The sequence below is a fragment of the Nocardia ninae NBRC 108245 genome (assembly GCF_007990755.1).
Taxonomy (GTDB): Bacteria; Actinomycetota; Actinomycetes; order Mycobacteriales; family Mycobacteriaceae; genus Nocardia; species Nocardia ninae.
On record NZ_BJXA01000010.1, the window covers coordinates 112,585 to 165,065 of the forward strand.

Here is a 52,481-nt window from a genome sequence, read left to right on the forward strand (position 1 = left end):
CCATGTCGGGGTAGGGGCGGCCACGCCCGGCGTCCGAGGGGGCCAGGGTCAGGTCGGCGATGTCGGTCCAGCCCAGCGCGTTCAGCAGCCGGTCCTGGGTGGTCCGGCTGAATCCGGTGGTCAGTGCGACCCGCACACCGGCGCCACGCAACTTGTTGATCGCTTCGGCGGCACCAGGAATCGGCGTGATCTCGACTTCTTCGATCAGCGCATCGTAAGCGGACTCGAAGGCCCGGTTGGCTTCCTGCGCGCGCTCTTCGTCGCCGAGCAGGGCACGGAATACCGCGATCTTGGACTGGCCCATCGTGTCCAGCACGTACTGCCGGGCCTCCTCGCGTTCCGGTCCGTCCGCCGCGATGCCCGCTGCGGTGGCGGCGGCCTCGAAGGCGCGCAGGACCAGCCCGCCGTCGGCGACGGTGGTGCCCGCCATGTCCAGGACGACTAGTTGAATGGTGTTGTCGGACACTGCAATCCTCACAAGTTCAGCAGGTCGGCGGTGTGCTCGCCGAGTGCGGGGCCGAGGGTCATGCCGCGGCCGCCGGGGCCGGTGATCACCCAGATGTGCGCGCCCGCCGCGGCGCGAGTGACGATCGCGGCCGGGTCGATGCTCTGGCTGTACACGCCGGCCCAGCGCCGAACCACCTGCGGCAGTTTGCGTCCGAGCAGTTCCTCGGTGACCGCGGTGAGGTGCTCGTAGGGCGCCTCGTCCACGTCGAAGGCGAACGGCTCGTCGTATTCGTGGGTGTCGCCGATGGTGAGCCCGCCGTGCAACCGCTGCACGCAGAGCAACTGCATCTTGTGCTCGGCGGCGGTGGCCGACTGGGACTGCTCTCGGTTCAGCGTGTCCACCTCGTCACCCGCGAAGCCCGGGTAGTAGCGGAAGCTGTCGCCGTCGGCGATGGCGGTGGTGAGCGGTTCGCCGAGCGGCGCGGTCTGCATCATCTGCAATCGGACTCGGCGCACCGGCAGATCCTCGACCAGCTCGCGGGTCAACCCGCTGTGTGCCGCGCCGGGGCAGACCAGCGCCAGATCGGCCTCGAAGCGGCGGCCCTGGTCGTCGAGCACGGTGGCGCCGGTGGCGGTGTCGAGGACCGACCTGGCCTCGGTGGCCGCGTGGAAGGTGTATCGGCCGGTGGCGGCCAGGTAGGCGCGCAGCGCGGGCAGCGCCTGGCGCGACTCGACCGCGGCGTCGGTCGAACAGTGCAGTCCGGCAAGGAATTTCCCGCGCAGTGCGGGGTTGACCGCGCGCACCCGGTCGGGATCGAGCAGCTCGAAGCCGCGGGTCTCGGCGGTCGGTCCGGCCGCGGCTTTCTCGGCGACGGCGAGTTCGGCGGGGGTACGCACCAGGGTGATCGATCCGGCGGGACGGAATCCGACGGCGGGGACCTTGCCGCCGATCTCCTCCCACAGTTCCCGCGAGCGCATCGTCAGCTCCAGTTCGGCGGCGGAGCGCCCGGAAACCCAGACCAGGCCGAAGTTGCGGACCGTGGCGCCGCGGGCCTCGGTCTCCCGCTCCAACTGCACCACTTCGTGACCGCGGCGGACGGCGGCCAAGGCGTGTGCGGTGCCGAGGATTCCACCTCCGATGATGACCAATCGCATGGACCTCATGGTGCACATTGGTCTAGACCAAGCGGTGTTGCCTGTGCGAACGCCAGGTTAATAATTGGTATAGACCAATTGCGGGTAGGCTGTGCCGCATGGAAGCAACGGAGGTCGGTGCCGACGTGGCGCCCGGCGACACGCGTGGCGGGCGAGCCGAATTCACGCTGCCCGACCGGCTGCCGAAGTCGTACCGCGTGCGCACCGAACTCGAGACGATCCTGCGTGATCTGAACGAGGGCGATCCGGTTCCGTCCGAACGTGACCTGGCGGTCCGCTTCGAGGTCGCGCGGGAGACCGTTCGCCAAGCATTGCGAGATCTTTTGGTGGAAGGCCGGATTCGCAGGCAGGGCCGAGGAACCGTGGTCTCCCGGCCCAAAATGGTGCAGCCGCTGTCGCTTCGCTCCTACACCGAAGGCGCCATCAGCTACGGCCGCGTCCCCGGTCGCCTGCTCGTCAGCTGGGACGACGTCCCGGCCGACCCCGACACCGCCCGCGATCTCGCTGTGCCCGTGGGCACTTCGGTCATGCACCTGGAGCGCGTCCTGCTCGCCGACGGCGAACGCATCGGCCTGGAGAGCACCTTCCTGCCGCTGCACCGCTTCGCCGACCTGCGCACCACCTACGACCCGAGCACCTCGCTGTACGCGGCGGTGCGCGGGTCCGGCGTGATCTTCGGCCAGGCCACGGAACGCATCGAAACGGTCCTCGCCTCCCCCCGCGAGGCCGCACTCCTCGAATGCACTACGGCCCTACCGCTTTTGCTGCTGCACCGCCGTAGCCTCGACGCCGCAGGCGACCCGATCGAGCGCGTCCGCGGCCTCTACCGCGGCGACCGCATCGCCTTCGAGGCGCACCTCACCCAGTAGCTCACGCCGATGGCCGCCGTCAGACGGGAAGCAATCGGCCCATCGAGTGGATTTCGTTCACATCGGCGCCGGTGATGAAGGACCAAGGAGCTGTGAAGAAACCGTTCTTGCCCCAGTTCGGGCCCCATGAATTCTCGACTGTCACGCCTTTCGCGTCGTAGGCGACGATGGTGACCTCGTGGCCGCCGAGGATTTTCTCGCGGGCCGATGGGTTGTAGTTGTCATTGGTGCTGTCCAGGGCTTCGAAGCTTTCCCTGGCGTCGAAGCCGAAGGGGACCGGCAGGCCGGATGCGATCGCCTTCTTGATGTTGGTGACGATATCGCCCTTGGTGAGATCCTGTGCTCCGGACAGTTTGTAGTGGGTGGCGTTCGCGCGTTCCGCGGCGTCGGGCTGGGTCGTGTAGTCGAAATCGCCCTGCCAGTAGTCGGATTTGGTGTCGATGCCCTGCTGCTGTTCCAGCGGCAACGCGACTCCGGCGTAGGTGCCCTGATCGTTGCCTTGCGCGATCTGCGCGTAGATGAACATCGGGGCCATCGGATCGCCTGCGATCTGCTGCTCGTTCATCAGCACCCCGTACCCGGTATATCCGGTCGCCCAGGTGACGCACGATCCGACCGGCCCCTGATCGCCTGCGGGTAAAGCGTACTGGCGCAGCGAATATGCGGCCGGTGGTGCACCGGCCGCGCCCAGTTGAACCGGCAGCGCCGAACCGACGGTGGTGTCTCGGCCGAGGCTGTCGTGCGCGGCCGCGCGGTCGAGTCCGAACGCGTGGTGCTTGATCTGCGGCGAGGGTGCGTCCGGGGCGGCGTGCGCGGTACCGGTCACCGCGAGGCTGGTTCCAAGGATGGATACGAAAGCGGTGGACAAGCGCGAATAGTGCAAGGTTCCTCCTGCTGAGCCCCATGATCCATCACTTCCGGATGGAATGATCGGTGAACTGAACAGGGAGTGTTCCACGGCATTTCGGCGACGACTAGATAAAAGTCATCCTGATTCATTTAAGTCGCGGTTAACGGCGGTGTCGCACAAGTAAATTCACCCAAGTCGCCCACTTGCACTGTGATTCGATACGGTGGTATTGCGGCCGAGGGCGCGGATATGTACCGTGCGATGGTATTTCCGCTCGGAAGGATGAGATGTGACGTCGAAATGGAAGCTGTGCTGCCTGGTCTCGATGTTCCTCGCCTTCGCACTGCACGGCTCCGCCGTCGCCGAGCCGGGACCCGCCGAGTGGGATGCCGCCGGGCATTCCTACGGTTTGGTGGTGACGCCGAACCTGCCTCGGGTTCCGGAACCTCGCGCCGCCGCCTTCGGTGCGCGAACCCTGCCGTATCTCCAGCAGACCCAGATCGCGGATCAGTGGTGCTGGGCCGCCGACGGCTCGTCGATAGCCACGTATCTGCACCGGCCGATCAGCCAGAATCAGTACTGCGCACTGGTACACGGCGTCAGCACCGAGGGCGCCTGCCCAGATGAGGAGGCGTCGCTCGAGCAGATCGCGTCCGCTTTCCGAGGGATCGGTTTCGCCGCGGCCGTCGGTGCGCCGTTGTCGATGGCCAAGGTCATCGATGAGATCTCGGCCGATCGGCCGATCCTCACCGGCATCGCGTGGACGGCAGGCGGCGGGCACGCGCAGGTGATCTACGGCTTCGACACCGATGCGGGCACCGTCACCTACGGGGATCCCTGGCCCACCTCGCGGCGCAGCGTCACACAGTCGCTCGACTCCTACACCCGGAATTCGGACTGGACGTGGTTCGGCGAGGATTACGGCATCGCACTCCGATGAGTGGATCGGTCCTGCGCATCGCGATCGGGCTCTTAGTTGTTGGTCTGGGCCTGTCGGGGTGTGCGGATCGCGGTGCACCCGCGACGGTGTGGGAGAGCGAGCCGGACGGCAGTGCCATCGACAGCGCGATCGACACTCCGGCGGCGCAGCGTCTCGTCGGATCGTTCCTTCGATCGTCGGGTGCGTCGAATGATGTTGCGGCCATGGCACTTCAGCGAGTCGGCGCCCCGGTTATGGTGTATGCGACCTACCCGTCGTCCGCTGACGATCCCGGACACTCCCTCGAGCGCGCCGGGATCGAGTCCTACATCGCGGTGCCGGTTCGGGTGGCCGGGCGCAATGCCGCCGACACGTTGCAGTTGGAACCGTTGCCACCGTATCTGCCACGGGCGATGGCAACGGGGGTAGAGGAGACGAGCCGGCCACGTGCCGCCGGTGCGCGACTGCTGCTCGATTACCCGACCCATACCTGGTTCGGCTGGACGCGAACCCAAGTTGCCGTGATCTCCTCGGAAAAGACCCCCGCGTTGGCAGGCAAAGAACTCAACGCCGAGGCCTTCTATGCCTGGCTCCGAACCCGCTGACCCGCCGAGTCGTTCGCGCGCCGCGCAACCAACTGTTGGATTTCCAGTGCCGCAGGCGATCCGATCGAGCGCGTCCGCGGCCGCTACCGCGGCGACCGGATCGCCTTCGAGGCGCACCTCACCCAGTAGCTCAGCGCACCTGCGGGGCTACCTTCTCGCCCAGCAATTCGATGTTGTGCAGGACCTTTTCGTGCGGGAGGGTGCCGACGCTGGTGTGCAGCATGAAGCGGTCGAGGCCGAGGGTGTCGCGGATGTCGGCGACCTTTTCGGCGACGTAGTCGGGGGTGCCGACGAACAGCGAACCCTCCTTGGAGCGCAGGGCCTCGAATTGCGGGCGGGTCATGGGGCCCCAGCCGCGTTCGCGGCCGATGACGCTCATGGCGAGTGCGTAGGGCTCGTAGAAGTCGGCGACGGCTTGTTCGTCGGTGTCGGCGATATAGCCGTGGGCGTGCACCGCCACCGGCTGCTTCTCGTGGCCGCCTTCGGCGAGGGCGCGGTGGTACAGCTCGACCAGCGGCTTGAACCGGGCGGGCTGACCACCGATGATCGCGATGGCCAACGGAAGTCCGAGCAGTCCGGCGCGGACCACCGACTCGGGGCTGCCGCCGACCGCGATCCACACCGGCAGCGGCCGGTTGTCGGTGCGCGGGTAGACGATGGCATCACGCAGCGGTGCACGGAACTTGCCGGACCAGGTGACCGGCTCGTCCTCGCGCAGGTGCAGCAGCAGCGCCAGCTTCTCCTCGAAGAGCTCGTCGTAGTCGGACAGGTTGTAGCCGAACAGCGGAAAGCTTTCCGTGAAGGACCCGCGCCCGGCCATCAGCTCGGCGCGCCCTTTGGACAGTCCGTCCAGCGTCGCGAAATCCTGGTACACGCGTACCGGATCATCGGAGCTCAGTACGGTGACCGCGCTGGTCAGCTGGATCTTCTCGGTGCGCGCCGCGATGGCGGCCAGCACCAGCGCGGGGGAGGAGGCGGCGAAATCCTTGCGGTGGTGTTCGCCGACGCCGTAGACGTCGAGTCCGGCCCGCTCGGCGGCGACGGCCTCCTCGACCACCTCACGCAACCGCTCGCCCGCGGTAGGTGCGGGGCGGTCGCCGACGGGGTACAGCTCGGCGAAGGTCGTGAGTCCCAATTCCACGGTCGAGCCTCTTTCCTCAGTAGTGTCGATGTCAACCAATACCGTAAACGGACCATGGTCCGCAGGTATTCCGCGTGCCCTTCGGCGCCGATCAGAGTCGGCTGTGCCGTGCGTCGGCCGGGCGCTGCGCCGCCGTGTCGGTCCGGCGCTGCCGCAGCGCGCGCCATCCGATTACTCTGTTCGCATGTCTGTCCGCACTCGCAAGCCGCTCGTCCCCGGCATCCAGTCACCCACCCGCGAGGTCCCGCGCACCATCGAGCGCCCGGAGTACGCGTGGAAGAAGACTGTCAACGAGGGGCGCGAGCCCTGGGTGCAGACGGCCGAGACGATCGACAAGATGCGGATCGCGAGCAAGATCGCGGCGCAGGCGCTGGAAGAGGCGGGCAAGGCCGTCGCCCCGGGCGTCACCACCGACGAACTGGACCGGATCGCGCACGAGTACATGTGCGACCACGGCGCCTACCCGTCGACCCTGGGCTACAAGGGATTTCCGAAGTCGTGCTGCACCTCGCTCAATGAGGTGATCTGCCACGGCATTCCGGACTCGACGGTGATCGAGGACGGCGACATCGTCAATATCGACGTCACCGCCTACATCCACGGCGTGCACGGCGACACCAACAAGACCTACCTCGCCGGTGACGTGGACGAGGACGTCCGGCTGCTGGTCGAGCGGACCGAAGAGGCCACCATGCGGGCGATCAAGGCGGTCCGGCCCGGCCGGGCGCTGAACGTCATCGGCCGCGTCATCGAGTCCTACGCCAACCGCTTCGGCTACGGCGTGGTCCGCGACTTCACCGGGCACGGCGTCGGCCCGACCTTCCACAGCGGCCTGGTGATCCTGCACTACGACCAGCCCGCCATCGAGTCGATCATCGAGCCGGGCATGACCTTCACCATCGAGCCGATGATCAACCTGGGTGGAATCGACTACGAGATCTGGGACGACGGCTGGACCGTGGTCACCAAGGATCGCAAGTGGACCGCGCAGTTCGAGCACACCCTCGTCGTCACCGACACCGGCGCAGAAATCCTCACCCTGCCGTGAGGCGCCACAGCCGCACACTTCTTGATTTCCCGCACGAGGAATCGCATGCGAATTCGTATGCGGCGCATCAGAAAGTGTGCGGCAAGTGGTTAGTGACGTGAAAGGTGCCCTGCTGGTCGCGGGGACTACCTCGGACGCGGGGAAAAGCGTTGTGGTGGCGGGCATCTGCCGGATGCTGGCGCGGCGTGGCGTGCGGGTCGCGCCGTTCAAGGCGCAGAACATGTCGAACAATTCCGTGGTCACCCTCGACGGCGGCGAGATCGGGCGGGCGCAGGCGTTGCAGGCGCAGGCGTGCGGGCTCGCGCCGAGCGTGCGGTTCAACCCGGTGCTGCTGAAGCCGGGCAGCGATCGGCGCTCGCAGTTGGTGGTGCGGGGTAAAGCGGTCGGCACGGTCGGTGCGCGGGATTACTTCCAGCACCGGCAGGAGCTGCGTGAGGTGGTCGCCGCCGAACTCGCCTCGCTGCGTGCCGAATTCGACGTGGTGATCTGTGAGGGCGCCGGATCACCCGCCGAGATCAATCTGCGGGCCACGGATCTGGCGAACATGGGACTCGCCCAGCCCGCACGGCTGCCGGTGCTGCTGGTCGGCGATATCGATCGCGGCGGCGTGCTGGCCCACCTGTTCGGCACCGTCGCCATCCTGGAACCCGAAGACCAGCAACTGATTTCCGGTTTCGTGATCAACAAGTTCCGCGGCGACGTCGAGCTGCTGCGCCCCGGCTTGGACCGCCTTACCGAGCTGACCGGCCGCCCCACGCTTGGCGTGCTCCCGTATGCCGAGGACCTGTGGATCGACGCCGAGGACTCCCTCGGCACGGTCGCGGACGCACCGGTCGGTCGTCCGCGCCTGCCGGTCGGTACCGAGTGGCTGACCGTCGCCGCCATCCGCCTGCCGCGCATCTCCAACTCCACCGATATCGAGGCCTTGGCCTGTGAGCCAGGGGTTTCCGTGCGCTGGGCGAGCGATCCGTCCCGGCTGGCCGGGGCCGACCTCGTGGTGCTGCCCGGCAGCAAGGCCACCGTGTCGGACCTGGAGTGGTTGCGGCGCAGCGGAATCGCCGAGGCCTTGCGCGCCCGCGCGGCGGCGGGTGGCCCGATTCTGGGCATCTGTGGCGGTTATCAGATGCTGGGCAAGCGAATCGTCGACCCGGTGGAGTCCGGCCGGGGGGAGGTCGACGGGTTGGGCTTGTTGGACCTGGCGATCGAATTCGCCGATCCGAAGGTGTTGCGCCACAGCACCGGCCATGGGGCGACCGCCGACACCGCAGGAATCCCGGTGCACGGCTATGAGATTCACCACGGGCGAGTGGCAGGCAGTGGCGATCCGGCCTGGCTGGACGTCGAGGGAAGCCCGGAAGGCAGTGTGCGCGGCGCGCTCTGGGGTACCCATCTGCACGGCCTGCTGGAATCGGACGACTTCCGCCGCGCCTGGCTGCGCTCGGTCGCCACAGCCGCCGGACGCACCGGTTTCGTTGTCGCCGAAGACGTTTCCGTCGCCGCCGTCCGCACGGCGCAACTCGATCTACTCGCCGATCTGATCGAGCAACACCTCGATCTCGACCAGCTCGACCGCCTGCTCACCGACGGTGCACCCGCCGGCTTGCCGACGCTGGCGACCCAGCCGCTCCCCAGCACAGCAACCCTGGGTAGCTGAACTGTTGACGTGACGAACGTCGCCCCTTACCTTTCAGTAAGGAATTCGGCTCCGGGTAAGGCGCGGGTCGATGGGCGCGGGAGAAGCACGGTCGGTGATCGAAGTGGCAGCAGACAAGAAGTCCACCGGTAGGGCGGGAAATGTGGTGTCCGCGACGGTGACCAGCAAGGGGCAGATCACCATCCCGATCGACGTCAGAGTCGCCATGGGTTTGCGGGCCGGCGTCCGGGTCGCCTTCGTTCCCACCGACAACGGCACCTATGAACTGGTGCCGGAGACCCGAACCATCAAGTCGCTCAAGGGGATAGTCGGCTGGTCCGGCTCGCCCATCGGCCTCGCGCAGATGAACGAGGCGATCACCGGCAATGTCGTGGAAGGCAAGCAGAAATGATCGGTCTGGACGCCAATGTGCTGATCCGCTACCTCACCCAGGACGATCCGGAGCAGTCCGCGCGCGCCAATCAGGTGATCGACGGCCTCAGCGAGAGTCGCCCTGGATACGTGACGATGATCGTGCTCGCCGAGATCCACTGGGTGCTGCGCCGCGGCTACAAGCAGGACCCGGAGGCGGTCACCGACGTGTTGCTGGGCCTGCTCGACTCGACCGAGATCGTGGTCGAGCGCGCCGACACCGTGCGCCAGGCGCTGCGCCAGGCTGCCGAGGGCGCGGATTTCGCCGACGCGCTGATCCAGCAACTCGGCCAGGAGGCGGGCTGCGACCTCACCGTCACCTTCGACCACAACGCCGGTGAACGCGCGGGCATGCGTCTACTGGCCTGACGCGAAGATAGGGCTTCGTTCAGCAGACCCGTGTAGCGTCATTCGGCATGAAATCTCGGCAGATCACGGTAGGTGACGGGACCTGGACCGTGCGGGTCGACGGCCCGGAATCTCGGCACAGCGTGCTGCTGCTGCCTGATCTCGGCGACCCGGCGGACGTCTACGACCAGGTGTGTGTCCGACTGCACAATTCGGATCTGCGCACGGTGGTGCTGGAGTCGATCGATGGCCTCGATGCCGCGGGCGTCACCGCGATCCTGGACCAGATCGGCGTGCCCTGGGCCAACGTCGCCGCGCGTGGCGCGGGCGCCGACCTGGCATGGCGGGCGTGCGCGGCCGGATTCGGCCGCTTCATCAGCCTCGTGGTGGCCGATCGCGGCCATCCGGCTGCTCCGGGCCCGGACGGGACCGTCGCCGACGCCACGGTCCGTCCGGTCGAGTTGCCGACCACGGTGCTGGTCACCAAGAACCTGCCGCGCTCGGTCGCCGACGCCTCGGGGCGGTTCGTCTACGGCGAGTTCCGCGTGGTCGACGTCGACGTCGCCAACGTGGCGACCGAGGCCGACCACGAACTGGCCACCGAGATCGTGCTACGCACCAGCACCTGGTGAGCCGTTGCCGGACTTGGCTTGATACACGGCCAACCACTCCAGCCAGCTGTCGAGCTCGGCGAAGGCGTGGGCCAGCGGTTCGGCCGCGGACAGGAACACATCGTGCTTGGCGCCGTCGATCGGCACGATGTTGGTGCGGTCGCCGAGGCACCCCGACCAACGCTGAATCTGCTTGACGTCCAACACCGCATCGGCCACGTCGACGGCGGGACCGTACCGGCGGGCGAACTTCGTCATCCGGGAACGCAGGATCAGCGACGGCACCCCGATGTCGAGCCCGGCGTGCAGTTGCGCGTGGCCGTTGCGGATGGCGCGCAGCCAACCGAACCGAACGGGGAAGCCGTGCAACGGTTTCCAGTCCAGGTTGTAATCCCATTCGCCGGCGACGCTGTGGTGCAGGCTGTCACCGTAGGTGCTGATCTTGCTGCCCGGCAGTTCGATCATCTTCCGAAAACGGCCGAGCGCCTTGATGATCGGCGTCCCGACGGTCCGGTAGTACGACGGTCCCTGCAGATCGAACCAAGGGCTGTTGAGCACCAGACCAGACACCCCGGCCGCGGCCGTCCCCGTGGTCCGATTGAGCCGATCCAGCCACAGCGGCAAGATCAGGCCACCGGTCGAGTGCGCGTTCAGGACGACCGGCGCGCCGGTCTCCTCCCGCACGATTCGCAATGCCTCGTTCAACTCGTCGTCATACAGTGCGAGATCGGTCACATAATGCGGCGTCTGCCCGTCGCGCAGTGATCGGCCGCACTTGCGTAGGTCCAGCGCGTAGAAGTGGTATCCGAGCGTCGCGAAATGTTCCGCGAGATGCTCTTGAAAGAAGTAGTCGGTAAAGCCGTGCACATACAGCACGGCCCCGGCGGTGAGTTCGACATCGTCGCCGGGCAGATAGCGGACGAGCGTGGCCACGGCCTCGCCTTCGCCATCGGGATCAGGCCCGAAAGAAAGCGTGCGCTGCTGGTACTTCTCACCTAGGACATCGGCTTTCCACTCCGCCCCGTGGTGGGTGTCGGTTTTCGTAGCGGCAAGTGAAGTTTCCTTTGTCACATACACAATCTAAGTCACATTCCGCGGTTTCGGCGCAGAGGATCGACGTGGTGAGGTGCACAATTGAAGCTAGGTGAACGGCGGGTAACCTAGCTCCCGCCATGGTTCACGGACCAGAGGCAAGAACCGCAAGCACCGTGCCCAGGCAGGTCCACCCGCCCGGTGGGCCCGCGAGAAGGACAAGGAAGTCGATCTAGCCGTGCCGAACGCTGCCATGACTGAAAAGACCGATGTTGTACTCATCGGCGCCGGCATCATGAGTGCCACCCTCGGTGCGCTGCTGCGCCAACTGCAGCCCGACTGGTCGATCTCCCTGTTCGAGCGGCTCGACGCCGCGGCGGCGGAGAGCAGCGACCCGTGGAACAACGCGGGCACCGGCCACTCGGCCCTGTGCGAACTGAACTACAGCCCGCAGAACGCCGACGGCTCGGTGGACATCACCAAGGCCATCGACATCAACGAGCGGTTCCAGGTGTCGCGCCAGTTCTGGTCCTACGCCGTGGAGAACAACATCCTCGGTGACCCGTCCCGGTTCATCAACCCGATCCCGCACGTGAGCTTCGTGCACGGCGCGGACAACGTCGACTACCTGCGCAAGCGCTACGAGGCGCTGTCGCGGCATCCGTTGTTCGAGGGCATGGAGTACATCGACAGCCCGGACGAATTCGCGCGCAGGCTGCCGCTGATGGCGCGCGGCCGCGACTTCTCCGACCCGGTCGCGCTGAACTGGACCGACGGCGGCACCGACATCGACTTCGGCGCGCTCACCCAGGAACTGCTCGCCTACCTCGGCGCCAGCGGTGCCGACCTGGCCTTCGGCCACGAGGTGCGCGACCTGTCCAAGCAGTCCGACGGCTCTTGGCTGGTCAAGGTGCGCAACCTGCGCACCCGCGAAACCCGCACGCTCATCAGCAAATTCGTCTTCGTCGGCGCGGGCGGCGGCGCGCTGCCGCTGCTGCAGAAGTCCGGCATCAAAGAGATCGACGGCTTCGGCGGCTTCCCGGTCAGCGGGCAGTTCTTCCGCTGCACCAACCCCGAGCTCATCCAGCAGCACGAGGCCAAGGTGTACGGCAAGGCCGCCGTCGGCGCGCCGCCGATGTCGGTGCCGCACTTGGACACTCGCGTCATCAAGGGCACGCCGGGCCTGCTGTTCGGCCCCTACGCGGGCTGGACGCCGAAGTTCCTCAAGGACGGCAAGCTCACCGACCTGTTCAAGTCGGTGAAGCCGAACAACCTGTTCTCGCTGCTCGGCGTCGGCGTCACCGAACTCGGCCTGACCAAGTACCTGGTCAGCGAGCTGCTCAAGTCGCAGGCGGGCAAGGTCGACACGCTCTCGGAGTTCATCCCGCGCGCCGACGGCCGGGACTGGGAGCTGATCACCGCCGGCCAGCGCGTGCAGGTGATCCGGCGCAAGGGCGCGGGCGGCGTGCTCGAGTTCGGCACCGCCGTGGTCGCCGCGGCCGACGGCACCATCGCCGGCCTGCTCGGCGCCTCCCCGGGTGCCTCGACGGGCGTCACCGCGATGCTCGACGTCATGCAGCGCTGCTTCCCCACCGAGTACGCGCAGTGGACGCCGAAACTCAAGGAGATGATTCCCTCACTGGGCGTCAAGCTGTCCGAGGATCAGGCGTTGTTCCACGAAGTATGGGACTGGACCTCCAAGACGCTGAACCTGACGGGTGGCACAGATAACACGCCGAGGCATGCGGGGGTCGCGGCGAGCCGCTAGGTGTGATAGCAACAGGCGATGATGTCAACGGTTGTTCTCAAACGGTCATGGGCGTTGGATCTCGACACCGCCACCCTCTATCAGCTGTTGAAACTTCGCGTCGAAGTCTTTGTCGTCGAGCAGAAGTGCGCGTACCCCGAGTTGGACGGGCTGGACCTGCTGCCGGAGACCCGGCACTTCTGGCTCGATGACGAGGGCGAGGTGATCGCCACCCTGCGGCTGCTCGAGGAGCACCACGACGGCGTGAAGTCCTTCCGCATCGGACGTCTGTGCACTGTCGTCCCGGCCCGCGGCCACGGCTACACCACGCGCCTGCTGCAGGCCGCGCTCGCCGAGGTCGGCGAGGCGACCGTGCGGCTGAACGCGCAGTCCTACCTCGTCGACATGTACGCCAAGCACGGGTTCAAGCCCGACGGCGAGGAATTCGACGAGGACGGGGTCCTGCACATTCCGATGCGCAAGGGGTGACCGTCCCGCTTGCCTGCCTTCCGCCCTCGTCGCCCACCGCGACGAGGGCGGTCCGGTATGCCCTAGGCCCTGTGTCGAAGTCCCATCCGGCCGGACTTCGACACAGGGCCTAGGGCCGCGTCGGCGGGTGCGTGTCGCGCGCATAGAGTTGGGGCGTGTCCTTGTCCCATGCCGAAACTGTGTCCCCTCACTCGTTGACCGGATCGCGGACGCGTCCGGCCGCCGACGGTGAGGCGGGTTTTCCGTTCTCCGCCGTGGTCGGGCAGGAGCAGCTGCAACTGGCGCTGATCCTGTGCGCGGTGCACCCCGGCATCGGCGGTGTGCTAGTACGCGGCGAGAAGGGCACCGCGAAGTCGACCGTGGTGCGCGCGCTGGCACAGCTGCTGCCGCCCGTGGTGGACGAGACCGGTGCGCGGCCCGCGCGGCTGGTGGAGCTGCCCGTCGGCGCCACCGAGGACCGCGTGGTCGGCTCGCTGGACCTGGAGCGGGTGCTGCGCGACGGGGAGCAGGCGTTCCGGCCCGGACTGCTGGCCGCCGCCCACCACGGCGTGCTCTACGTCGACGAGGTCAACCTGCTGCACGACCATCTGGTCGACGTCCTGCTCGACGCCGCGGCGATGGGCCGGGTGCACATCGAACGCGACGGCGTCTCGCATTCGCATCCGGCGCGGTTCGTGCTCGTCGGCACCATGAATCCGGAAGAGGGCGAGCTGCGCCCGCAGCTGCTCGACCGGTTCGGGCTCACCGTCGACGTGGCGGCCTCGCGGAACGTGGACGTGCGGATGGCGGTGGTGCGGCGGCGACTGGACTACGAGGCCGATCCGGCCGGGTTCGCCGAGAGCTACGCCGCCGCCGACCGGGCGGTGGCCGAGCGCATCCTCGGCGCGCGGGACCGGGTCGCCCAGGTGCGGCTCGACGATGGGGAGCTGCGTCGAATTGCCGCGCTGTGCGCCGCATTCGACGTCGACGGCATGCGGGCCGACCTGGTGGTCGCGCGGACCGCGACGGCGCACGCCGCGTGGCGTGGTGCGGAGGCGGTCACCGAGGACGATGTGCGGATCGCGGCGGAACTCGCACTGCCGCATCGGCGTCGGCGCGATCCGTTCGATGAGCCGGGCATCAGCGAGGATCAGCTCGACGACGCGATGCGGGATGCCGCTGCGGAAGTGGATCGCTCGGCCCGGTCCGACGGGGACGCAGCGGAATTCGATGAGAGTCAGGCACCCGAGGACGCGAACGATGCGGACCCGTCGAACCAACGGCAGGCGGAGGACTCGGACTCGAACCAGTCGGCAGCGAACGACCGAGCGGACGACGAGCATAACCAGCGCGGCGACGATCCCCAGTCGCGGAAAGACGACGAGCCGAACCCCGGAGATCCTCAGTCGCGGACGGACGAACCGACTCCGAGCAGTGACGATCCCGACGACGATCCCGACGGCCCCGGTGGTGGGCAGCGGCCCGGCACCCGTGAAGGCCGCAGTGGCGCACCGGTTTCCGCCGCCGCGACACCGCCGCGTTGGGAAGTACCGGGCATCGGTGAAGGCGCTCCCGGCCGTCGCTCCAGGGCCGAGTCCCGCCATGGTCGCGTCGTACGGCCCAGCAGCGATACCGGCACCGGCCTGCATCTGCTCGGCACCATCTTCGCCGCCGCGCCGCATCAGCGGTCCCGTGGCCGCGGCGACGGTCCGCTGAAGCTGGCCGCCGAGGACCTCCGAGGCGCGTATCGCGAAGGGCGCGAAGGCAATCTGGTCGTGTTCGTGGTCGACGCGTCCGGTTCGATGGCGGCCAGGGATCGGCTCTCCGCCGTCACCGGCGCCGTTGTCGCTCTGCTGCGCGACGCCTACCAGCGCCGGGACAAGGTCGCCGTCATCACCGTGCGCGGGCAGGATGCCGAACTGGTACTGCCGCCGACGTCTTCGGTCGATATCGCGGTGCGCCGCCTGTCCGGGATGCGCACCGGCGGCAAGACTCCGCTCGCCGCAGGTCTGTTGAAGGCGCGCGAGATCGTGCGGCGGGAACGCGTCCGTGACCCGCGTCGGCGCCCGATGCTGGTGCTGCTCACCGACGGTCGCGCCACCGGTGGCGTCGATCCGGTGCCGCGCGCTCGCGCCGCCGCCGCGCTGTTGGCGAACGACGCGGTCACCTCCATCGTGGTCGACTGCGAGCGCGGCATGATCCGGCTCGGCCTGGCCGCCGAGCTGGCTCGGGAACTGCGTGGCGGATATCTGAGACTGGCTGAGCTGACCGGTGATTCGGTCGCCGATGTGGTGCGTGCGGGGTCCGGACGCCCGGGTGCCCGCGCCGCTTGAGCCGCAGGGGATCGAACTAGCAAGGAGAGTGCATGCCCAAGGGTGTTCCGGAGACCGTGCCCGATGACGGGCTCACCACACGGCAGCGGCGGAATCAGCCGGTGCTCGCGGTGCATACGGGGCCGGGCAAAGGAAAGTCGACGGCCGCGTTCGGGATGGCGCTGCGAGCCTGGAACCAAGGTTTCGACGTCGCGGTGTTCCAGTTCGTGAAGAGCGCCAAGTGGAAGGTGGGGGAGGAGGCCGCTTTTCGCACCCTCGGCACGTTGCACGAGGAGACCGGTGCCGGTGGCGCGGTCGAGTGGCACAAGATGGGTGAAGGCTGGTCCTGGACGCGCAAGCAGGGCAGCGACGAGGACCACGCCGCCGCCGCGCTCGCCGGTTGGCAGGAGATCGCCCGCCGTCTGAAGGCCGAGCAGCACCGCTTCTACGTGCTCGACGAATTCACCTACCCGCTCAAATGGGGTTGGGTCGACATCGACGAGGTCGTCGACACCCTGAGCACCCGTCCCGGCAATCAGCACGTGGTCATCACCGGCCGGGACGCTCCGCAGGCGCTCATCGACGCCGCCGATCTCGTCACCGAGATGACCAAGCTCAAGCACCCCATGGACGCGGGCCGTAAAGGCCAGCGCGGCATCGAATGGTGAGCTCCCGCACCGAGTCTCGGGACTTGCATTCTCTCCGGGCTCCCGGAGTGGGTGCGGATCCCGAGAGGTGGTGCGGCTGCTGCGTCCCGTCGGCTCGCGCGGTCGTGCGGCGGTGGTGTCGATGAGCGGGGGTGTGCCTGCGGTGGTGATCGCCGCGCCCGCATCGGGGAGCGGCAAGACCACGGTGGCAACGGGGTTGATCGGTGCGCTGCGGCGGGTCGGTCATCGGGTTGCGCCTTTCAAGGTAGGGCCGGATTACATCGATCCCGGGTATCACGGCCTGGCGGCCGGGCGGCCTGGCCGCAATCTGGATCCGGTGCTCGTCGGCGCGGAACGTGTTGTGCCGCTGTATCAGCACGGTGCGCGGGAGTGTGATCTCGCGGTGGTCGAGGGCGTGATGGGGCTGTTCGATGGCCGCATCGATGCGAACCATGCCGGGCCGGTCGCCGAAGGGTCCACCGCGCAGGTCGCCGGGTTACTCGGTGCGCCCGTGGTGCTGGTGGTGGATGCCAGGGGCCACAGTCAGAGTCTGGCCGCGTTGCTGCACGGCTTCGCGACTTTCGACAGCAGTATTCGGCTCGGTGGGGTGATTCTCAACCGGGTTGGTAGTGAACGGCACGATCAGGTGCTGCGGGCAGCCTGTGATCGGGTCGGGCTGCCGGTGCTCGGCTCGCTCCCGCGGATGACCGAATTGGAGGTGCCATCCCGGCATCTCGGCCTGATCCCCGCGGTGGAGCATGGTGCTGCCGCCACCGCCGCGGTATCGGCGATGACGGATTTGGTTGCGGCACATGTGGATCTGCAAGCCATTGCTGCGCTGGCGCGTTCGACCGCTGCTGGTCCGGCCTGGGATCCAGCGGAAGCTCTAGCTGAAGTGGTCTCCGGCGTAGCACCCGGTTCAAATCGGCCGGAGCACGATGGAGCAGTCGCCGCAGCGGAGTCCGGTGTATCGCTCGGATCGGGCCGGCCGGAGCACGATGGAGCAGTCGCCGGGGTGGGCTCCGGTCCATTGATCGCCATGGCAGGCGGCCCTGCATTCACCTTCGGCTATGCCGAACACCGCGAGTTACTGCTGGCCGCTGGGGCGCGGGTGGTGGTGTTCGACCCGCTGCGCGACGAATTGCCAATCGGCACAGCAGGTTTGGTGTTGCCGGGTGGATTCCCGGAGGAGCATGCGGCCGCACTGGCAGCCAACACCCCACTGCTGACCGTGGTGGCGGCGCAGGCCCGTCGCGGCATGCCCGTGCACGCGGAATGCGCGGGCTTGCTCTACCTGACCCGCTCCCTCGACGGACATCCGATGGCCGGAGTCATCGACGCCGACGCCGAGTTCGGCCCGCGCTTGACCCTCGGCTACCGCGACGCGGTCGCGCTGGTGGATTCCCCGCTGTGGCGGGCCGGGGAACGCGTCCGCGGCCACGAATTCCACCGGACCCGCCTGCTCGCGGCAGGCTCGGACACCCCGGCCTGGGGCTGGCACGGCAGCGACGGCGCGCGCGTCAAGGAAGGCGTGCTGGTCCAACAGGTCCACGCCTCCTACCTGCACACGCATCCAGCCGGAAACCCCAGAGCTACAAGCAGTTTCGTCGCCGCGGTCGCCGAGTACGCAGGTGCTCGTGCGGGCCGTTGAGCGAAGGCGTGCGCTGGTGCAGGTGTCAGGTGGCTGAGCTCGCCGTTGGGCTAGGCCTGCGGTCCGGGACGCCCGCTGACCCGATAGTCGCAGCCGTGCGGGAGATGCTGGGCGACAACGAGATCAGTTGTTTGGCGACCATCGATCGCCGGATGGGCGAACCAGGTCTGCGTGACGCGGCTGCTGAGCTCGGGGTGGCGGTGCAGGGGTACGCCGCCGCCGAGCTGGCCGAGGTTCCTGTGCCGAACCCGGACGCGCGCACGTCGGCTGCCGTCGGTACGGGCAGTGTTGCCGAGGCTGCCGCCATCCTCGCGGCTGGGCACGGCACGCTGGTGATCACCAAACGCATTGTCGCCGGGGTGACTATCGCTGCGGCGCAACGCACAACGGGCTGATTGTCTGGCGCGCAACTGGGTGATCGAACCAGATGACCTTGGGTCTCCCGCGTGGTTTCATGGCGGGGTGGATATCCGAGGGATCGACAATGTGCTGGTTCCGGTAGGGAATCTGGCTGCGGCGCTGGAGTTCTACGCGAACGGGCTCGGGCTTTCCGTGCGGTTCACGGTGCCGGAGCGGGGGATCGCGTTGTTCGGGGTCGCGGCGGAGACGCCGGGGATCATGGCGATGGTGGATCCCGCTGCGGGGCAGGGGTCGCCGCCGGCCATCCGCATCTGGCTGGAAGTGCCGGATGCCAGGGCCGCCGCGGCGGAACTCGAAGGACGCGGTGTCGACATACTCACCGCGCCCTTCGAAGTCGCGACCGGCTGGAGTGTGGAGGTGGCCGATCCGTGGGGCAATGTGATCGGATTGACCGACTACCTCAAGCGCCCCGATCTGGCACGACCGGCGTTCTGACCTACGGAGCCACCGCACCCCAGTCGGCGAAACCGCTGGGATCGTGGCGGCCGAAGGTGGCGTGTTCGAACAAACCCCAGCCCTCGGCGTCGCCGCAGCGGGCATGGGCCACATGGTCGATCACGCCGTACGGTGCGCGGGCGACGATGGCCGGGTCGGTGAGGTCGTACCGGCTGGCCAACGACCAGTCCCGGCCCTTCCACTGCCCGTGCTGCCAGTCGGGATCGCCACCGTAGCCGCAACCCACGTGCAGCGGTACATGGGTGCCCGTGGTTACCTCGATCTCCAGCGGCTTGCCGTCCGGCGTGCTCATTTCGAGCCGGGCGCCGACGGGAAGCCTTGTGCCGGAACGGTAGTCGATCGAGATGCGCGGCCAGCCGAGCTGTTCGGTGCGCCCGTCCGGCCAGATCCGCACGGCGTCGTTCAAGGTGCGCTTGCCGTCGGGTTCCTCCTGCACGATGATCACGATCGCGAAATCGTCGAACCGCAGCGGCACATACATCCACCAGAAACCGCCGGACGGCTCGGCGGCCGCCCGGCCCGCAGGCTCGCTCTCGCCGACCGGCCGGATGCCCCAGGACCGGTCCCTGGTGCCGGTCCACACCGCCGGGTCGACGGTGATGTCGTCCCCGTCGACGTGCAGCGTGCCCGCCCACGAGCCCACCTGGGCGAAGCGGCTCGCGTCGATGATCGGCCGGTTGCCCGACAGGATCAGGTGCGGCTGCTCCTGCACGGTGGGGAAGGCGCCCTCCCAGGTGAGGTCGAAGGACAGGTCGTCGTGCTCGCAGATCACCCGGATCCGGTGCAGCGGCTCGAGCACCTCGATGCGATACCCACCGACCCGCTGTTCCAGGCTGCGATCGCCGAGCGCGTCGGAGAAGCGGACAGTCCGCTGGATATCGCCGCGCCGGACGGCGGCGTAGGCGTCGGTCACTCCGAGGTTCGGGTACACGCCGAACCCGGTGATCAAGAAGGTGCCGCCGTCGCGGTTGTGACCGTTGAAATAACTGCGGTCGTAGAAGTTTCGGTCGCTGCTGGCGACCCTGGCCAGGGACAGTCCGGTCTGATGAATCGGGTACTCGTCCAAAGGAACTGGCATGGCTGCCCTCAATCCCACTCGTAGGTTCCGTCGAGCAGCCGTTCCAGGCTCGCTCGGTGCATCACGTAGTCGTCGCGGTCCGGGGTGTCGGTGTCCTCGCCGAAATGGATCATCCTGCGCTTCACCCTGGCCATCACGATGCCGTGCCGCAGTGCGGCGTAGACGAGGTACCAGTCGAGGTCGCGCACCGTATGCCCGGTCAGCTCTTCGTATTTCGCGACGACGTCGGCGCGGCGCAGGAAGTCCGGCAGGCCCGGCTGATCGAATCGGGTGGCGATGTCCTGGAAGAACCGGTGGATGAAGATCACCCAGGCGACATCGAGTTCACGCGGTCCCAATGCGGCCATCTCCCAGTCCAACACCGCCGCGGGCTCGAAGCCCTGGTAGATGATGTTGCCGGGCCGGGCGTCACCCCAGCTGAGGACGTCGGGCCCAGGGTCGGCGGGCCAGTGTTCGTCGAGCCACGCGAAGGCTCGTTCGAGCAGCGGAATCTCGAAGCCGTCGTCGGCCAAAGCCCAGCGGTACCAAGCCTTCTGGGCCTCGACATGCCTGCGCAGCGACTGGCCGGCCCCGCGCAGAGCCGGGAATCGCTGGGCCGGATCCGCAATGGCGTGCACCTTGGCGATCACCGCGACGGTGTTCGCAGTGAGCTGCGCACGCTCTTCCGGGGTCGCGTCGAAGAGCCAGCCGACGAACACGTACGGCGGGTTGTCGGTCGGCACTCGCCCGTCGACCCGCTTCATCACGAAAAATGTTGTGCCGAGCGGTGTCTCGTCTTCCTCCAGCCAGCACAAGGCAGGCACCGGCACGTCGGTGTTTTCGGCGACGCCGGCCATCACCTGGTACTGGGTGGCCAGATCGTAGGTCTCGAACACCGGGAACGACCCGCTCTCCGGCGCCATCCTGGCGACGAACGACCCGCTCTCGTGCCGTCCGTCCACGCTCCATTCCGCATCGAAAAGAATGGTGGTGCTCGACATTCCGCCCGACTGCGGCCGTGACAGGTTGGCCACCTTCGGCGGGTGATCGGCGGAGACCTGCGAATCCAGCCAGCGCGCCAGGTCCTCGGCGAGCACGTCGAGATCGCGCTCGCTCACGGTCAGCTGCTGCCGCTCGGCGGGATCCGGATCTTCGGCCATCGTTTGTCCTCCTGACGCCATGACGCGCGGGCGTGCCGCGGCACAGCCCACCTCGGCGGCGGTCCGCCGCGATACGCGACAGTAACGCGTTCCAGTCGGCCCGCGGGGCGAAAACGAGCGAGGCCACCGAACCCGCTCACTGGCTGGAACCGGGCCTTGACATGCGACGATCGGTCGGTGGTCGGGCCGGCCCGACCGGCTTGGTGTGGCTGGCACGTACGACTCATTACCGAGGGAAAGACCAGGGATTTCCTGGATGCTCGCATCCTGCGCGCCTCGATACCGTTCGCTCACGCAGAGCGTTCGGAGTGAGGGGTTCGTTGTGAGTGCTGTCAGTGCGGAGCCGGCAGATGGGGCAGATACGAAAGAAGCGGCGGAAGCGCGGGCGCACGACTCGAGATGGAATCCGTTGACCCGCTTTGCCTTCCGTTTCTGCTTCAGCTATTTCAGCCTGTTCTGCCTGATGTTTCCGCAATTCCTTTGGGTGTACAGCGGGGTGCTCAAAGACAAGCTGCCCGAGTTGGCGATCCTCGGATTTCTCTATCCGTTGCGTCCGATCTGGGAATGGGTCGGCCGCCATGTCTTCGGTGCCGACGTCGAGCTGCGCCTGGATTCGGGCAGCGGCGACCAGGCCATCATCTGGGTCTTCCTGTTCTGTGTCCTGGTCGTCGCCCTCGTCACCGCCGTGATGTGGAGCGTGCTGGACCGCCGCCGGCCGAACTACCACCGGCTCAATGCCTGGTTCCTGCTCGCCATGCGGTTGTGCCTCGGCGGCCAGATGCTGTGGTACGGAATGGCAAAGGTGATTCCGACCCAGATGGCGGAGCCACCACTGACGGCGCTGATCTCCCGGTACGGCGATTTCACGCCGATGTCGGTGCTCTGGTTCCAGGTCGGCAGTTCTCAGCCGTACGAGATTCTGCTCGGCGCGGCGGAGGTACTCGGCGGGCTTCTGCTCTTCGTGCCGAGAACCGCGACGTTGGGCGCGCTGGTGAGCCTGGTGAGCATGCTTCAGGTGTTCATCCTGAACATGAGCTTCGACGTGCCGGTGAAGATCCTGTCGGGTCACCTCTTGCTGATCTCGCTGGTGTTGCTGGCGCCACAGGCGCGTCGATTGGCGAATGTCCTTGTGTTGCAGCGATGGTCCGAGCCTGCTCGGCAGCCGGAACCGTTCCGCTCGCGGCGCGCTCGGTGGTTCGCAGTCGGTCTACAGGCGGTACTCGGCCTGTGGGTGTTGGCCGGCGGTATCCAGGAGGGCCTGCGGTTCTGGAACGAAGGTGGCGGCGGTACCCCGAAACCCGAGCTGTACGGGATCTGGACGGTGTCGGAATTCAGCAGGGACGGGCAAGTCGTCCCGCCGCTGACGACGGACCAGAACCGTTGGCGGCGGCTGGTTGTCGACGTTACCGGAATGGCGTATCAGAAGATGGACGACAGCTTGGTCCCCGTCGTCGGCGCGGTGGACACCGCAGCGCGCACCCTCACCCTCTCGGCGTCGCCCGGTGCGAATCCAGGGGTCATGGCAAAGGCCACTCCGGCCCAGATCGCCTCTTTTACCTTCACCCAGGAGGCGCCGGACCGGCTGCGACTCGATGGCCAGCTCGACGGCCACCCGGTGACGTTGTCGCTGGAGCAGGTCGACCTCGAGTCATTCCCGTTGCGCAGCACCGGTTTCAAATGGATCCAGGACTATCCCGCCTTCTGACCGGGACTCGGCTCAGCCGATGGTGATGGCGTCGAGGCGGACGCGCAGGAACTCCGCCGAGACGACGGGCGGCAGGCCGCCGACCCGTCCGATCGGCGGCGTCAGCGGAGTGACGACAGCGTCGTGGTCGAGTTCGTAGAAGTAGATCAGGGACACCAGGTCCTCCTCGGGTGCTGAGGCCTGCGGCGGCAGCACCCGGTGCCGTCCGGACGGCCAGCGCTGACCGCTCCAATAGGCAAGCAGGTCACCGATGTTCACCGTCAGGGCGGCGGGGTCGTAGGGCGCGTCGGCCCAGCCTTCCGCCTCGGTGTACACCTGGAGCCCGCCCGCGCCCGGCTCTCGATCCAGCACAGTGACGGTGCCGAAGTCGGTGTGCGGGCCGATCCGGAACTGACCGGGCTCGGGGGCGCCGACCGCGGTCAACGGCGGGTAGTGGTTGATGTTGCAGGTCCAGGTCGGCCGGCCGGCCAGGTTCTGAAATGGGTTGGCGGGCAGGTGAAGTGCCGCCGCGAACAGGGCGAGCAGTTCGTCGGACAGCGTGCGTACGGCAGCGGTGTACGCGGTCACCAATTCGCGCAACTCGCGCACTTCGTCCGGCCACACATTGGGCAGGAACCAGACGTCGTCGACGGCTCGTTCGCCGGTCGCGGTGTCGGCGCCCACGGCGAAGGTCTCCTTCAGATCCGGTGGCGTCCGGGTGCCCTCGGCATAACCGTTGGCCTCCTTGCCCGGCCCGATCCAGCCCCGCCCGCCGACGGTGACGGCATACTTCTCCTTCACCGCCGCCGGCAGCGCGAAGAAGCGCCGCGCGGCGCCGCGCACGTCACCGGCCAGCCCCTCGGGCACGCCGTGGCCGTAGACCAGCAGAAACCCGGCACGCCGCAGGCCCTCGTCCACCTCGTGCTCGATCTCGGCCGCCGCCGGACCGCCGGCGCGCCATCGGGACAGGTCGATCGATGCGATCGCGTTCATGTCGTCTCACTTCTGCTGGAGTGCCGCGCAGCCGTGCGCCCGAGGCTCACTGTGCCTCGACTTCCGTTGCGACACCGATGTCTTCGTGCCAGAGGGCCGGATTGTCGACGATGAAGTCGGTCATCATCTGGACGCACCGCTCGTCCTCGAGCACGGTCACCGCGACGCCGTGCTCGGCCAGCCAGTCGTGGCCGCCGTGGAAGGTCTGGGATTCGCCGATGATGACCGCGCCGATGCCGAACTGGCGGACGAGTCCGCTGCAATACCAGCACGGCGACAGGGTGGTCACCATGATGGTCGAACCGTAGTCGCGGCGGCGGCCCGCGGCGCGGAAGGCGTCGGTCTCGGCATGCATGCTGGGGTCGCCGGACTGGACGCGGCGATTGTGGCCGCGGCCGAGCAGCGTGCCGTTGGCCGCGAACAGTGCCGCGCCGATCGGGATGCCACCCTCGGCGAGCCCGCGCTGCGCCTCGTCGTATGCCACCTCGAGCAGTTGTCGTGCCGGTGTCGCCTGCGTCATGGGTCCAGCCTCCAAGGGAAGGCCGCCGACCGCAACGTACAGATCGTCCGCACAGGTCGTCGCCACGGATGACAGGATGACCATATGTTGCCCACCGTGCGCGAATTGCTCGACGACCAGTTCGCTGCCGCTGAACCACTCGTTTTAGCGGGTCACAGCGCCCTCGGGCGGACGGTGCGCTGGGTGCATTCGAGCGAGATCTACGAGATCAGCCCGCTGCTGTCCGGGGGAGAGCTCCTGCTCACCACCGGGCTCGGTCTGTCCGGGGTGGATGCGGGAACGCGGCGGCACTACCTGGGCGAAATCGCCGGGCGTGCGGTAGCCGGGGTGGCCGTCGAACTCGGCCGGACCTTCGACGCCATTCCGCAGGACATGGTGGCGGAGGCGTCGCGCCACAGCCTGCCGTTGATCGCGCTGCGCGCCGTGGTGCCGTTCATCGATCTGTGCCGCACCGCGAATACCGAGATCGTGTCCCGGGAGGTGCGATCCTTGCGGCTGCTCAACGAGCTGGGGCGGGACCTGGTCGGCGAGTTGGCTGCGGGCAATGGTCTCGCGCAGCTGCTCGGGCGGATCGGGGAGGTCACCGGTTGCGCGCTGATCGTGACGAGCGGCAACGGTGCGCTGATTGCCGCGCACGGCGTCGATGACGACCGATCCGCCTGGGCGGCAGTTGAATCCGCGACGGCCACTGCTTCCATCCGGGCCAGGGAGAACACCTGGGGAACGCTCACCGCGGGACCCGGCTCGGCACTGGACGCTGCCACCCTCGCCACGGTGCTCGGGCAATCCGCGCCGAGCCTCGGCCTCGCGCTGGCGAATTCGGGCACCCCGACCGGGCGTCCGCAGCTGGCGGCCGCGACGTTGCTCGCGGATCTGCTGGACGGTAAGACGATTCGTCAAGCCGATCTGAAGGTACGAGCCGCGGCGGCGGGGGTGCCCGCGTTGGCCGGGCGCACGCTCGTTCCGGTTGCGGCCGACGCACCTGAAACCCGCATCGCTACGCGCCTGATCGACACCGCCGCAAAGGAACTCGGCAGGACTGGACTGGTGGCCGAGGTACATGCCACGAGCTACGGCGTGTTCGCCATGGACCAGGCGACGGCCGACCCGGTCGGCGAAGCGGTTCGGTTGCTCCGCAATGCCTTCACTACCAACGCCGTCGAGGGCGTGACGTTGGTGGTCGGTGATCCCTGCGAGTTCACCTCCGCCGCACTCACCGGTTCGTTGGAGGCCGCCCGGTCCGCGCTGCGTTTGGCGACCCGTCATCGGCGGGACTGGTTGGCGGGCAGCCCCATCTCCACCTGCCGCGAACTGGCCACCGAGCTCGTCGTCGAATCTCTCCCTGCGGCGGAACGAAGCCGCCTGATCGCCACCACGATCGCTCCGCTGATCGCTTGGGACACAACGCATCACAGCAACCTGACGCGCACCCTGGAGGTCTATCTGCGCCACGGCGGCAGCCCGACCCGCTGCGCCACCGCCCTGCACATCGGCCGCCAATCCCTCTACCAGCGCCTGGACCGCATCCGCGACCTCCTCGGCTACGACCCGGCCGCCCCCGCCCTCACCGGCACTCTTCTGCTCGCCCTCTGCGCCCACCGCCTCTCTTGATGCCCGCGGACAAACAGCGGGTCGCTCAGGCGGGAGTAGTGCGCCGCTGGGCCAGCAGGAAGTAGGCGGTGGCGGAGACAAGGAAGCCGACGAAGAAAGTGATGTCGCCCAGCTCGGGGACTCGGCGGACGAGGTAACCGGTGAATTTCGCCTGGTGCGAGAACAGCAGCACCGACAGCACCAAGCCGAACAGAAACGCCGCTACGCCAGGCCAATTCGTGAACGCGCGGTTGTAGAGCAGGTCATCGATCTTGCGTCCACGCCGCAGGTACTGATCGACGAACATCACGCCCAGCCACGGCCCGATCCAGTACGCGACGATCAGCAGAAACGCCTCATAGCTCGCAGCGGCATCGGGCAGCGCCCACCACGCGACGAGGAACCCGATGGCGCCGAAGCAGATCGAGACAACGGCCCGCTGCGTACGGACCGGCAGTTCGATGCCGATCGTCACGAATGCCATTGCGCCCGAATACACATTCAGCGCGTTCGCCGCGACGGCGCCGAGCGCGATGGCGAGCAGCGTCAGCTTCGCCAGCACGTCGGGCAGATTCGCGGTGAACACATCCGTCGGGCTGCCCTGCGCCGCACCGACGATGGTTGCCGACGCCGCCCCGAGCGTCGACAGCCACAGGCACGAGACGAACAACCCGGCCGCCGCGTATCCGCCGGTGGCGACCCGCGACACGGTCTTGGGTAGGTAGCGGGAGTAGTCCGCCGCATACGGATTCCAGCCGCCCGCATAACCGAACGCGGTACCGACCGTCAGCAGGAAACCGCCGATCCCGCCGACCCCACTCGACGGTGCGCCACCGCCGAGCTCGGCCTTGCTGAAGATCGCGATGGTCACCACGACGAACACCACCGCGAGGATCGGGAACACGAACCGCTCGAACGCGTGCACAAGGTTGTGCCCGAACACCGCGAATCCGGTCTGCGCCACCACGATCAGGATCAGCGCCGTGAGCTTCGGCATCCCGGTCAGCGTGCTCAACGCCCACGCACCGCTCACACTGTTGGTGGCGAACCAGCCGACCCCGCACATGATCGACATGAACGCCGCGGGCAGTGCGTTGCCGCGATACCCGAATGCCAAGCGTCCCAGCACCATCTGCGGCACGCCGTGCGCGGGACCGCGGCCGGACAGCACGAAATGCGCCGCCGCACCCAGCCCGACACCCACCGCGAGACCCAGCGTCGCCTGCCAGAAGTTCATGCCGAACGCGGTGACCGACAGCACGCCGATGAAGATGGTGGCGAACTCCAGGTTCGGCGACATCCAGGTCCAGAACAGCTGCCGCGGCTTGCCGTGCCGGGCGTCATCGGGGATGTACTCGTTGCCGCCCGGCTCCACCGCGATGACGCGGTCAGCGTACCCGGAGGCCAGCGGCGGGTCATCGGTCAAAGCCATGCCTGAACACTCGTCGGTGCGGGCCGGGTCGGCAACCGACGATCCGTACGTCAGTCGGCGCAGCGGGGTGGACAGTTCGCCCGTCCGGCTCAGCCGGTGACGGTGCCGACCTGATGGCGCCAATTCGGCGAGGGGGCGAAGAACTCACCGCTCCCCGTGCGGAACGCGTCGCGGGCGGCGGCATCTCCGCGCAGCTGCGCCATCAGCCATGCCGTCGGATAGCCGAGGTAGCCGTACGCCCCGTTCGTGCACGGATCCGACGCGGACGCACAGTCCGGCTGCCCCTGCACGTCGTTGTGATTCGGCCCATTCAGCGTGCCCCACACCTTCGGCAGGTTCGCCGGAGTCGCCTCGTAGTACGCCTGATTCGACTGCAACCCCTCGACCTGCCACGGCACCAGTTGATGTGACGGGGAGACGAGAGCGTCGGACGACCCGTTCACCAGGAACACCGAACCCGCTGTCAGCGAACGAGTGTCGGCACAGGTTTCCGACGTGGAGCAGAAGTGCTGCGCCGGAATTTCCATCGGCACCGCGGTCTTGATCGCCCCGCCCGAATCACGCAGGGCGTTCAGCACTCCGGAGGCACCCTGCGAATGTCCTATCGCGCCAACGGCAGTCGCATCCAGTTTCCCGAAGAACACACTCGCTGGATCATCGGCCTGCGCCAGCAGGTAATCCAACGACTTCCGAATATCGACCCCGGACCCCGTGTTCTGGTTCTCGGTGGCGATCACGACGAAGCCCCACGACGCCAGATGCCTGAGCAGATAGGCGTATTGGCTCGGCACCGCCTTGGTCCCGTTGCCCCACATGACAATCGGATGTCGGCCCTGACCCAGATCGGTCGGGTACCACACATCGAACTTCGCCCCGGTGGTGTCGCAGCAACCGAAGCCGATCCGCTCGGTCACCGCAGCGGGACCCGGCTGGAAGTACTTCGACTCGACTCCCTGCGTCGGCACATAGGGCGCCGGATCGGCGTGCGCTGCACCAGCCGCGGCGGGCACCCAGGCCAGGGCCACCGACGCCACCACCACGTGCACTGCCCGACTCCAGCGGTTCATGCGGCCGAGTATAGGAATGATCATGGTGCGCGGCCGACCCGGTTTCGGCCATTTCCCCCTGGTCGCCCGGCGCTTGCGCAGCCCGTTATCGGCGGTGACCGAGTCGATTGCCGTCACTTCGGACACAGGCCGTAGGCTCGAAAACTGTGCCGAACACGTCAGACCACACCGCCGACCAGGCGGTATCCGAGACCGCCTCGCCCAATGAGGGCGATCCGAACTACCTGGTCGGGCTCGATCTCGACGGCCGCCGCGTCGTCGTGGTCGGCGGCGGCACGGTGGCCCAGCGCAGGCTCGGCCTGCTGATCGCCTCCGGTGCGGACGTGCACGTGATCAGCCGCGAGGTCACCCCGGCGGTCGAGGGCATGGCGACCTCCGGGCAACTCACCGTCACGCTGCGGCCCTACGCCGACGGCGACCTGGACGGCGCCTGGTACGCGATCGCCTGCACCGACGAGCCCGCGACCAACGCCGCGGTCGTCGAGGAGGCCACTCGGCGGCGGATCTTCTGTGTGCGCGCCGACAACGCGCGCCTCGGCACCGCGGTCACCCCGGCGACCGCCCGCTACGACGGCATGACCCTCGGCGTGCTGGCCGGCGGCCAGCACCGGCGCTCGGCCGCGGTGCGCAACGCGCTGCTCGAGGCGCTGCAATCCGGTGTGGTGACCGATGATTCGACACCGATCACCCCCGGCGTCGCGCTGGTCGGCGGCGGGCCGGGCGATCCGGACCTGATCACGGTGCGCGGGCGCCGGCTGCTCGGCCGCGCGAACCTGGTGGTCGCCGACCGGCTGGCTCCGCCGGAACTGCTGGCCGAACTCGGCCCCGACGTCGAGGTGATCGACGCGGCCAAGATCCCCTACGGCCGCGCGATGGCCCAGGACGCGATCAATGCCGCGCTGATCGAGGGCGCCAAGGCGGGCAAGTTCGTGGTCCGGCTCAAGGGTGGCGACCCGTATGTTTTCGGTCGCGGCTTCGAGGAGCTGGAGGCCTGCGTCGACGCGGGCATCCCGGTGACCGTCGTCCCCGGCATCACCAGCCCGATCTCGGTCCCCGCGGCCGCCGGTATCCCGGTGACGCATCGCGGGGTCACCCACGAATTCGTGGTGGTCAGCGGCCATGTCGCCCCGGACCACCCGGACTCGCTGGTCGACTGGCCTGCCCTGGCCCGGCTGCGCGGCACCATCGTGCTGATGATGGCCGTCGAACGCATCGAGCAGTTCGCGACGGTGCTCATCGCGGGCGGCCGTCCCGAGACCACCCCGGCGACCGTCATCCAGGAGGGCACGATGCGCAATCAGCGCGTGCTGCGCGCGGACCTCGGCACCGTCGCCGCACGGGTGCGCGAGGAGGGCATCCGCCCGCCCGCGATCGTGGTGATCGGCCCCACGGCGGGATTTTCGGCGGACGACGCGACCGGAAGCCGATAGACCATCAATTACAGTGGCTCACTGTGCTCCAGAATCCCGCTGCGAAAACGCAGTATCCGATGACGCAGCGGGCCTTCGGACTCGCCATTCTCGTGCTGAGCGGGCTGCAGCTCATGGTGGTGCTCGACGGCACCGTGGTGATCTTCGCCCTGCCCCGGCTGCAGGAGGAGATGGGCCTGTCCAGCGCGGGCAGCGCGTGGACGGTCACCTCCTACGGCCTCACCTTCGCCGGGCTGATGCTGCTCGGCGGCCGGCTCGGCGACGCGTTCGGGCGCAAACGGATGCTGATCATCGGCGTCGGGCTGTTCACCTTCGCCTCGCTGCTGTGCGGATTGGCGCAGAACGAGGGCATGCTGCTGGCCGCCCGGGCGATCCAGGGCGCGGGCGCGGCGATCGCGGCGCCGACCGCATTTGCCCTGGTGGCAACGACTTTCGCGCCGGGCAAGGCGCGTAACCAGGCGATCGCGATCGTCGGCTCGATGGTCGGCATCGGCTCGGTGGGCGGCCTGGTCGTCGGCGGTGCGCTGACCCAGGTGTCGTGGCGCTGGATCTTCCTGATCAACGTGCCGATCGGTGCGCTCATCATTCTCGGCGCGGTGTACAAGCTCGCCGACACCGCCCATCACCGGTCGCCGCTGGACGTGCGCGGCGCGGTGCTCGGCACGCTCGCCTGCGCCGCCATCGTGTTCGGCGCGACCGAGGGGCCCGAAATGGGCTGGGACCACCCGGCCATCATCGGTGCGCTGATCGGCGGCGCGGTGCTGCTCGTGGTGTTCGTGCTCATGGAGCGTCGGATCGCCGACCCGCTGCTGCCGTGGTCGCTGTTCGACAGTCGCGATCGGGTGGCGACCTTCCTGCTGATCTTCCTGGCCGGTGGCGTCCTCGGCGCGATGACCTTCTTCGTCGCGCAATTCCTGCAGAACGTGATCGGTTACAGCCCGCTGCAAGCCGGTGTCGCGGCCATCCCGTTCACCATCGGCATCGGCATCGGCGGCGCGCTGGCCTCCAAGGCCGCGATGTTCGTCGCGCCACGCTGGCTGCTGGCCGGGGCGGCGACGGTGCTCGGGATCGGCCTGCTGTTCGGCGCGACGCTCGACGGCGACGTGCAATACCTGACCACCCTGCTGCCGCTGCTGATCGTGATCGGCTTCGGCGTCGGCATGGCGATGGTGCTCGCGCCGCTGTGTGTGCTGGTCGGAGTGTCCGCCGAGAACATCGGGCCGCTGTCCGCGGTCGGGCAGATGTTCATGAACCTGGCGACGCCGGTGGCGATCGGGCTGCTCAGCCCGATCGCGGCCTCGCGCACGCTGTCGCTGGGCGGCCGCACCGGCAAGGTGACCGACATGAACGCGACCGAGGTCGCCGCGCTGGGCAGCGGCTACACGCTGGTGCTTTTCGTGTGCGCGATCGTCGCGTTCGTGGCCGGGCTCATCGCGCTGACGCTGCGGTTCACGCCGCAGCAGCTCGCGCAGGCGCAGCATGCGCAGGAAGAGGCCCAGCAGGCGTGAGCCTGCCGGGCCGCGGCGGTCAGAGGCGGCCTGCGACCTTGCGCGGCGTCACGCGGACGATCACGCGCGGGCCGTCGTTGACCGAGGCGGGATTGAAGTCCAGGTACTTCTGACCGGTGTACTTCAGTGACAGCTCGTCCGGCAGCGTCTTGTCCGGGTCCGGGGTGAGCCTCGCCGTGCCGCGCACCTCCGCGTAGGTGTACGGATTCTCCGGCGGGTTGATCATCACGGTGACCCGCGGATCGCGTGCCAGGTTCTTGCCCTGCTGGCGATCGGTGGTGGTGGAGAACAGCAGGTCGTCGCCGTCGCGCTTCAGCCAGATGACGGTCAGGTGCGGTTGCCCGTTGGGCCCGACCGTCGCCACGGTCGCGAACACCTTCGACTCGTCCAGATGCTTCTTCAGATCTTCGGAAAGCTCAGCCGTATCGGTCACGCACAGCTGAAACGCTCGGTGCGCCACAGACATTCCGGCCCGGCGGAATCCGGGACCCGGCAGCGCGGGCCCCGGCCGTCGTCGTCAGGAAGTGTGCTGGTCGGCGACGGTCAGCGCACGGTCGAGGATGGCCAAACCCTCCTTGGCCTCGGCCTCGCCCACAATGCACGGCGGCACCACGTGCAGCCGGTTGAAATTGACGAACATCAGCAGTCCGGCGGCCCGGCACGCGGCGACGACCTCGGTCATCGCCGGACTGGTTCCGCCGTAGGGCGCGAGCGGCTCGCGGGTGGCCCGGTCACGGACGAGTTCCAGCGCCCAGAACACCCCGGTGCCGCGCACCTCGCCGATGCTCGGGTGGTGCTCGGCGAGCTCACGCAGGCCGGGGCCGAGCACCCGGTCGCCGATCTCGGCGGCGTTCTCGATGAGGTGTTCGTCGGCCATCGCGTTGATCGTGGCGACCGCGGCGGCGGTGGCCAGCGGATGACCCGAGTAGGTGAGCCCGCCGGGATACGGCCGGTCGTCGAAGGTCGCGGCGACGGCCGGACTGATCGCCACCCCGCCGAGCGGTACGTACCCGGAGTTCACGCCTTTGGCGAAGGTCAGCAGGTCGGGGACGACGCCCTCGAAATGCTCTATGGCGAACCACTTTCCAGTGCGGCCGAACCCCGACATCACCTCGTCGGCGATGAAGAGAATGCCGTACTTGTCGCACAGTGCCCGGACCCCGGCCATATATCCGGGCGGCGGAATCATGATTCCCGCTGTGCCGGGGATGGATTCGAGCACGATGGCGGCGATGGTGCTCGGGCCCTCGAACACGATGGTCTGTTCGAGATGCGCCAGCGCGCGCTCGGCTTCCTCGGCTTCGTTCGTGGCGTGGAACTGCGTGCGATACAGGAACGGGCCGAAAAAGTGCACCACCCCGCTGTTTCCGTGATCGTTGGGCCAGCGCCGCGGGTCACCGGTCAGGTTGATCGCGGTCTCGGTGCCGCCGTGGTACGAGCGGTAGCGCGTCAGCACCTTGTAGCGGCCGGTGTGCAGCCTGGCCATCCGCACCGCGTGCTCGACGGCCTCGGCGCCGCCATTGGTGAAGAAGATCTTGTTCAGCTCGCCGGGGGTCCGCTCGGCGATCAGCCTGGCCGCCTCCGAGCGCGCGTCGTTGACGTGCGGCGGTGCGACGGTGCACAGTTTGGCCGCCTGCTCCTGCACCGCCGCAACGACTTTCGGGTGTTGATGGCCGATATTGGTGTTCACCATCTGGGAAGAGAAGTCGAGCAGCCGGTTACCCTCGCCGTCCCAGACATAGCAGCCCTGGGCGGCACTGATCGTCATCGGGTCGAGGTGCGCCTGGGCGGACCAGGAGTGGAAGACGTGGCGGCGATCGAGCTCGTACGCGCGTTCGGCCGCCGCACGGGCGGTCTCCGGTGTCAGGCCGTTCGGGAGGGTCATCGGCGAGTTCTCCTGCGTCGCTGGTGTTGTCGGCAAGGGGGTAGGCGGCTACTTGTTCTCGGGGCTGTATCTACTTGTTCTCGGGGAACCCGAGATTCAGCCCGCCGTGGCTCGGGTCGAGCCAGCGCGTGGTGACCGCCTTGCCGCGGGTGAAGAAGTGCACGCCGTCGGCGCCGTGCGCGTGCGAGTCGCCGAACAGCGAGTTCTTCCAGCCGCCGAAGCTGTAGTAGGACATGGGAACCGGGATCGGCACGTTGATGCCGACCATGCCGACCTCCACCTCGTTGTGGAAGCGGCGGGCCGCGCCGCCGTCGTTGGTGAAGATGGCGGTGCCGTTGCCGTAGGGGTTGGCGTTGATCAGCGCGAGCGCGTCGTCGTAGGTGTCCACCCGCACCACCGAGAGGACGGGACCGAAGATCTCGTCGGTGTAGACGCTCATGTCGGTGCCGACGTGATCGAGAATCGTCGGGCCGAGCCAGAACCCGTCCGATTCGCCGTCGGCGTCGATCCCGCGGCCGTCGAGAACGACGGTGGCACCGGCGGATTCGCCGGCCGCGATGTACTCGGCGACCCGATCGCGGTGCGCGCGGGTGACCAGCGGGCCCATGTCGGCGTCGCGGGTGCCGTCGCCGGTCTTGATGGTGGTGGCCCGCTCGGTGATCTTGCCGACCAACTCGTCGCCCGCGCCGGCGACCGCGACGACCACGCTGATCGCCATGCATCGCTCACCGGCGGAACCGAATCCGGCGTTCACCGCGGCGTCGGCGGCCAGGTCCAGATCGGCGTCCGGCAGCACCACCATGTGGTTCTTCGCGCCGCCCAGCGCCTGCACCCGCTTGCCCGCCGCCGTGCCGCGCTGGTAGACGTACTGCGCGATCGGGGTGGAGCCGACGAACGACACCGCCTTGATGGCGGGGTTGTCCAGCAGCTCGTCGACCGCGACCTTGTCGCCCTGCACCACATTGAAAACGCCTGCGGGCAAGCCCGCTTCGTCCCACAGCCGGGCCAGCCACAGCGACGCCGACGGGTCCTTCTCGCTCGGCTTGAGCACCACGGTGTTGCCCGCGGCGATGGCCAGCGGGAAGAACCACATCGGCACCATCGCCGGGAAGTTGAACGGCGAGATGACGGCCACCGGACCCAGCGGCTGCCGGATGGAGAAGATGTCCACCTTCGTGGACGCGTTCTCGGTGTAGCCACCCTTCAGCAGATGCGGGACGCCACAAGCGAATTCGACGACCTCCAGGCCGCGGCTCACCTCGCCCATGGCGTCGGCGAGCACCTTGCCGTGCTCGGCGGTGATCAGTTGCGCCAGCTCTTCCTTGCGCTCGTTCAACAGCTCGCGGAACCGGAACAGGATCTGGGTGCGCCGGGCCAGCGAGGTGTCCCGCCAGGCCGGGAAGGCGTCCGCCGCGGCGTCGATCGCCGCGCGGGTGTCCGCGACATTCGCGAGCGCGACCTGTCCGGTCACCACCCCGGTCGCCGGATTGGTCACCGGCGCGGTCGCCTCGCTGGTGCCTGCGAAAGCCTTGCCGTCGAGCCAGTGCGCGATTGTCTGCATTTCTCCTCGATTCGATCCGTGAGCGTCGCGGTGCGTCGGCGGGTGGACGCCTCCTGGGTACTACTCTGCGGCATCAACGATCCTCGGTGCCCCGACGATCTGTACGTGATTTCCGATTTCGTATTACGATTCGTCGGTGCTTCCCTCCGTGGCCGATGTGCTGGCGATGCCGGCCGTGCGCGCCGGGGATCCCCAGGTCGTGGCCGGTGGATCGCTGGACCGGCCGGTGCGCTGGGTGCACGTGAGCGACGTGGCCGACGTGGCGCAGCTGCTCGTCGGCGGCGAACTGATCCTCACCACCGGGCAGGCCATGCGCCACGGCGACATCGCGACGGTCGGCTACCTGACCGCGCTGGCCGCCGCCGGGGTCGCGGGACTGGTCATCGAGCTGGGCGGCTACGTGCCCGAACTCGCGCCGGTCGTCGCCGCGACCGCCGACGCGCTGGGCCTGCCGTTGATCGTGCTGCACAAGGTCACCCGGTTCGTCGAGATCACCGAGGCGGTGCACCGGGTCATCGTGGCCGAGCAGTACGCCGAGCTCGAGTTCGCGCGCACCGTGCACGAGACCTTCACCGACCTCAGCGTGCGCCGCGCCTCGCTGGCCGAGATCGTGAAAACCGCTGCGGAGATGCTCGATTCGTCGGTGGTGCTGGAGGACCTGGCGCATCGGGTGCTCACCCTCACCGCCAGGCACGCGTCCACCTCGACGCTGCTGGACAACTGGGAGACCACCTCGCGGCTGCTGCCCGACGGCTGGGACGCGGTGGCCGTCGGCCCGCACACCGAGCGCTGGGGACGGCTGATCCTGCCGTCCGGCGACGTGCCGACCGCCCGCGCCAGGATGGTGCTGGAGCGGGCCGCGCAGACGCTCACCCTGCACCGGATGATCGAGAAGGACCGCTTCGGCCTGCACCGTCAGGCACAAACCGGCCTCATCGACGACATGGCCAACGGCCGGGTGCTCGACGAGCGGGACGCGATAGCCCGGGCCGCAGCGCTGGGCCTGGCCCGGCGCGCGGCCTATGTGCCGCTGGCCATCGATATCGCCGCCGTCGCGGAGACCGACCCGGTGGCCAGGCAACGCCGTGCCGCAGGCATCCTGGACGCGGTCACCCACGGTCTCGGGTTGGCGAAGCTGACCGCGCTCGCCGCCGCCGACCAGGGCGATCGGGTCGGCATGATTCTGGCGCTGCCGCGCACCGGCGCGCTCGACGACAGCCTCACGGCTGCCTGCACCGCGATCATCGGCGAGGTGCGCCGGGTCGACGGCGTCGAGCGGGTGGTCATCGGCGTCGGCGCGGAATCGGATTCGCTGCTCGATACCGCGCACGAGCTGCCGCACGCCGCCCACGTCGCGGAAGTGGCACTGTCGCTGGAGACTTCGCGGCCGTTCTACCGCAGCGGCGATGTGCGGCTGCGCGGCCTGCTCTCGCTGATCCGCAACGAACCCGGCGTCCAGCGTTTCGCCGAAACGGAGCTGAGTGCGTTGCTGCGCTACGACATTCGGCACACCGCCGACCTGACCCGCACGCTGCGTCAGTTCCTCGATCTCGCGGGCAACAAGACCGAGCTCGCGCGCAGGCTCAATATCAGCAGGCCCACCCTGTACGACCGGCTGGCCCGGATCGAGCGGATCCTCGCCGTCGATCTCGAGGACGGGGAGTCGCGCACGTCGCTGCATGCCGCGCTGCTCATCCGCGACCTCACCGCCAACATCGACGTGCCATGAGCACTGCGCGTGACATCGCTCACGCTCCGCCGCCGTAATCGGCATGCGGCGGGAACATCGCAGGTCGAGGCGGTGTTCCAGGCGCTATGACCACCCTTGGATTGATCGGCAGCGGGAACATCGGTAGCACGGTCGCGCGGCTCGCGATCGCCGCGGGGTTGGACGTGGTACTCAGCAACTCGCGTGGTCCGCAGACCCTGGCCGAGCTCGTCGCGGAACTCGGCCCGCGGGCGCGGGCGGCGACCGCCGAAGAGGCGGGCGCGGCGGGGGACATCGTGGTGGTGGCCGTGCCACTGCGCAATTACCAGCAGATACCGGTGGCGCCGTTGGCGGGCAAGGTCGTGATCGACGCCAATAATTACTACCCGGACCGGGATGGCACCTTCGCCGAGCTGGCGGACGGGGCCATGACGACGAGCGAGCTGCTGCAGAAGCAGCTGCCGACCTCGAAGGTCGTCAAGGCGTTCAACAACATCTACTTCCTGCACCTCGCTTCGCTGGCTCGCCCCGTCGGCTCGCCGGATCGCACGGCCTTGCCGATCGCGGGCGACGACGCGGACGCGAAAGCCGCTGCGGCCCAACTGCTCGACGTGCTCGGGTACGACACGGTCGATGCCGGCTCGCTGAGTGAGAGCTGGCGCTTCCAGCCGAATACCCCGGTTTACACCGACGCGTACGCGACGGGAGTTCCGTTCTGGGAGAAGGCCGCCGCGCCCGCCGATGCCGCGAAGATTCGCGCGCTGCTGGCCGCCGCCCAGCATTGACGTCAGGTAACTGAACCTATTACCTCGAACCCGGGAGTGCATCGCGCTCCCGGGTTCGGTATGTCGGTCTCCTGCTGATCGATGTCATGTCTTCTTTTGGATATGTTGCGCCGCATGGGAACTCGTTTCCGTGAAGTAAGTGATCGCTCAATTACCTCGGTGGCTTCTGCTATGCCGATTGCACACTCCACGGGGCCGCAGCGGCGGTGAACTTACGTAACTGACACTTTGCAAGTTGTCATCCCCCCAGAAAGGGGGTTAAACGCTAATTATCAAGTGTGCCAATAGAATTGACTTCCAAACCGGACCGGTCCTGTTATTCTTGGCTCGTCCGATCATCGGACAATTCAGCAACCGCTCGGCGTCAGCCCACCCAGCGGTTGGCACCGGGCGCAGGATTCCCGAGGGGAGGTTTGGTCATGAAAATTCGTCGCACTTCGAAGGTTGTTGCTCTGACTGCTGTTCACCTCTGAGTTCGCAGCAGAGTAAGGATGGGGCGGCCCGAACGGGGCGCCCCACCCGACCCTTTAATTCCTGGCACGAAAGGTCGACGGCGCGGTGACTCGAACAATCCCGGGCAAGCCCCAGCTCTTGGCAGAGGTGTCGGACACCTCTGCCAACACTCTCGAATTGCGCAGCGGGGAGGTGACATTCGAGGTCGAGCCGGAAGACGACATCACCGCCGCGCAGCTCGGCGCGGTATTGCGCTCGACCGACGGCACCGCTTCGCTGTCGGAGATCTCGGCGAAGACCGGCGTCGCGCCGGACAAGCTCACGACGATCCTGCTACCCGCGCAGATCGCGGGCCTGCTCGCCGACCGCTCGACACCCGAGGCCGAATCGCCGATGGCGGTGCTCAGCAGTGTCGAGCACGTGGTGAACAAGCTGCTCGAAGAACTGATCTTCGACGGCCCGTTCTGGCGCGCCATACTCGATCGCCCGGAGCAGGTCGAACCGAATGTGTATTACGGATTCGGCCTGGAGAACTGGTATTTCCTCTCGCGGGAAAGCGAATTCGACTCCGCGATCCTGTCCTATCCGAGCAGTGACGCGATCCGCACCATGGCCAACGACTTCTATCACGAGGAGCACCGCCACGACGACATCGTGGTGCGCGCCTTCGAGGGCTTGGGGATCAGTCGCCAGGACCTGGTGTCCGCCCGGCCGTTGTCCACCACCTCGGCCCTGATCAAACTGCTGTCCTGGTGGGCGCGCACCGATCCGCTGTTCTTCATCGCCACCATCGGCATCCTCGAGGGACGCCTGGAGAAGGCCGAAAGCGAAGGGGCGTACTACGACTCGTTCCTGCGCGCCGCGGCCGCCGCGGGCATCGCCACGCACTTCGTGGAACCGCTGCGCCAGCACGCGAAGGTGAACGCCGGCCACGATCACGGCAGCGTGAGCCGCGAGTTCTTCGCGGCGCTGCCGCCGCTTCCGGTCGGCACCGAAGCCCGCCTGGTCGGCAAGGCGCACTTGTTCGTCGAGGCCTATGCCGAGTTCTTCAACGGAATTCTCGAATATTACGGCGATCCCGATCGGCCACTGGTGCGCACGATCGGCTCGTCACCCGTCACTACCACCGCAGGAGTCGAAAATGGCCGGTCATGAAATGCTGCGGCGGCCGACCTTGCGCCGCGAGGTCGAGCGGACCGAGACCGCCGATGGCATCCGCCTGTCCTACCTGGACGACAAGCATTGGATCGAGCTCGAATATCTGGAAGGTCGCGCCGACGAATCGCGAAAGTTCTTCCTGGCCTTGGCATCCGGTGCCCGGTCGGCCGACGATCTGGCCGGCGAATTCCCCGGCAGCAGGGAAGAGTTCGACGCGGTGCTCGAAGCGCTCGACGAACAGGGCATGCTGGCCGACTCCGACGTGGTCGATCCGTCCACCGGAACCACCGGTGTCGGCGCTTACGCGCATCTGAAGCGGGCGGCCGATGCGGCGCGGGCGACCATCAACAGCCCGTTCAGCGATGCGCTCGTTTCCGGGAAGCTGTCCAGGGAGCAGATCATCGGTTATGCCATCGAATACTGGCATGTCACGCATTTGTGCCCGCGTGCCCTCGCCCCGCTGCTGGCGCGCGACGATATCAACATCGAGGTCTGGCAGCAGTTCATGGCCTTCTATCAAGCCGAACGCAACCACGACCGCATGCTGGAACGGTCATTGAAAGCGGTGGGCATCACCCGCGACCAGTTGCTGCGGATGCAGCCGCTGCCCGCGACCATGGCCATCATGGCGACCATGGGCGTGCACGCCTACCAGTTCCCGCTCGGCATCATCAGCACGCTGTTCCCGATGGAAGAGCCGGAACCGGACTTCCTCGAACTGTTCCTCGAACGCTGCCGGGAACACGATCTGTCGGAGGAATTCTCCAAGCCGATCGCCGCGCACTCCGGCGTGAACGAGGACGAGGAGCACGAGGCCGTCACCCTCGATCTGCTCGCCGAATTCTCCTTCGTCGGCAACGAGGAACTCAACGAATGCGCCAAGGCGGTCGTCGACATCATCGAGCTGCGCGCCCGGCTGGATAGCCAGATCATGACCTGGTACGCCGACGGCGGGCTGCGAATTTTCACCGACACGTATCCAGTGGCGACGGGAAGGGCGATGACGTGCTCGCCGCTAGCCGCCTTGCACTGATCGCACTGGCGGCTATCTGGGGTTCCAACTTCCTGTTGGTCGATGTGGCGTTGGGTGGCTCCAACCCGGCACAGATCGTGGCGGCACGACTGTGGCTGGGTGGGGCCATCCTGCTCGGGGTGTGTGTGGCGATGCGGCGGCACCTGCCGCGCGGCTGGAGTATCTGGGCGCGGCTGCTGCTGATGGGGATTCTGGGGCAGGCCCTGCCCTGGATGCTGTTCGCCTGGGGTCAGCAGAACGTGTCGGTGAGCATGGCGGGCATCTACAACAGCGTGACACCCTTGGCGTCACTGCCGGTGGTCTGGCTCCTGTTGCGGCAGAAGGGAAGTCGCGGTGAGGTGGTCGCCTCGGTGCTCGGCTTCGGTGGGATCATCGTGCTGATGGCGCCGTGGGGCGAGGAGTCGCGCTCGTCGTTGAGCGGGCAGCTCGCGTGCCTGGGCGGTGCCGTCTGCTACGCCATCGCCTATGCGTACGCGAAGCATCTGATCAGTACGCTCGGCTATTCGAAGGTCGCGCTCGCGGCGAGTCAGGCGATCGTCGCCGGTGTGCTGATGCTGGTGGTCACCGCGCCGCAGCTGCTCGAACCGATGGATCCCGGTGCGGCGGTGCTGGGTTCACTGATCGCCATGGGTGTCGGGACGGCGGTGGCGTTTCTGCTCAACTACTGGCTGATCGGCGCGGTGGGGCCGTTGCAGGCCGGGCTCGCCTTCTATCTGATGCCGCTGGTGGCGGTGGCGCTCGGTATCGGGGTGCGCGGCGATGTGCTCTACCTGCACCAGATCCTCGGCGCCGCAGTGGTATTCGGTGCGCTGGCGTTGCAGTACGCCATCGATCGACGGGAGTCGCTCGACGTGCCGGTACCCGAAATGGCGCCGGACAACGTGGTCGAGCTCGCGAAACGCAGGCCGGCCGGGTGAGCAGCAAGCGCCGGACATTGGGGAACCCGGGAGCGTAGCCTGCTCCCGGGTTCCATTCAATGCCGCCCAATTCGCACACCGCGGTAATGGGATCGGATGAGACTGAGATTCACGACGTGTCCTACGGTTGGACCACCTCCGCATGGGCGCGGAAGGCCGGAGTTGAACCGGCACCTCGTCGCGTACGTGTCCTTTCCTCGTCTCGCGGTGTTCGGCAGCGAATACTCGTGCTGGAGCGAGAGTCTGAGATTGAGCACGGTTGCCTCTACCAATTGGGCTACCCGGACCTGGATGCCCGGGAGGGGACTCGAACCCCCACTGACGCCGTGTCATTCAGCTTTAGCTTCAGATTGAGTTTGCGCTCCTTGCGCTTCCCCCGCACGCGGCGGGGGAGTCTGTGGGCTCGGGGCCGTAGCGGCCCCGAGCGGGTTCAGTGGAAGAGGTAGCCGAAGATCGCGTCACCGGTCTTGCGATCGGTGACCTCGGTCCCGTTGGCCGCCTCGCGGGCGAACTGCACTGCCCGCTGGAGCTTTTCGACTCGCACGGCCAGTTCGTTGACTCGGCGGGCCGGGAGGGCGCCGGAGAAGCGCACCATCGTCCAGTAGCCGACGGTGATGTCCTCGTAGTACACCTCCACCTGGGCCGGGTGCTTCTCGGTCGCCTCGGCCTTCACGTGGTTACGCGGCACCTTCTTGGTGCGCATGGTGCGCACCGGGTCGGTGCGCCAGGTGTCGGAGGAGTCGTCAAACGACCACACCTCGGCCGCGTCGAGCACCGGCAGCTTGCGCACGAAGGTGTGCAGCTCGGCCAGCTGCTTCTCCAGGAACAGCAGGTAGGAGACCGGCACGTCGCGCAGCAGCACCTCGCCCTCGACCGTCACATCGGCCTTGGCCTCGGTGTTCGCCCAGTCCTTGGTCGCGGTGACGTCGAACAGGCGGGTCAGCGTGGCCGCGGTCTGGCGCAGCACCTCCTCGGACTTCACCTGCACCCGGGTGGACTCCGACGGGATCTGCTCGCCCTCTTCGTCTTTCGGCTGATAGGTGCGCGCGATACCGGCCAGCAGCGGTGCCTTCTGCAACGACCCGTGCGCCTCGGCCAGCTCGCGCAGCGCGCCGCTCTTGATGCCCTTCTCGACCGCAATGATCTGATTCAGCTTCGTCATCTCTACCTCCCCGCCGCGCAATCCCGCGCGGTGCACCGACATTCGGCCCGGGATAACCGAATCCTCCCGTTTCGGAAACCCCGAGCTCCTGTGCCACGGTACGGACACGTGTCGGGTCGGCGCATCTCTTTTTCCGCGGTCGATGCGGGACGTGCCGTAAAGCACAGGGGTCGAGGCATTGTCGGCGGCTGCCCGGTTCGTAAGACTGTGCGGATGGGGACATCGATGGAGACGGACCTGCTCGCGCGGTGGGTAGAGCTGGCGGGACCGGGGGCCGAGGCGGTGGGGGTCGAGCTGATCCGCCGCTATCAGGAAGCTCATCGGCAGTATCACACCGTTGATCACCTGGCCGCGATGCTCGGTGTCATCGATGAGCTGGCCGGCGATGCCGAGGACGCCGACGCGGTCCGGTACGCGGCGTTCTTTCACGACGCGATCTACGCGGTCGATCGTTCGGACAATGAAGAGCAGAGTGCGGTGCTGGCCGAGGAAGTCCTTGAATCACTCGGTGCCGCACTGGAACTGGTCCGCGAGGTGGCCAGATTGGTGCGGCTTACCGCGACGCACGACCCGGCCGATGACGACCGGAACGGTGGTGTGCTCTGCGACGCCGACCTCGCGGTGCTGGCGGCCGACGAACAGGGGTATGCCGCGTACACGGCCGCGGTGCGGGCGGAATACCGGCACGTGCCCGACGAACTGTTCCGGGCCGGGCGCGCGGCGGTGCTCCAGGGGCTCGCCGGGCAGCCTAGGTTGTTCCGAACACCTACGGCGCGAGCGCGATTCGAGGCTGCCGCGCGGGACAACCTCGACCGCGAGCTGGTCGCGTTGACAACGTCGACGGGCTGAGCAGCGCAGGGCTTCTCAGGTGATGATCAAAAGCTCTGTCGGCGAGGCAATTTCGGTGCGCAACCCCGCTTTGCTCGCCACGCAGGCGAGTCCGCGCACGTCGGTGGGCTCGGCGCGGGTCAGCACGAGGGCGCGGGCGAGCAGGCCCTTGTGATGCTTGTTGAAGTGGCTCACCACGGTGCGGCTGCCGTCGGGGTGCTCGGTCAGCACGTTGGCCGTGACGGCGCCGGGGACGCGGCCGAGCTGCTGGTAGGTGCCGGAGCGCAGGTCGACGACCAGGTCGCCGTTGGCCTCGGCGAGCAGGGCGTCGGCGAGGGAGTCGCGCCACACCGCCGAAAGGGTCGGCAGGCCGGGCAGTTTCGAGCCGCCGGAGAGCCGGTAGGCGGGGATCGGGTCGCTCGCGCGCACCGCGCCGAACAGCGCCGAGCCGATGCCGAGTCGCACGTACGCCTTGGCCCGCTGCGATTTGCTGAACGAGCGCGCGTCGAGCGCGTCGTAGAGCACGCCGGTGTAGCGCTCCAGCGCGGGACGGGTGGGGGAGGTGCGCAATGCCGCGTTGCGGGCGATCTCGCTGTCAGCCCCCTTGCCGAGACCGAGCACGGTGCGCGCGGCGTCCGGGTCGGTGGCCAGCTTCGTCACCGCGTCGACGAGCCGCTCGCGCACCGCTGTGAGCTGCGGCATCGACAGCGCGGCCAGGTCGAGGGGCACGTCGGTACCACCGTCGGACTTGGTTTCGGAGGGAGGCAGCAGCACCAGCACGAGCGATTACGGTAATGCGTTGCGAGCAGCGTCGCGCCAGCGACTACCCTGTGCATCCGTGATCACCCGCCTCTCTCGCCTTTTCCTGCGTACCCTGCGCGACGATCCCGCCGACGCCGAGGTGCCCAGCCACAAACTGCTCGTCCGCGCCGGATACGTGCGACGCGTCGCGCCGGGCGTCTACTCCTGGCTGCCGCTGGGCCTGCGAGTGCTGCGCCGGGTCGAGAACGTGGTGCGCGAGGAGATGGACGCGATGGGCGCCCAGGAGATCTCGCTGCCCGCGCTGCTGCCGCGCGACCCGTACGAGACCACCAACCGGTGGACCGAGTACGGCGACAGCCTGTTCCGTCTGCAGGACCGCAAGGGCGCGGACTACCTGCTCGGCCCGACGCACGAGGAACTGTTCGCACTCACCGTGAAGGGCGAATACAACTCGTACAAGGACCTGCCGGTCACCCTGTACCAGATCCAGAACAAGTACCGCGACGAGGAGCGGCCGCGCGCAGGCATCCTGCGCGGGCGCGAGTTCATCATGAAGGACTCGTACTCGTTCGACCTGGACGAGGACGGCCTGAAGGCGAGCTACGACGCGCATCGCGAAACGTACCAGCGGATCTTCGACCGGTTGCAGGTGAAGTACGTCATCGTGGCGGCCACCTCCGGCGCGATGGGCGGCAGCGCGTCCGAGGAGTTCCTGGCCGACAGCCCGGTCGGCGAGGACACGTATGTGCGCTGTGTCGAATCCGGTTACGCGGCGAACGTGGAGGCTGTGATCACGCCCGCGCCCGAGCCGCTGCCGATCGAGGGACAGCCCGAAGCGGTCGTGCACGACACCCCGAATACTCCCACCATCGCGACGCTCGTCGACTGGGCCAACGGCGCCGGGATCGCCGAGCAGTTCGGTCGCCCGGTCACCGCGGCCGACACCCTGAAGAACATCATGGTCAAGCTGCGCCACCCGGACGGCAAGGCCGAGATCGTCGGCGTCGGCATCCCCGGCGACCGCGAGGTCGACGACAAGCGCCTCGGTGCCTCCGTCGAGCCCGCCGAGGTCGAGTTGCTCACCGAGGCCGACTTCACCGCGAACCCGTTCCTGGTGAAGGGCTACATCGGGCCGAAGGCATTGCAGGCCAATGGTGTTCGCTACCTGGTCGATCCCCGCGTGGTCACCGGCACCGCGTGGATCACCGGTGCGGACGCGCCGGGCAAGCACGTCGTCGGCCTCGTCGCAGGCCGGGACTTCACCCCGGACGGCACCATCGAGGCCGCCGAGGTCCGCGACGGCGACCCGTCGCCCGACGGCCGCGGCCCGTTGGTCGCGTCGCGCGGCATCGAGATCGGCCACATCTTCCAGCTCGGCCAGAAGTACACCAACGCCTTCGACGTCGACGTGCTCGGCGAGAACGGCAAGCCGGTGCGCCTGACCATGGGCTCCTACGGCGTCGGCGTCTCCCGCATGGTCGCGGTGATCGCCGAGCAGCAGCACGACGAGAAGGGCCTGCGCTGGCCCGCCGAGATCGCGCCCTACGACGTGCACGTCGTCATCGCGAACAAGGACGAGGCGGCCCGCGCCGGCGCCGAAGAAGTCGTGGCCGGCCTCAACGCCCAAGGCCTCGACGTCCTCTTCGACGACCGCACCGCTTCCCCCGGCGTCAAGTTCAAGGACGCCGAACTGCTCGGCATGCCCCTGGTCCTCGTCGTCGGCCGCGGCTGGGCCGAAGGCAAGGTCGAACTCCGCGACCGCTTCACCGGCGAAGCCGAGGATCTCCCCGCCGACTCCGCCGTCGCTGCGGTAGTCGCCAGGGTCCGCGGCTGACCCACCACCTCGACCAGCGCGGCCCCGATGGATACCCATCGGGGCCGCGCTGTTTACTTTCACCCCAACCCACAGAGCGTCCCTACCTGTCACAGGGCGTCCAGCCACTGTAAGAGGGTGAGACCCCTGCCGACCAAGAGGTTTCACCTCGCCTGGAGAGTTTGGAACGCAACCACAGCCAGATGACCACGCTGGAACTTCACGTCGCGTGACTGACTGCGGAGGTAGGCCGGGTACGGCAGGCGGCGTGCTCAGCACTACTCACGGGAAAACCTGGGTGGGTCTTCAGCTCACTGGACTGCTCACTCGGGGAGTTTTGGTTGTGCCTGGGGAGGTGCGCCTTTGCCAGGGTTTGTTGGTGTACCTGTTCAGTGGTGTCTGCTCAGGACTTCTCGGGTGTGCTTGCTCGGGGTTGATGACTGTTTGTGGGATGCCCGGATAGTGCTGGGCGCGTGGGTTGGGGTTCCCGGCTTTCTCTTCCGCGGCTTGGGATGGGCAGGGTGAAGGTCCCGGCGTGAGGACTGGCTGTGGTGCTGTTTTCGGGATTCTTCGAGGAGCGGGACCGGTCCGCGGGAAGTGGGCGTTCCAAGCGGAGTGGGCGGTAAACAGGAAGTGGGCGGTCCAAAGGGCGTGGCCGCAGCGGTCGGTCGGGACAACCGCGGTTAGGCCGGGCTGGGTCCGATGGAGTGCGAGTGGCCCGCGGTCATGTCCCGCTGGACAGGGTGGGTGGTAGCCGGTGGGACATGAGGGCGGAGAAGCGTGAGTAGGGCCGCCGTTATGTCCCGCCGGGTGGTGTTGGGCATGGCCGATGGGACATAGCGGCGGGGAAGTGTGACTGGGGCCGTCGTCATGTCCCGCCCTGTGGTGCTGGGTATGGCCGATGGGACATGGGGCGGGGTGTTTGCCGGGGCGCGGTCATGTCCCGTGATTTTGGGGTGGTGGTCGGCATGGGACATGGGCGGGGAAGCCGGCGTCGTGTCTCGTTGATCATGAGTGAGGTGTTAATTGCTGGTCGGTGGTTCCGTTGGCGAGGGATTGGCACCTGCACTGGGGCGTAGACGCGGGTTGAGGGTGCCGGTGCGAGATCCGCGGGACACGGGGCCGTCAAGGTGTGAGTGGGGCCGCCGTGATGTCCCGCCGGGTGGTGCTGGGTATGGCCAATGGGACATGGCGGCGGGGAAGTGTGAGTGGGGCCGTCGTTATGTCCCGTTGGGTGGTTTTGGGCATGGCCGATGGGACATGGGAGCGTGCGGGTGTGAGTGGGGGCGCCGTTGTGTCCCGTTGATCACGCACCGTGGGCTGCGGTGGGCTGATGTGCGCCCTCCCCCGGGATCCGTGCGCATTCGGGTATCCGTAGGGGTGCAGGCCACGAGAGAGGGTGCGGATCTTGATGGGATGGGGCGGGGGAGGCGACCTACGGGAGCGTAGGCGAGATTTGCTGTGTGACGTTGGGCAGACCTGCTCCGGCGTGCTGTTACCCGCTGGTAAGTTAACGGCATGACGAGCACCGATCCGTTGTTGTTCAACCCGGCCACTTACGACCCGAAGCAGTTCGATGCCGAGACCCGGCGGCTGTTGCGGGCGACGATCGAGTGGTTCGAGGGGCGGGGCAAGCGCCAGCTGCTCGCCGACGACGCGGACGCGGTGTGGACGGCGGAGTTCCTGGACTTCGTCGCGAAGGAGAAGCTGTTCGCCACCTTCCTGACGCCGGCCGCCTATGCCGATGGTGACGAGAACCGGCGCTGGGATGCGGCGCGCAACGCGGCGCTGTCGGAGATCTTCGGCTTCTACGGTCTGGCGTACTGGTACGCCGAGCAGGTGACCATCCTCGGACTCGGCCCGATCTGGCAGAGCGACAACGAGGAAGCCAAGAAGCGGGCGGCCGCCGACCTGGCCGAGGGCCAGGTGATGGCGTTCGGGCTCTCCGAGCGCGAGCACGGCGCCGACATCTACAACACCGACCTGGTGCTGACCCCGAGCGCACCGGGCAGCGACGACGCCGAGGCGGGCATCCTGTTCCGCGCCAACGGTGAGAAGTACTACATCGGCAACGGCAATGTGGCGAGCATGGTTTCGGTGTTCTCGCGGCGCGCGGACGTCGAGGGCGCGGACGGCTACGTGTGGTTCGCCGCGGACAGTCGGCACGAGAACTACCGGCTGCTCGGCAATGTCGTGCACCAGCAGATGTACGTCAGCACGTTCCGTCTGGAGAACTACCCGGTGCGCGCGCAGGACATCCTGCACACCGGACCCGAGGCGTTCTCGGCGGCGCTGAACACCGTCAACGTGGGCAAGTTCAACCTCTGTCACGGCGGCATCGGCATGGTCGAGCACTCCTTCTACGAGGCGATCACGCACGCGAACAACCGCATCCTCTACGGCAACCCGGTCACCGAGTTCCCGCATGTGCGAACGAATTTCGTCGACGCCTACGCCCGCATCGTGGCGATGAAGCTGTTCAGCGACCGCGCCGTCGACTACTTCCGCAGCGCGAGCCTGGAGGACCGGCGCTACCTGCTGTTCAACCCGATGACGAAGTCCAAGGTGACCTCCGAGGGCGAGACCGTGATGACGCTGCTGCTGGATGTGCTCGCGGCCAAGGGCTTCGAGAAGAACACCTACTTCGCTGAGGTGGCGCGGCTGATCAACACGCTGCCCCGGCTCGAGGGCACCGTGCACGTGAACGTCGGGCAGATCCTGAAGTTCATGCCGAACTACCTGTTCAACCCGAAGGAGTACCCGGAGATCGGCACCCGCCGGGACGCCGCCGACGACGAGTTCTTCTGGCGTCAGGGCCCGGCCCGCGGCGCGGGCAAGGTGCAGTTCGCCGACTGGACGCCCGCGTACGCGAAGCACGCGGACATCCCCAACGTCGGCCGCTTCTTCGAGCAGGCCCAAGCACTGCGCACGCTGCTGACCACCGCGGCACCGAGCGGCGACCAGCAGAAGGACCTGGACTTCATGCTGACCATCGGCCACCTGTTCTCCCTGGTGGTCTACGGCCAGCTGATCCTGGAGCAGGCCGCCATCACCGGCCTGGACCGCGATCTGCTCGACCAGATCTTCGACTTCCAGATCCGTGACTTCAACACTTACGCCACCACCCTCTACGGCAAGCCGTCCGCCACCCCCGACCAACAGGGTTGGGCCGCTTCGGCGTTGCGTCCGCCGGTCGCCGACCGGGCCCGCTTCGACCGCGTCTGGGCCGAGGTGGCGTCGTACGACGGTGCGTACGAGATGCGCCCGTAGGCTGAGAATTCCGCAAAGGCCGGTCCCGCGAACACTGCGGGACCGGCCTTTTGCCGAGTCAGACTTTGCCGGGGAAGGCCACCGTCGGCGGATTGGTACCCAGGATCGCCTGCCAAGTGGCAAGGCGCACCGCGCATTCGGTGAGCGCATCAATGCCCAACCGGCGCACGGGCTCGGTGTCGGCGCGCTCGACCACCGAGCGCCAGGCGACGGCGGTGTCGTTCTCGACCGTCGCCGCCAGCCGGGCGGCCGGAATCGGGTCGTTGACGGCGAACGGAACGGTGTAGGCGGCGCTCGGCGGGGGCGCGGTGGCACCGCCCGCCTTCAGGGCGTCGATGGTGCTGTCCCGACGCGCACGATGGGCGGCGGTGGTCTCGGCGACCAGTCGGCCGCGTTCGGCGGAGGCGTACGCGGCGATCACCCCGTAGGCGTACACGGCGCCGTACTCGGCGTTCAGCGCATCGAGCAGAGCTCGACGTTCGGCTTCGGTCATGCGAGCAACACCCCCGCCTGAGCCGCGCAGGCCGCGCTGATCGACGCGAGCAGCCCGGCCCGGTACCCCGACTGGGTGCGCGCCAGTTCGGCGGCCGACTGCCGTGACTTGGCGAGCTGAGCGCGTAGCGCGTCCACGGTCGGCGGCGTGGTCGGCGGCACGGCCGTACCGGAGCCCACCGCGGCCGGGTCCGCGGGCTGGCCGGGACCGTTCGCGCGGGTGCGGTGGACCGGCTTGGTGCCGTCGCCGTAGACGCCGATCACCCGATCGATCTCGGCCTTCAAAGCGTCTGCGTGCGCGGTCCTTTCGGCCGCGATCGCGGTCAGCGCACCGTGCCGCTGCGGCGCCAGCGCGATGGCCGCGGTCGCCGCCGCGGCATCGGCTCGGGCCAGAACCTCTTGGGCGGCAAGCGGATCCGGCTCGTACACCTTGTCCTCGGTGCCGCAGCCCGCGGCCGCGCCGAGCGCGAACAGGCCGGCCGTGCCGCCACCGGCAAGCCGTAACATGCTGCGGCGGCCCATGGTGAACCGGGAATCGTGCCGGTCGGACGGGATGCCGGAGGTGCGCGCAGCGCTCGGCTGCGCGGGAAGGCGGATAGGCACGGCACCATCGTGCCAGATTCGCGAGGGGCCACCGGACCAGGCATCGGTGTTCGATCTTGGGCTGCCGCGGGTCGGTGCGGTTACGCTTCGCTGCCGCCGTCGCGCACCCGCGTCGTGGCGCGCGTAGTGCCTGCCCGATGGTCCTTTACACTCTCTGGGCGCGTTACGCTAGACCCTCGGTAGAAGAAATTCCGACCGCCGTCACAACTGAACCAGGAGCCGCCCCATATGCCGATGCCGACCGAGGAAAGGCTGAGCCAGCTGATAGCTGGACTCGTCGAACGCCGAGGATTCGACCTCGAGGGCGTCGATATTTCGACGACCGGCAAGCATGCGGACGCGCAGGCTCGACTGAAGGTGATCGTCGACAGCGACGGCCCTTCCGATCTGGACACCATCGCCGCTCTCAGCACCGAGCTTTCGGAGTTGCTGGACGAGGCAGGCGATTTCGGGGAAACCCCATACCTGTTGGAAGTCACCACACCGGGCGTGGACCGCCCGCTCACCGCCGACCGGCACTGGCGTCGCGCGCGCGGGCGGAAGGTGCGCGTCCACCTGCGCGAGGGCGCGCAGGCCCCCGAGCCGGATGGCTCGGCGAAGTTCGAGGCCAGGGTCGGCGAGCTCAGCGGCGATACAGTGGCCCTGGTACTCGGCGGCAAACACAAGCCGCACCGGGTGCGGATTCCGGTAGCCGATATCGCCGAGGCGGTGGTGCAGGTCGAGTTCGCCAAGCCGGGCGCCAGGGAATTGGAGCTGGCCGGCGGCGTGGTCCCCGGCCGCCCGGTCCCTGGTCAAGAAGACGACGTGCCGGCGGTCGACGCCGCGGATGTTCGAGGATCAACACCATTACTACCCGAATCAATACCAGCGTCCGATTCGCCGACCGAAGGGATCGTGGAATGAACATCGAAATCGAAGCCCTGCGTGCGATCGTCGCCGACAAGGGAATCTCGATCGAGACCGTGATCTCCGCGATCGAGTCGGCGCTGCTCACCGCTTACCGGCACACCGAGGGCCACCAGCCCAACGCGCGCATCGACATCAACCAGAAGACCGGAACGGTCCGGGTGATGGCGCGCGAGCTGGACGCCGACGGCAACATGGTCTCCGAATGGGACGACACCCCAGAGGGTTTCGGCCGGATCGCGGCGACCACCGCGCGCCAGGTGGTGCTGCAGCGGCTGCGGGACGCCGAGAACGAGAAGTCCTTCGGCGAGTTCTCCACGCACGAGGGCGACATCGTCGGCGGCGTGGTGCAGCGCGACGCGAGAGCCAACGCCCGCGGCACCATCGTGGTGCGCATCGGCAGCGAGTTGCACGGCACGGAGGGTCTGATCCCGCCCGCCGAGCAGGTGCCGGGGGAGACCTACGAGCACGGCGACCGGATCAAGTGTTACGTCGTCGGTGTCTCGCGTGGTCCGCGCGGCCCGCAGATCACGCTGTCGCGCACGCATCCGAATCTGGTGCGGCGGCTGTTCGCGCTCGAGGTGCCCGAGATCGCCGACGGCTCCGTCGAAATCGTCGCGGTGGCGCGCGAGGCCGGGCACCGCTCCAAGATCGCGGTGCGCAGCACCGTGTCCGGGGTGAACGCCAAGGGCGCCTGCATCGGGCCGATGGGCCAGCGCGTGCGCAATGTGATGAGCGAGCTGGCCGGCGAGAAGATCGACATCATCGATTACGCCGAGGATCCGGCGACGTTTGTCGGCAATGCGCTCTCGCCATCGAAAGTGGTGTCGGTCACCATTGTCGATCCGGAGGCGCGCGCCGCGCGAGTCGTGGTGCCCGATTTCCAGCTCTCGCTGGCCATCGGCAAGGAGGGGCAGAACGCCCGTCTGGCCGCCCGGCTGACCGGCTGGCGGATCGATATCCGCAGCGATGCCGCCCCTGACATGGGCGGCGGCTCGGTGCGGACCGAGGCCCACCGCAGTTGACCGGAACCGACGCGGCGCACCGTCCGTTGGACGGGACGGGTCGGGAATCGGACCGTCGGGATGACATGTTGGTAACTTCCGCGGGGGAGCGGTTCGTTGATCCGACCGGGTCGGCGGTAGAGTGGACACAGGTTCAGCACGCGCAACCGATTCGGACCTGTATCGGATGCCGGAAGCGCGAGTTGGCCGCCGATCTGTTGCGGATCGTGGCACGGGAATCGGATACCGGAAACGGTGCCCACTCCGTCGCGATTGTTCCTGATCCGCGGCGCAGACTTCCCGGACGGGGTGCCTGGTTGCACCCCGTCTCGGCTTGTCTGACCGCGGCAGAACGGCGCCGAGCATTCGGCAGAGCACTAAGAGTGTCCGGAAATCTGGATATCTCAGCCCTGGAGCAGTACCTCGAGAACAGGCACGAGCACTCATGAGCACACCGTGAAGCACCAACGATGAACGTCCATCGGAGATAACCCGAGGTCGTGCGGGCCCCGTCCCTGAACAACGGGAGCACCTGCTCGACCTCTCAGTGAGGAGAGCAGTGGCAGGCAAGGCCCGCGTGCACGAGTTGGCTAAAGAGCTCGGTGTCACAAGCAAGGAACTACTCGCAACGCTCAAGGAGCAGGGCGAGTTTGTGAAGTCGGCGTCCTCGACGGTGGAAGCTCCCGTCGCGCGTCGACTGCGTGAGTCGTTCGCAACGAAATCAGCCCCCGCGAACGGCAACAAGTCGGGATCACGCCCCGGCCCGTCCTCGTCGGCCCGTCCGGCCGCGAAGCCCGCAGGAGGCGGCCCGCGTCCGGGTCCCCGTCCGCCGGCTCCCGCGCCCGCCCCGGCCGCAGCGGCTCAGGAAACCGTCCGTGAGGCCAGCGCCCCGCGGACCAGCGAGGGACC

General features: G+C 67.7%; 49 protein-coding genes (1 of these 49 running past the window's edge). 31 read left to right on the plus strand and 18 right to left on the minus strand.

Going from position 1 to position 52,481, the window contains the following annotated elements:
- Positions 1-466 carry the 5' portion of a phosphonatase-like hydrolase gene (locus tag NN4_RS10525; RefSeq protein WP_147129736.1) on the minus strand. 224 nt of this gene lie to the left of the window's left edge, so only the first 466 of its 690 coding nucleotides appear in the window; it begins with the start codon at positions 464-466; its stop codon lies beyond the left edge, outside the window.
- A gap of 8 nt (positions 467-474) precedes the next feature.
- Positions 475-1,602: a TIGR03364 family FAD-dependent oxidoreductase gene (locus tag NN4_RS10530; RefSeq protein WP_147129737.1), complete on the minus strand. Its 1,128-nt coding sequence runs from the start codon at positions 1,600-1,602 to the stop codon at positions 475-477.
- Between the two features lie 98 nt (positions 1,603-1,700).
- On the opposite strand from NN4_RS10530, the gene NN4_RS10535 reads away from it, so the two are divergent.
- The gene (locus NN4_RS10535) at positions 1,701-2,471 is read left to right on the plus strand and encodes a GntR family transcriptional regulator (RefSeq protein ID WP_147129738.1); all 771 of its coding nucleotides are present in this window, start codon (positions 1,701-1,703) and stop codon (positions 2,469-2,471) included.
- 19 nt (positions 2,472-2,490) lie between these two features.
- Here NN4_RS10535 and NN4_RS10540 read toward each other — a convergent pair whose 3' ends face one another.
- Positions 2,491-3,339 carry a C1 family peptidase gene (locus NN4_RS10540; protein WP_222595019.1) on the minus strand — a complete coding sequence of 283 codons (849 nt, stop codon included), beginning with the start codon at positions 3,337-3,339 and terminating at the stop codon, positions 2,491-2,493.
- Between the two features lie 271 nt (positions 3,340-3,610).
- On the opposite strand from NN4_RS10540, the gene NN4_RS10545 reads away from it, so the two are divergent.
- Positions 3,611-4,261 carry a papain-like cysteine protease family protein gene (locus NN4_RS10545; protein ID WP_147129739.1) on the plus strand — a complete coding sequence of 217 codons (651 nt, stop codon included), beginning with the start codon at positions 3,611-3,613 and terminating at the stop codon, positions 4,259-4,261.
- Positions 4,258-4,845, plus strand: a complete 588-nt coding sequence (locus NN4_RS10550) for a hypothetical protein (protein ID WP_147129740.1) — start codon at positions 4,258-4,260, stop codon at positions 4,843-4,845. Before NN4_RS10545 ends, NN4_RS10550 begins: the two co-directional genes overlap by 4 nt.
- Before the next feature lie 130 nt (positions 4,846-4,975).
- Here the strand turns inward: NN4_RS10550 and NN4_RS10555 are convergent, their stop codons facing one another.
- Positions 4,976-5,986: an LLM class flavin-dependent oxidoreductase gene (locus tag NN4_RS10555; protein ID WP_147129741.1), complete on the minus strand. Its 1,011-nt coding sequence runs from the start codon at positions 5,984-5,986 to the stop codon at positions 4,976-4,978.
- A 184-nt stretch (positions 5,987-6,170) separates the two neighbouring features.
- Between NN4_RS10555 and map the strand changes: the two genes are divergently transcribed.
- From map to NN4_RS10580, 5 genes are all read left to right on the plus strand, one after another.
- Positions 6,171-7,034 carry a type I methionyl aminopeptidase gene (gene map / locus NN4_RS10560; RefSeq protein WP_147129742.1) on the plus strand — a complete coding sequence of 288 codons (864 nt, stop codon included), beginning with the start codon at positions 6,171-6,173 and terminating at the stop codon, positions 7,032-7,034.
- 97 nt (positions 7,035-7,131) lie between these two features.
- Complete coding sequence (locus NN4_RS10565) at positions 7,132-8,688, plus strand: cobyric acid synthase (protein ID WP_186818360.1); 1,557 nt, start codon at positions 7,132-7,134, stop codon at positions 8,686-8,688.
- 70 nt (positions 8,689-8,758) lie between these two features.
- Positions 8,759-9,079, plus strand: a complete 321-nt coding sequence (locus NN4_RS10570; protein WP_246180812.1) for an AbrB/MazE/SpoVT family DNA-binding domain-containing protein — start codon at positions 8,759-8,761, stop codon at positions 9,077-9,079.
- Positions 9,076-9,468 carry a type II toxin-antitoxin system VapC family toxin gene (locus tag NN4_RS10575; protein ID WP_107658307.1) on the plus strand — a complete coding sequence of 131 codons (393 nt, stop codon included), beginning with the start codon at positions 9,076-9,078 and terminating at the stop codon, positions 9,466-9,468. The genes NN4_RS10570 and NN4_RS10575 overlap by 4 nt, the downstream gene beginning before the upstream one ends.
- Before the next feature lie 47 nt (positions 9,469-9,515).
- Positions 9,516-10,079 (plus strand): alpha/beta hydrolase, encoded by a 564-nt coding sequence (locus tag NN4_RS10580; protein WP_147129744.1) that lies wholly within the window; start codon positions 9,516-9,518, stop codon positions 10,077-10,079.
- Here the strand turns inward: NN4_RS10580 and NN4_RS10585 are convergent.
- Positions 10,059-11,129, minus strand: coding sequence for an alpha/beta hydrolase (locus NN4_RS10585; RefSeq protein ID WP_147129745.1), 1,071 nt, complete (start codon positions 11,127-11,129; stop codon positions 10,059-10,061). The genes NN4_RS10580 and NN4_RS10585 overlap by 21 nt on opposite strands.
- A 199-nt stretch (positions 11,130-11,328) precedes the next feature.
- Between NN4_RS10585 and mqo the strand changes: the two genes are divergently transcribed.
- The 7 genes from mqo (at position 11,329) to NN4_RS10620 (ending at position 18,770) form a co-directional block, all read left to right on the plus strand.
- Positions 11,329-12,858: a malate dehydrogenase (quinone) gene (gene mqo, locus NN4_RS10590; RefSeq protein WP_371865639.1), complete on the plus strand. Its 1,530-nt coding sequence runs from the start codon at positions 11,329-11,331 to the stop codon at positions 12,856-12,858.
- Between the two features lie 18 nt (positions 12,859-12,876).
- Positions 12,877-13,326 (plus strand): GNAT family N-acetyltransferase, encoded by a 450-nt coding sequence (locus NN4_RS10595; protein WP_147129747.1) that lies wholly within the window; start codon positions 12,877-12,879, stop codon positions 13,324-13,326.
- A 194-nt stretch (positions 13,327-13,520) separates the two neighbouring features.
- Positions 13,521-15,638, plus strand: a complete 2,118-nt coding sequence (locus NN4_RS10600; protein ID WP_147129748.1) for a VWA domain-containing protein — start codon at positions 13,521-13,523, stop codon at positions 15,636-15,638.
- 32 nt (positions 15,639-15,670) lie between these two features.
- Positions 15,671-16,285, plus strand: coding sequence for a cob(I)yrinic acid a,c-diamide adenosyltransferase (gene cobO, locus NN4_RS10605; protein WP_147129749.1), 615 nt, complete (start codon positions 15,671-15,673; stop codon positions 16,283-16,285).
- Positions 16,286-16,406: 121 nt separating this feature from the next.
- Positions 16,407-17,915, plus strand: coding sequence for a cobyrinic acid a,c-diamide synthase CobB (locus NN4_RS10610; RefSeq protein ID WP_147129750.1), 1,509 nt, complete (start codon positions 16,407-16,409; stop codon positions 17,913-17,915).
- A 29-nt stretch (positions 17,916-17,944) separates the two neighbouring features.
- Complete coding sequence (locus NN4_RS10615) at positions 17,945-18,310, plus strand: cobalamin biosynthesis protein (protein ID WP_147129751.1); 366 nt, start codon at positions 17,945-17,947, stop codon at positions 18,308-18,310.
- A gap of 67 nt (positions 18,311-18,377) precedes the next feature.
- Positions 18,378-18,770 carry a VOC family protein gene (locus NN4_RS10620; protein ID WP_186818352.1) on the plus strand — a complete coding sequence of 131 codons (393 nt, stop codon included), beginning with the start codon at positions 18,378-18,380 and terminating at the stop codon, positions 18,768-18,770.
- Between the two features lies 1 nt (position 18,771).
- Here the strand turns inward: NN4_RS10620 and NN4_RS10625 are convergent, their stop codons facing one another.
- Positions 18,772-19,869 (minus strand): Rv3169 family protein, encoded by a 1,098-nt coding sequence (locus NN4_RS10625; RefSeq protein ID WP_147129752.1) that lies wholly within the window; start codon positions 19,867-19,869, stop codon positions 18,772-18,774.
- A gap of 8 nt (positions 19,870-19,877) precedes the next feature.
- On the minus strand, positions 19,878-21,008 hold the full coding sequence (locus tag NN4_RS10630; RefSeq protein ID WP_147129753.1) for a phosphotransferase family protein: 1,131 nt from the start codon (positions 21,006-21,008) through the stop codon (positions 19,878-19,880).
- A 409-nt stretch (positions 21,009-21,417) separates the two neighbouring features.
- On the opposite strand from NN4_RS10630, the gene NN4_RS10635 reads away from it, so the two are divergent.
- A complete protein-coding gene (locus NN4_RS10635; protein ID WP_147129754.1) occupies positions 21,418-22,713 on the plus strand; it encodes a DoxX family protein in 1,296 nt (431 codons plus the stop codon).
- Positions 22,714-22,725: 12 nt separating this feature from the next.
- Here NN4_RS10635 and NN4_RS10640 read toward each other — a convergent pair whose 3' ends face one another.
- Together NN4_RS10640 and NN4_RS10645 are read right to left on the minus strand one after the other, a co-directional pair.
- A complete protein-coding gene (locus NN4_RS10640) occupies positions 22,726-23,685 on the minus strand; it encodes an isopenicillin N synthase family dioxygenase (protein ID WP_147129755.1) in 960 nt (319 codons plus the stop codon).
- A 46-nt stretch (positions 23,686-23,731) separates the two neighbouring features.
- Positions 23,732-24,205: a nucleoside deaminase gene (locus tag NN4_RS10645; protein WP_147129756.1), complete on the minus strand. Its 474-nt coding sequence runs from the start codon at positions 24,203-24,205 to the stop codon at positions 23,732-23,734.
- An 84-nt stretch (positions 24,206-24,289) separates the two neighbouring features.
- On the opposite strand from NN4_RS10645, the gene NN4_RS10650 reads away from it, so the two are divergent.
- Positions 24,290-25,816, plus strand: a complete 1,527-nt coding sequence (locus NN4_RS10650; protein WP_147129757.1) for a PucR family transcriptional regulator — start codon at positions 24,290-24,292, stop codon at positions 25,814-25,816.
- A 25-nt stretch (positions 25,817-25,841) separates the two neighbouring features.
- Here the strand turns inward: NN4_RS10650 and NN4_RS10655 are convergent, their stop codons facing one another.
- Together NN4_RS10655 and NN4_RS10660 are read right to left on the minus strand one after the other, a co-directional pair.
- On the minus strand, positions 25,842-27,227 hold the full coding sequence (locus tag NN4_RS10655; RefSeq protein WP_147129758.1) for a purine-cytosine permease family protein: 1,386 nt from the start codon (positions 27,225-27,227) through the stop codon (positions 25,842-25,844).
- Positions 27,228-27,316: 89 nt separating this feature from the next.
- Positions 27,317-28,294: a poly(ethylene terephthalate) hydrolase family protein gene (locus tag NN4_RS10660; protein ID WP_186818353.1), complete on the minus strand. Its 978-nt coding sequence runs from the start codon at positions 28,292-28,294 to the stop codon at positions 27,317-27,319.
- Positions 28,295-28,518: 224 nt separating this feature from the next.
- Between NN4_RS10660 and cobA the strand changes: the two genes are divergently transcribed.
- Entirely contained in the window at positions 28,519-29,724 is a 1,206-nt protein-coding gene (gene cobA, locus NN4_RS10665; RefSeq protein ID WP_147129789.1) for a uroporphyrinogen-III C-methyltransferase, read from the plus strand.
- A 59-nt stretch (positions 29,725-29,783) separates the two neighbouring features.
- The gene (locus NN4_RS10670; protein ID WP_135237455.1) at positions 29,784-31,232 is read left to right on the plus strand and encodes an MFS transporter; all 1,449 of its coding nucleotides are present in this window, start codon (positions 29,784-29,786) and stop codon (positions 31,230-31,232) included.
- Positions 31,233-31,251: 19 nt separating this feature from the next.
- Here the strand turns inward: NN4_RS10670 and NN4_RS10675 are convergent, their stop codons facing one another.
- From NN4_RS10675 to NN4_RS10685, 3 genes are all read right to left on the minus strand, one after another.
- The gene (locus NN4_RS10675) at positions 31,252-31,665 is read right to left on the minus strand and encodes a PPOX class F420-dependent oxidoreductase (protein WP_147129760.1); all 414 of its coding nucleotides are present in this window, start codon (positions 31,663-31,665) and stop codon (positions 31,252-31,254) included.
- 84 nt (positions 31,666-31,749) lie between these two features.
- Positions 31,750-33,117: an aspartate aminotransferase family protein gene (locus NN4_RS10680; protein WP_147129761.1), complete on the minus strand. Its 1,368-nt coding sequence runs from the start codon at positions 33,115-33,117 to the stop codon at positions 31,750-31,752.
- 70 nt (positions 33,118-33,187) lie between these two features.
- Positions 33,188-34,678, minus strand: a complete 1,491-nt coding sequence (locus tag NN4_RS10685; RefSeq protein WP_147129762.1) for a CoA-acylating methylmalonate-semialdehyde dehydrogenase — start codon at positions 34,676-34,678, stop codon at positions 33,188-33,190.
- A 136-nt stretch (positions 34,679-34,814) separates the two neighbouring features.
- Between NN4_RS10685 and NN4_RS10690 the strand changes: the two genes are divergently transcribed.
- The 5 genes from NN4_RS10690 (at position 34,815) to NN4_RS10710 (ending at position 40,732) form a co-directional block, all read left to right on the plus strand.
- Positions 34,815-36,407: a PucR family transcriptional regulator gene (locus NN4_RS10690; RefSeq protein ID WP_147129763.1), complete on the plus strand. Its 1,593-nt coding sequence runs from the start codon at positions 34,815-34,817 to the stop codon at positions 36,405-36,407.
- Positions 36,408-36,493: 86 nt separating this feature from the next.
- Positions 36,494-37,171: an NADPH-dependent F420 reductase gene (locus tag NN4_RS10695; RefSeq protein ID WP_147129764.1), complete on the plus strand. Its 678-nt coding sequence runs from the start codon at positions 36,494-36,496 to the stop codon at positions 37,169-37,171.
- Positions 37,172-37,729: 558 nt separating this feature from the next.
- The gene (locus NN4_RS10700) at positions 37,730-38,779 is read left to right on the plus strand and encodes a thiaminase II/PqqC family protein (RefSeq protein WP_147129765.1); all 1,050 of its coding nucleotides are present in this window, start codon (positions 37,730-37,732) and stop codon (positions 38,777-38,779) included.
- A complete protein-coding gene (locus tag NN4_RS10705; RefSeq protein WP_186818355.1) occupies positions 38,766-39,815 on the plus strand; it encodes an iron-containing redox enzyme family protein in 1,050 nt (349 codons plus the stop codon). The genes NN4_RS10700 and NN4_RS10705 overlap by 14 nt, the downstream gene beginning before the upstream one ends.
- On the plus strand, positions 39,788-40,732 hold the full coding sequence (locus tag NN4_RS10710) for a DMT family transporter (protein WP_147129767.1): 945 nt from the start codon (positions 39,788-39,790) through the stop codon (positions 40,730-40,732). The genes NN4_RS10705 and NN4_RS10710 overlap by 28 nt, the downstream gene beginning before the upstream one ends.
- Before the next feature lie 430 nt (positions 40,733-41,162).
- Here NN4_RS10710 and NN4_RS10715 read toward each other — a convergent pair whose 3' ends face one another.
- Positions 41,163-41,894 carry a DUF7873 family protein gene (locus tag NN4_RS10715; RefSeq protein WP_147129768.1) on the minus strand — a complete coding sequence of 244 codons (732 nt, stop codon included), beginning with the start codon at positions 41,892-41,894 and terminating at the stop codon, positions 41,163-41,165.
- Positions 41,895-42,107: 213 nt separating this feature from the next.
- On the opposite strand from NN4_RS10715, the gene NN4_RS10720 reads away from it, so the two are divergent.
- Positions 42,108-42,743 carry an HD domain-containing protein gene (locus NN4_RS10720; RefSeq protein WP_147129769.1) on the plus strand — a complete coding sequence of 212 codons (636 nt, stop codon included), beginning with the start codon at positions 42,108-42,110 and terminating at the stop codon, positions 42,741-42,743.
- A 15-nt stretch (positions 42,744-42,758) separates the two neighbouring features.
- Here the strand turns inward: NN4_RS10720 and yaaA are convergent, their stop codons facing one another.
- Positions 42,759-43,502: a peroxide stress protein YaaA gene (gene yaaA, locus NN4_RS10725; protein WP_147129770.1), complete on the minus strand. Its 744-nt coding sequence runs from the start codon at positions 43,500-43,502 to the stop codon at positions 42,759-42,761.
- A gap of 58 nt (positions 43,503-43,560) precedes the next feature.
- Between yaaA and NN4_RS10730 the strand changes: the two genes are divergently transcribed.
- The gene (locus NN4_RS10730) at positions 43,561-45,318 is read left to right on the plus strand and encodes a proline--tRNA ligase (RefSeq protein WP_147129771.1); all 1,758 of its coding nucleotides are present in this window, start codon (positions 43,561-43,563) and stop codon (positions 45,316-45,318) included.
- Positions 45,319-46,815: 1,497 nt separating this feature from the next.
- Positions 46,816-48,567 (plus strand): acyl-CoA dehydrogenase family protein, encoded by a 1,752-nt coding sequence (locus NN4_RS10735; protein WP_147129772.1) that lies wholly within the window; start codon positions 46,816-46,818, stop codon positions 48,565-48,567.
- 58 nt (positions 48,568-48,625) lie between these two features.
- On the opposite strand, the gene NN4_RS10740 is transcribed toward NN4_RS10735, so the two are convergent.
- Both NN4_RS10740 and NN4_RS10745 read right to left on the minus strand, forming a co-directional pair.
- On the minus strand, positions 48,626-49,060 hold the full coding sequence (locus NN4_RS10740) for a ferritin-like domain-containing protein (RefSeq protein ID WP_147129773.1): 435 nt from the start codon (positions 49,058-49,060) through the stop codon (positions 48,626-48,628).
- Positions 49,057-49,662: a hypothetical protein gene (locus tag NN4_RS10745; RefSeq protein ID WP_308633307.1), complete on the minus strand. Its 606-nt coding sequence runs from the start codon at positions 49,660-49,662 to the stop codon at positions 49,057-49,059. The genes NN4_RS10740 and NN4_RS10745 overlap by 4 nt, the downstream gene beginning before the upstream one ends.
- A gap of 228 nt (positions 49,663-49,890) precedes the next feature.
- Between NN4_RS10745 and rimP the strand changes: the two genes are divergently transcribed.
- The 4 genes from rimP to NN4_RS10765 form a co-directional block, all read left to right on the plus strand.
- A complete protein-coding gene (gene rimP, locus NN4_RS10750) occupies positions 49,891-50,565 on the plus strand; it encodes a ribosome maturation factor RimP (protein ID WP_147129774.1) in 675 nt (224 codons plus the stop codon).
- Positions 50,562-51,593 (plus strand): transcription termination factor NusA, encoded by a 1,032-nt coding sequence (gene nusA / locus NN4_RS10755; protein WP_135232339.1) that lies wholly within the window; start codon positions 50,562-50,564, stop codon positions 51,591-51,593. The genes rimP and nusA overlap by 4 nt, the downstream gene beginning before the upstream one ends.
- 68 nt (positions 51,594-51,661) lie before the next feature.
- Positions 51,662-52,021 carry a YlxR family protein gene (locus tag NN4_RS10760; RefSeq protein WP_228541408.1) on the plus strand — a complete coding sequence of 120 codons (360 nt, stop codon included), beginning with the start codon at positions 51,662-51,664 and terminating at the stop codon, positions 52,019-52,021.
- Between the two features lie 110 nt (positions 52,022-52,131).
- Positions 52,132-52,481, plus strand: a 350-nt coding sequence (locus tag NN4_RS10765) for a translation initiation factor IF-2 N-terminal domain-containing protein (RefSeq protein WP_246180814.1), incomplete at its 3' end; no start/stop codon positions are given.

Excerpts from the sequence above, each read along its gene's own strand:
- NN4_RS10575 (WP_107658307.1), top strand. The coding sequence starts at position 9,076 with ATGATCGGTCTGGACGCCAATGTGCTGATCCGCTACCTCACCCAGGAC.
- NN4_RS10715 (WP_147129768.1), bottom strand. The coding sequence starts at position 41,894 with ATGACGAAGCTGAATCAGATCATTGCGGTCGAGAAGGGCATCAAGAGC.
- NN4_RS10660 (WP_186818353.1), bottom strand. The coding sequence starts at position 28,294 with ATGAACCGCTGGAGTCGGGCAGTGCACGTGGTGGTGGCGTCGGTGGCC.
- NN4_RS10735 (WP_147129772.1), top strand. The coding sequence starts at position 46,816 with ATGACGAGCACCGATCCGTTGTTGTTCAACCCGGCCACTTACGACCCG.
- NN4_RS10695 (WP_147129764.1), top strand. The coding sequence starts at position 36,494 with ATGACCACCCTTGGATTGATCGGCAGCGGGAACATCGGTAGCACGGTC.
- NN4_RS10685 (WP_147129762.1), bottom strand. The coding sequence starts at position 34,678 with ATGCAGACAATCGCGCACTGGCTCGACGGCAAGGCTTTCGCAGGCACC.
- NN4_RS10580 (WP_147129744.1), top strand. The coding sequence starts at position 9,516 with ATGAAATCTCGGCAGATCACGGTAGGTGACGGGACCTGGACCGTGCGG.
- NN4_RS10680 (WP_147129761.1), bottom strand. The coding sequence starts at position 33,117 with ATGACCCTCCCGAACGGCCTGACACCGGAGACCGCCCGTGCGGCGGCC.
- NN4_RS10530 (WP_147129737.1), bottom strand. The coding sequence starts at position 1,602 with ATGCGATTGGTCATCATCGGAGGTGGAATCCTCGGCACCGCACACGCC.
- nusA (WP_135232339.1), top strand. The coding sequence starts at position 50,562 with ATGAACATCGAAATCGAAGCCCTGCGTGCGATCGTCGCCGACAAGGGA.
- NN4_RS10535 (WP_147129738.1), top strand. The coding sequence starts at position 1,701 with ATGGAAGCAACGGAGGTCGGTGCCGACGTGGCGCCCGGCGACACGCGT.
- cobO (WP_147129749.1), top strand. The coding sequence starts at position 15,671 with ATGCCCAAGGGTGTTCCGGAGACCGTGCCCGATGACGGGCTCACCACA.
- rimP (WP_147129774.1), top strand. The coding sequence starts at position 49,891 with ATGCCGATGCCGACCGAGGAAAGGCTGAGCCAGCTGATAGCTGGACTC.
- NN4_RS10625 (WP_147129752.1), bottom strand. The coding sequence starts at position 19,869 with ATGCCAGTTCCTTTGGACGAGTACCCGATTCATCAGACCGGACTGTCC.
- NN4_RS10570 (WP_246180812.1), top strand. The coding sequence starts at position 8,759 with ATGGGCGCGGGAGAAGCACGGTCGGTGATCGAAGTGGCAGCAGACAAG.
- NN4_RS10705 (WP_186818355.1), top strand. The coding sequence starts at position 38,766 with ATGGCCGGTCATGAAATGCTGCGGCGGCCGACCTTGCGCCGCGAGGTC.
- NN4_RS10630 (WP_147129753.1), bottom strand. The coding sequence starts at position 21,008 with ATGGCCGAAGATCCGGATCCCGCCGAGCGGCAGCAGCTGACCGTGAGC.
- NN4_RS10670 (WP_135237455.1), top strand. The coding sequence starts at position 29,784 with ATGACGCAGCGGGCCTTCGGACTCGCCATTCTCGTGCTGAGCGGGCTG.
- NN4_RS10740 (WP_147129773.1), bottom strand. The coding sequence starts at position 49,060 with ATGACCGAAGCCGAACGTCGAGCTCTGCTCGATGCGCTGAACGCCGAG.
- NN4_RS10720 (WP_147129769.1), top strand. The coding sequence starts at position 42,108 with ATGGGGACATCGATGGAGACGGACCTGCTCGCGCGGTGGGTAGAGCTG.
- NN4_RS10610 (WP_147129750.1), top strand. The coding sequence starts at position 16,407 with ATGAGCGGGGGTGTGCCTGCGGTGGTGATCGCCGCGCCCGCATCGGGG.
- map (WP_147129742.1), top strand. The coding sequence starts at position 6,171 with ATGTCTGTCCGCACTCGCAAGCCGCTCGTCCCCGGCATCCAGTCACCC.
- NN4_RS10645 (WP_147129756.1), bottom strand. The coding sequence starts at position 24,205 with ATGACGCAGGCGACACCGGCACGACAACTGCTCGAGGTGGCATACGAC.
- NN4_RS10595 (WP_147129747.1), top strand. The coding sequence starts at position 12,877 with ATGATGTCAACGGTTGTTCTCAAACGGTCATGGGCGTTGGATCTCGAC.
- NN4_RS10640 (WP_147129755.1), bottom strand. The coding sequence starts at position 23,685 with ATGAACGCGATCGCATCGATCGACCTGTCCCGATGGCGCGCCGGCGGT.
- NN4_RS10550 (WP_147129740.1), top strand. The coding sequence starts at position 4,258 with ATGAGTGGATCGGTCCTGCGCATCGCGATCGGGCTCTTAGTTGTTGGT.
- NN4_RS10655 (WP_147129758.1), bottom strand. The coding sequence starts at position 27,227 with ATGGCTTTGACCGATGACCCGCCGCTGGCCTCCGGGTACGCTGACCGC.
- NN4_RS10650 (WP_147129757.1), top strand. The coding sequence starts at position 24,290 with ATGTTGCCCACCGTGCGCGAATTGCTCGACGACCAGTTCGCTGCCGCT.